Genomic DNA, 57,440 nt, shown 5'->3' on the forward strand with positions numbered 1-57,440 from the left:
AGATATCCTAACCAACGCGGCGATTGGTGGTGGCGTTCTGGTTGCTAGTGTTCTTTTGACCAATTTCTTTATCACTGTCCCAGGTCAGGTCAAATTTATTTGCTTCCTCCTTGCCCTGATCAATGGTCTGTGTCTAGTTGCCAAGGTCAGCTTGCCTTTTAATCGATACAAGATGCTTTTGCTCACGTTTTTGAGCCTTGCAGCCCTTGTTGGTGTACTTGCCAATACTTTTATCCTACAGGGAGCTTTTGTGCCTTTAGAAGCCAAACAGCTACTCTATGTTGCCATACTAGCAGTGGTGATTGGGTGCTTTCATTATCTTACTAGGAGAAAAAGTTGATACATAAAAAGAATCAGGTTTAATCCTGATTCTTTTTTGTTTATATATTCTCACCGAGATTACATGATACCGAAGAAACGAGCTGCGATACCAACTGCAAAGAGGGCAAGGATGATTGTGATTGGAGATACTTTTTTCTTAAGCAACCACATGCAAAGGAAAGTAAGGAGAAGTCCCATCAATCCTGGAATCAATGAGTCCAACTGACCTTGAAGCGTTTGTGGTTGAACTCTATCTAGGCTCATACCACTAAGCGCTTGACCAAGAATGCCCTTCAACTCAGCTCCTGTAACAGGACCTTCTGGGAAGTTGATGTAGGCACCTTCTGACAATTGTTTGCCTGGAAGGTTGATAGTGAAGTTGATGGATACCCAACGTTGTACAAGAACGGCAAGGATGAACATACCAAGGATAGAAGCACCTTTAGTGATGTCTTTCAAGATACCACCAGACATGTCTTTAGTGATCTCAGATCCAGCTTTGTAACCGAACTCTTGTGTGTACCATAGGAAGGCCATACGGATAGCATTCCATCCGAAGAAGAAGAGAAGGGGACCAACAAGGTTACCAGATGCAGCAAGTGATGCACCAAGGGCTCCAAGGATAGGACGAACTGTAAACCAGAAAACTGGGTCACCGATACCAGCAAGAGGTCCCATCATACCGATTTTAACCCCTTGGATAGCCGCGTCATCGATTTCTACACCGTTAGCGCGCTCTTCTTCAAGTGCAAGAGTAACCCCCATGATAGGAGCAGCTACGTATGGGTGAGTGTTGAAGAACTCAAGGTGACGCTCAAGAGCAGCCGCTTGGTCCTCTTTTTTAGTGTACAATTTTTTGATAGCTGGAATCAAAGAGTAAGCCCAACCCAAGTTTTGCATACGCTCGTAGTTCCAAGAACCTTGAAGGAATTGTGAACGCCACCAAACTTTTTGACGATCTGATTTTGATAATTGAATTTTTTCAGCCATGATTGTTCCCCTTTCTAGTAGTCTTCTAGGATATCACCGATTGGGTCGTTAGAAGTCGCAGCTCCGCCGCCACCGTTTCCACCTTGTTTTGTAAGGTTAAGGTAGATGAAGGCAAGGGCAACACCGATGACACCAAGGGCAATCAAAGTCAATTGAGAGATTGCTGCAAGAGCAAAACCGATAGCGAAGAATGGCCATACTTCACGAGTTGCCATCATGTTGATAACCATAGCATAACCTACGGCAACGACCATAGCACCACCGACAGCCATACCACCATTCAACCATTCTGGCATCAATTTAAGAGCATCTTGAACGGCAGAAGCTGGGATAGCGATAAGGAAGGCTGCAGGGATTGCAATACGAAGACCTTGAAGAAGAAGTGCGATAAAGTGAGCACGTTCAACAGCTGCAATATTTCCTTCTTTAGCGGCAGCATCTGCAGTGTGAACCAAACCAACTGAGATTGTACGAACAATCATAGTCAAGAAAAGTCCAGCTACGGCAAGAGGGATAGCTGTGGCTGTTGCGACGGCGATACCTTCAGTAGTAAAGTTACCACCTTTGATCAAGATAATCGCTGCGGCAACAGATGCAAGAGCAGCGTCAGGAGCTACGGCAGCTCCGATGTTTGCCCAACCAAGGGCGATCATTTGAAGAGATCCACCAAGCATAACACCTGCTTCGAGGTTACCAGTTGCAAGTCCGATAAGGGTACATGCGACGATTGGTTGATGGAATTGGAATTGGTCGAGGATACCTTCAAGACCTGCAAGGAAGGCAACAACTACAACCAAGATAGCAGAAATGATTGAAATATCTGACATGGTTTTATTCCTTTTCTATTTAATTATATAAAGTGTAAAATCTTTCTTCCAAGAGTTTGAGAGAAGAAGATTCTAATTATTGAACGTTTGCTTTCTTAATCAAGTCAAACAAATCTTTTTTCGTGTCGTTTGGTACTTTACGTACGTCAAATTCAACACCGAGGTCACGCATTTTTTCAAAGGTTGCAACGTCTTCTTTGTCCATAGACAAAACGTTGTTAATCATTGTTTTACCTGTTGAGTGAGCCATAGAACCAACGTTAAGAGTCTTGATTGGCACGCCACCTTCGATTGCACGAAGTGCATCTTGTGGTGTTTCAAACAAGATAAGGGCATGAGTGTCACCGAAACGTGGGTCTTTTGCAACGTCAATCAATTTTTGGATTGGTACAACGTTGGCTTTTACTCCGTTTGGAGCTGCTTGTTTAATCAATTCTTTACGCAAGTCGTCGTTAGCAACGTTGTCTGAAGCAACGATGATACGGTTTGCTTTTGAATCTGGAGTCCAAGCAGTCGCAACCTGACCGTGAAGGAGACGAGTGTCTAGACGAGCAAGGTTGATTTTCAGTTTACCGTCACCGATAACAGTTCCTTCTGGAATCGCAGCTTGTGCGGCAGGAGCAGCTGCAGCAGTTGCAACTTCCTCAACTGGGTTAAGCTCTTCTGGAAGAGCTTTGATGCCATCTTTGGCTTCTTTAATGATATTCGCAGCGACTTTTTCCACACCTGCATTCGCGTCCATAAGGCGCTCTGTGTAGGCTTGGATCAACATCGGCAAGTTTAGTCCAGTGACGATGGCAAATTTACGTTCTGGATTTTCTCCCATCACGCGACTAGCTTGGTTGAATGGAGATCCACTCCAAAGGTCAGCCAATACTAGAACCTCATCTTCTGCGTCAAATGCAGCAACAGCGTTATTGAGCTTAGCGTATAAATCATCTGGACCTTCATTTGGCATAAAGGTTACAACTTGAACCTTCTCTTGTTCACCAAAAATCATGGATCCGGACTGATGAATACCCGCAGCAAATTCGCCGTGGCTCGCAATAATGATTCCGATACTCATTATTGTCATTCCTCCTTTAAAATGTTTGACTGTGTGTTTAAGAAAACTTTAAGCCTAATTAAGTATAAACCGTTTTCATATAAAAATCAACTACTTTTTCTAAAAACAGGAAAGTTTTCAATAAAAACACCTCTACAAAATGTTAATATAATAATCTTTTTAAAAAATGTATGAAAATAAAGCTAGAAAATTTAATATAAAAATACTGAAAATAAGCCTTAGTTATGAAAACTGAATGAAAACAAAAGGAAAGGTTGAAGAACAGCAACCTTTCCTTTTTATAGGAATAAATCTTGTAAGGCGTGGGCAACACCATCCTCTTCATTGGTTAGTGGGAGTTGTTCATCTGCATAGGGAAGCAAGTCCGGATTGGCATTTTTCATGGCATATCCCTTGCCTGCGAAAGCCAGCATTTCTCTATCGTTTTGCTCATCACCAAAGGCAATTAAGTCTTTTTTGTCACGATTCATCACATTGAGCAAATATTCGAGGGCAAAGGCCTTGTTTACCCCTTTGGGAGTACACTCGAGGATGTTGAGGGGGCCTCCCCAAGTATTGATGGATAGTTGGTGTTGATAAAAACGATTCATCTCGTCTGCTAGAGCGTATTTGTCCTCAGCTCTTGTTTGCAAGAGGATGCAGTTTGGGTCCTTGGTCACCAGTTCAGGCTTGAATTGATTTTCGGGTTGGAAATTTTCCACACCAAATAATTTTGGATCTGCGATTTCTTCATTAGGAGCTGTGATGTAGAATTTCTTACGGTATTCTCCAGCAATAAAGTCAGCTTGGATATCCTCTTTGCGTTGGACCATATCCAAGAGGTATTTTTTGTCCAAGGTCAAGCACTTTTCATGCGCCCAAGTCTGTCCGGGTAGATGAGTGAGGGAACCATTAAAGTTAATCATGGGAGTATGCAACTCTAGTTCACGGTAGAAGTTCTTCGCCATGCGGTAAGGACGGCCTGTCGTGATGACAACATGGTGCCCCTTTTCAGTAATTTTTTTGATTGTCTTTTTGGTAAAATCGGAGAGCTTGCTTTCACCATTGAGCAAGGTTCCGTCCAAATCGACTGCAATAATTTTTTTAGTCATATAAACCTTCCTAGTAGATTCCAGATAAGATGTTTACTATTATATCAAAAAGAAAGAAGAAAAACAGACTCAAAACAAAAAATGAAAATTCCATTTTGTTAAATAATTCAAACAAACATATTGAAAAGGTGAATGATAAATGATATAATACTCATATTGTTCGTAAAAAAACAAAAGGAGATTAAAGATGGACAAACTATTTAAACTAAAAGAGCACGGGACAGATGTCCGTACAGAGGTGCTTGCTGGTTTAACAACATTCTTTGCAATGAGTTATATTCTCTTTGTAAACCCTCAAATGCTTTCCCAAACGGGTATGCCTGTTCAAGGTGTGTTCTTGGCAACGATTATTGGTTCTGTAGTCGGTACTTTGATGATGGCTTTCTATGCTAATTTGCCGTACGCACAAGCACCAGGTATGGGACTAAATGCCTTCTTCACCTTTACAGTTGTATTTGGAATGGGCTATACTTGGAAAGAAGCTCTTGGTATGGTCTTCATTTGTGGAATTATTTCATTGATTATTACCTTGACAAATGTTCGTAAAATGATCATCGAATCTATTCCTACAACACTTCGTTCAGCTATTTCGGCTGGTATTGGTGTTTTCCTTGCCTATGTTGGGATTAAGAATGCCGGTCTCTTGAAATTCTCAATCGATCCAGGTACTTATACGGTAGCAGGCGAAGGAGCAGACAAGGCTCAAGCTGCACTTACAGCAAATTCAGCAGCCGTTCCAGGCTTGGTAGACTTCAATACTCCAGCAGTATTGGTGGCTCTTGCAGGTCTGGCTATTACCATCTTCTTTGTTGTGAAAGGCATCAAAGGTGGAATCATTCTTTCTATTTTAACAACGACTGTCCTTGCTATTGCTGTGGGTGTTGTGAATTTGTCAGGGATTGACTTTGCTAGCAACAATCTTTCATCAGCGATTAATGATTTAGGAACTTTGTTTGGTGCTGCTCTTGGTTCAGAAGGTTTAGGATCTTTGATTTCAAACACTTCGCGTTTACCAGAAACCTTGATGGCTATTCTTGCCTTCTCACTAACGGATATTTTTGATACAATCGGCACTCTTATCGGTACTGGTGAAAAAGTTGGTATTGTTGCGACAAGTGGAGAAAACCATGAGTCCGCTAAATTGGACAAGGCTCTATACTCTGATTTGGTAGCAACTTCGGTAGGTGCCATTGCAGGTACTTCAAACGTAACAACTTATATTGAGTCAGCAGCAGGTATTGGTGCTGGTGGACGTACAGGTTTAACAGCTCTAGTAGTTGCTATCTGCTTCGCCCTATCTAGCTTCTTTAGCCCACTTCTTGCTATTGTTCCTTCAGCAGCAACAGCACCAATTTTGATTATCGTCGGAATTATGATGCTGTCTAATCTTAAAAATATTCCTTGGGATGATATGGCTGAGGCTGTTCCTGCCTTCTTTACATCTATCTTCATGGGATTCAGCTACTCAATCACTCAAGGGATCGCAGTTGGTTTCTTGACATACACCTTGACAAAACTTGTCAAAGGTCAAGCCAAGGATGTGCACGTGATGATTTGGATTTTGGATGCCTTGTTTATCCTTAACTATATCAGTATGGCACTATAAATGGTATAATAGAAAAAGGGGAATTTCCCCTTTTTATTATAAGGAGGTACAAGATGAAAGAAAAGACAATCTGGCAAGAGATTTTGAACAGAGGAATGTGGGTCCTCATCCTTTTAGTGGCTTTAATTCTAGCGCAAGTTCCTTTAGGGCTATCTTTTTGGTTAGCTTCTAATCAATTTCCACTTTTACAATCAGGGCTCTTAGTCGGTGCTCTATCCATTGTTATTTTGACTGTCTTTATTTTAGGTGCTCGAAAAACACAACTTGCTACTTTTAATCTGTCCTTTTTTAAGGCCAAAGACTTGGCTCGCTTGGTGTTGAGTTACCTAGTGATTTTTGCTAACAATTTGTTTGGTGCAGCTTTGCTTCGCATGACGAATGAGACGACAACGAGCAATCAATCAACTATTAACAGTCTGGTTGAAAATAGTTCCTTGATTGCCACTTTTTTCATGCTAGTCTTGATTGCGCCGATTTGTGAGGAAATTTTGTGTCGTGGGATTATTCCTAAAAAAATCTTCCGAGGTAAGGAAAAACTTGGCTTTGTTGTTGGGGCAATTGTCTTTGCCTTACTCCATACTCCAACCAATCTGCCTTCTGTGATTATTTATGGTGGGATGTCAACAGTTCTAACTTGGACAGCCTATAAGACAGAACGTTTAGAGATGTCCATCCTGCTTCATATGATTCTCAATGGTGTAGCTTTTTGTTTGATAGCTATATTGGTATTGATTAGTAGAAATCTGGGCCTATAATTCTAGACCCTTGGCCGCTTGGAAAAGATGAATGCTTGCGTATCCATCTTTTTCTTTTTATGGTAAAATAGAGAAATAATGTGGTGAAAAACCTTGAGGAGTGACCCTATGTCCAATAAAGCTAGTCAGGCAAAAACAGCCATTTGCGGAATTATCAATGTAACCCCAGATTCCTTTTCGGATGGTGGTCAGTTTTTTGCTGTTGACCAGGCGCTTCAGCAAGCCCGTAAATTGATAGATGAAGGGGCGAGTATGCTAGATATCGGAGGAGAATCGACTCGTCCTGGAAGTCGCTATGTTGAGATAGAAGAAGAGATCCAACGTGTTGTTCCAGTTATCAAAGCTATTCGCAAGGAAAGTGATATCCTCATTTCCATCGATACTTGGAAAAGTCAGGTAGCAGAGGCTGCTTTGGAAGCTGGTGCCAATTTGGTCAATGATATCACTGGTCTCATGGGTGACGAAAAAATGGCTCAGGTGGTTGCCAAAGCGGGAGCACAAGTGGTCATCATGTTTAATCCAGTCATGGCTCGACCTCAACACCCTAGTTCGCTCATATTTCCTCGTTTTGGCTTTGGGGAACCTTTTACAAATGAAGACTTGGCGGACTTTGAACAACTACCAGTAGAAGAATTGATGACAGCTTTCTTTGAACGAGCTTTGGCGAGAGCGGATCAAGCTGGGATTGCAAAAGATAAGATCATGTTGGATCCGGGGATTGGTTTTGGTCTCACCAAGAAGGAAAATCTACTTCTTCTACGGGACCTAGACAAATTGCATCAGCAGGGCTATCCAATCTTTCTTGGTGTTTCGCGCAAGCGGTTTGTTATCAATATCCTTGAGGAGAATGGCTTCGAAGTCAATCCTGAGACGGAAGTCGGTTTCCGAAATCGGGACACCGCTTCGGCTCATGTAACGACTATCGCTGCGAGACAGGGTGTAGAAGTGGTGCGCGTGCATGATGTAGCCAGTCACAGGATGGCAGTTGAAATTGCGACAGCTATTCGTTTGGCAGATGATGCAGAAAATTTAGATTTAAAACAATACAAGTAAGATGAACGAAATTGAAAACAATCAGTGGATCGCCCACTATCGAACAGACCAACCAAATTTTGGTTTGGAAAGAATGGTGGAACTCTTGGAACTGAGAGGCAATCCCCATCTCAAACTCAAGGTCATCCATATTGGAGGGACCAATGGCAAGGGATCGACCATTGCTTTTTTGAAAAACATGCTCGTAAAGCTAGGTCTGAGAGTAGGTGTGTTCAGTTCACCCTATCTCATTCATTACACAGACCAGATTAGCATCAACGGGGAATCCATCCCAGAAGCTAGACTAGAAGCCCTGATGGCAGACTATGAGTCTTTGCTTGAGGGGGAGAAGAGCGCTGTTTTACAAGGAACGACCGAGTTTGAGATAATCACAGCCCTAGCCTATGATTATTTTGCCGCCGAAAAAGTTGATGTGGCCATCATGGAAGTCGGCATGGGTGGACTTCTGGATAGTACCAATGTCTGTCAGCCCATTCTGACAGGTATCACGACTATTGGCTTGGACCATGTAGCCCTGCTTGGTGATACTGTAGAGGCCATAGCAGAACAGAAAGCTGGTATTATCAAACAAGGCATTCCTTTGGTGACAGGTCGCATTGCTCCAGAAGCCTTGGCTGTTATTGACCGCATTGCGGAAGGGAAAGATGCGCCGAGAATTGCCTATGGGACAGATTATCAGGTTGGTCATCAAGAAAGTGTGGTGACAGGCGAGGTCTTTGATTATACCAGTTCTGTCAGACAAGGTCGCTTTCAAACAGGTCTGCTTGGTTTGCATCAGATCGAGAATGCAGGGATGGCACTTGCTCTTCTAGACATTTATTGCCAAGAGATTGGGCAAGAATTAGCTAGCAATGACTTGCTTGCTCAAGCCTTGGAAGAAACAAGATGGCCAGGGCGTTTGGAGGTTCTGTCTAGCGAACCTATGATGATTTTGGATGGGGCTCATAATCCCCATGCTATCAAGGCTTTGTTAACTACTTTACAAGAACGCTTTGCGGATTATCATAAGGAAATCCTCTTTACTTGTATCAAAACCAAGGCTTTGGAGGATATGTTGGATTTGCTAGAGACGGTGCCAAATAGTCAACTGACTCTGACTTGTTTTGATGATAGTCGGGCGACGGATGAGAAAGTGATGCGAGAAGTTGCAGCTTCTCGAAATCTCAACTACCAAAGTTGGCAGGATTTTCTAGAGCAGAAATTGACAGATAAAAATGAAGAGAAACAAACAGTTAGGATTGTCACGGGTTCCTTGTATTTCTTGAGCCAAGTGAGAGCCTATCTGATGGAGAGGAAGAACGAGAATGGATACACAAAAGATTGAAACGGCTGTAAAAATGATTATCGAGGCTGTTGGTGAGGATGCTAACCGTGAGGGCTTGCAGGAAACACCTGCTCGTGTAGCCCGTATGTACCAAGAGATTTTTTCAGGTCTTGGCCAAACTGCTGAGGAACACCTGTCAAAATCCTTTGAGATTATTGATGATAATATGGTAGTGGAAAAGGATATTTTTTTCCATACTATGTGTGAGCACCACTTCTTGCCCTTTTATGGGAGAGCGCACATTGCCTACATTCCAGATGGACGTGTAGCAGGCTTGTCCAAACTTGCCCGTACGGTTGAAGTTTATTCTAAAAAACCACAAATTCAAGAGCGTTTGAATATTGAGGTGGCCGATGCCTTGATGGACTATCTGGGTGCTAAAGGAGCCTTTGTTGTCATTGAGGCCGAGCATATGTGTATGAGCATGCGTGGTGTCAGAAAGCCAGGCACGGCAACCTTGACGACAGTAGCTCGTGGTCTATTTGAAACAGATAAGGACCTCCGAGACCAGGCTTATCGTTTAATGGGACTATAAAAAGAATCCGCTTCATGCGGATTTTTCTAGAAAGGACTAGTTATGGATCAACTGCAGATTAAAGATTTGGAAATTTTTGCCTATCATGGTCTTTTTTCAAGTGAGAAAGAATTGGGGCAGAAGTTTGTTATTTCCGCAAGCTTATCCTATGATATGACTAAGGCGGCGACAGACTTGGATTTAACAGCATCTGTCCATTACGGAGAACTGTGTCAGCAGTGGACGACTTGGTTTCAGGAAACCACTGAGGACTTGATTGAAACGGTAGCCTACAAACTAGTAGAGCGTACCTTTGAGACCTATCCTTTGGTCCAAGAAATTGAACTGGAACTCAAAAAACCTTGGGCACCAGTGCACTTGCCGCTGGATACTTGCTCAGTGACCATTCATCGCTGTAAGCAACGTGCCTTTATCGCTCTAGGAAGCAATATGGGCGATAAGCAGGCGAACTTGGAACAAGCTATCGATAAACTGCGAGCTCGCGGCATCCATATTCTCAAAGAGTCCAGTGTCTTAACGACGGAACCTTGGGGTGGTGTGGAGCAAGATACTTTTGCCAATCAGGTGATTGAAGTAGAAACCTGGCTACCAGCACCAGTCTTGTTAGAGAACTTGTTAAGCATTGAGGCAGAGATGGGACGGGTTCGAGAAGTGCATTGGGGACCACGTTTGATTGATTTGGACTTGCTCTTCGTGGAGGACCAAGTCATTTATACAGACGACCTCATCTTGCCTCACCCTTATGTAGCAGAACGCCTCTTTGTCCTTGAGTCTCTGCAAGAAATAGCTCCCCATTTTATCCATCCGAACTTAAAACAATCAATTCGTTGCTTGGTTGACCAGTTGGAGCAAGGAGATGCCTAAACTTTCCGATAGCTATAGCAAGTGGAAGAGTATAGGGGAGGGGCTACTTGCTATTGTTTTAGGCTTTCTCTTGATTTATTTCGGACAGGTGATTCCAAGGATAGGTTATCAGTTGCTGATGACTTACTTTTCCTTGTCAGCAGTTTGGCACTTGTTGACTCGTTGGTTACAGGATAAACAGCGTAGGGAAAACATCTTTGTAACCTTGGCCAAGCTGGTGGTTGCTGCTCTCTTATTTGATTCTATCATTTTACAAGACCTGACCCTCTACCTCCTGGTGTTTATCATTGCGAGTTACCAGCTGTTTACGGGCGTCATTAGTCTTGTGACTTGGTTTCTCTATCGAAAAAATGCCATTCATCCTCGGCTTCATCATTTCTTCGATGCTGTATGGATGATAGGATTCGGGCTTTATAGCATCTCTCCTTTTCACGATGCAGCGAATTTTGAATTGCTCTTGCTTGGGTTTTACTTGCTCATGCTAGGAGCCAGTAGCCTCTGGGACGGTTTCTTTTTTGAAAGGATAGAAAACAATCCCAAGCTAAAACGGCGAATGCGAATGACCTTGCCGATTTTTGTGACGGCTCTGATCCCTATCAGCACCTTGCGTAAACTGAATGAGTGGCTGTCAAATCATGAAAGCCAGGAAGGTGAAGTTCATTCAGAAAGAAAAAACGACCAGACGGTTGATCTAGAAATTTTTATTCATACCTCAGAAACATCTTTCTTCCTTGCTATGGGGCATGTGGATATTTGCTATCAAGGGATGGTTATTTCCTATGGCTCGTATGATCCTCACTCGGAGCGTTTATTCGGCATGGTTGGAGATGGTGTCTTGTTTAAAGCCAATCGGGAAAAATACATCGAGCTCTGTAAGAGAGAAAGTCAGAAGACCTTGTTTGCTTATGGTCTGAGTTTGACAGAACAACAGAAAGCTGCTATCCAAGCTCGTTTAGAAGAAATAGAAGATTTGTTAATTCCTTGGGAGCCGAGCTCTCAGTTGATGAAAAGAAGAGAAGGTGAGGTCAAGCATGCCTACTCCTACCAACTGAAGCAAGAAGCGGATGCGGTCCTCTATAAATTTAGCTCATCTGAGTTTAAGACCTACTTTGTTCTCAGTACCAATTGTGTCTTGCTGGCAGACTCAATCGTGGGAAAAGCTGGGACGGATATATTAAGTCCCCAAGGTTTCATTGTACCGGGGACTTACCAGGATTACCTTGATTTAGAGTACACAAAACCCAATGGTCTAGTTGTTAGTCGCTCCATTTATTAGAAAAAGAAAACTCTAGTTCCTCAGCAGTTTACGCCAAGAAGCTAGAGTTTTTAAAATAGGTCATTTTCTTCTGGAAGGAGGATGGTTTCTTTACCGTCCGTGTCTAAAACAAGGACCCTAGGAGGGTAAAGGGGATCGAAAGGATGATTGAAATCAAAATCGATGCTAGTCGGAAGGTTTTGACTAGAGAAATGGAAGGTAATGGTCCCCTCGTTGTTGAGAATCTGAAATTCGAGTTCTTCTTCTAATTCAAAGACATTTTTCAAAAAATGATCGATAATGAACCATAAAGAGTCAATAACATCGTCGGGTAGACTGGTCACAACACCAAAACTGGCGGAACGTCTCTGTGTATTTGTAAAAGCCATGTTTCCTTCCTCCTTTTATTTTTCTTATCATACAGTAAAAAGGCTGAAAAATCAAGGAATCCTACTTGTTTTTTCAAAATGAGAATAGACTGTGAAATTTTTTCAAAGTTTCTCTTAAAAATACTTGAAAGTGTTTACAATAAGTGATAAAATGGAGTAAGCAGATGCGTGAAAGCGAAATTTTCAATATAGAAAGGAAACGGAATGAACACAGATGATACAGTAACGATTTATGACGTTGCCCGTGAAGCAGGAGTTTCAATGGCAACAGTTAGCCGTGTCGTTAATGGCAACAAGAATGTTAAAGAGAACACTCGAAAAAAAGTCCTCGAAGTGATTGAACGCTTGGACTATCGTCCAAATGCGGTCGCTCGTGGTTTGGCTAGCAAGAAAACAACGACAGTCGGAGTTGTGATTCCTAACATTACCAATGGTTATTTCTCAACACTTGCTAAGGGGATTGATGACATTGCTGAAATGTACAAGTATAACATTGTCCTAGCAAATAGTGATGAGGATGATGAAAAGGAAGTTTCAGTGGTTAACACGCTCTTTTCAAAACAAGTCGATGGGATTATCTTTATGGGCTATCACTTGACTGAAAAGATTCGTTCAGAATTCTCTCGTTCACGGACGCCGGTTGTTCTTGCAGGTACGGTGGATGTAGAACACCAACTTCCAAGTGTGAATATTGACTACAAACAAGCCACGATTGACGCAGTGAGCTATCTTCTTAAAGAAAATGAGAAAATTGCCTTTGTGAGTGGCCCGCTTGTCGATGATATCAATGGCAAGGTTCGTTTGATTGGTTATAAGGAAGCTTTGAAAAAAGCAGGAATCCCTTATAGCGAGGGCTTGGTTTTTGAATCAAAATATAGCTATAACGATGGTTATGCCTTGGCAGAACGGTTGGTTTCATCACAAGCTACAGCTGCAGTTGTGACTGGTGACGAATTGGCAGCAGGTGTGCTAAATGGTTTATCAGATCATGGTGTTTCAGTGCCAGAAGAGTTTGAAATCATTACGACGGATGACTCTCAAATTGCACGATACACTCGTCCAAACTTGACGACAGTTGCCCAACCGCTTTATGATTTGGGTGCTATCAGCATGCGTATGTTGACTAAGATTATGCATAAGGAAGAATTGGAAGAGCGCGAAGTTCTCCTACCTCATGGTTTGACAGAACGTCGTTCTACACGAAAACGCAAATAAAAAAATCAGGGAATCGTGAAGATTTCCTGATTTGCTTTCTAGAGAAGAGGTTTAGCCTTCCATATAGTCTTTCAATGCTTGTCCTTTTAGTCCTGCGTTGATGGCGATCAATAGTTTGAGGCGAGCTTTTTGGGCGTTGAGTTCTTTGACAAAGAGAACGCCAGACTCTTGCAACTGCACTCCCCCCCCTTGGTAGGCGTAGACGGGCTCGGCAATCCCATTAAAGCAACGTGAAACCAAGGCGACTGGAATTCCTTTTTGGAGGAGAGTTTCTAATTTTTGGGCTGTTTCTTTGGGAACATTTCCAGCTCCAAAAGCTTGAATGACTAGCCCATCTAGGTGCTCTAAATCCAGCATGTCAATCAATTCATCAGTCATACCTGCATAAGCGGAGATGATAGGCACCAGACCTTGAATATGCTCAAGATCAAACCGGACACGAGGTTCAGCCGTTTTGAAGTAGAGGATTTCTTGCTTCATGACGAGGCCGAGAGGCCCGTGAGTAGGAGTTTGAAAGGTCCCGACGTTGGTGGTATGGGTTTTTGTGACGTACTTAGCTGCGTGGATTTCATCGTTCATGACGACCAGGACACCCTTGTCAGCTGATTTGTCATCGCTGGCGACTCGTAAAGCGCTCAGATAGTTATAAACGCCATCGCTACCGAGTTCGTTGGAACTACGCATAGCTCCTGTTAGAACGATGGGCATGTTGGGGATTTTCATGGTATCAAGGAAGTAGGCTGTTTCTTCCAAAGTGTCTGTCCCATGTGTAATCACAACCCCATCGTAGTTGTCTGCTTCCTCTTTAATCTTATGGTAGAGGGCTAGCATGTGTTTGGGTTTGATATGGGGGCTCGGTAGGTTAAAAAAGTCTATGGCCTGGACCTCTATCCCTTTAAGAGGATTGGTGACATGGTTCATGGGATTGTCCTGGCTGGTCACAACTGCGCCAGAAGCGTCTGCTTGCATGGAAATAGTCCCACCTGTATGTAAAACAAGGATTTTCTTAGGCATGAATTACTCACTCTTTCTGAAATGTGGTATAATCATTGTAACACAAAAGGGGAGAATGGGATAGGATGGAAGTCAAAGCTGTTTTTTTTGATATCGATGGAACGCTAGTCAACGATCGTAAGAGTGTTTTGAAATCCACTAAGGACGCAATTCGGATCGTGAAAGAACAAGGGGTGCTTGTTGGAGTGGCGACAGGACGGGGACCTTTCTTTGTCAAGGAATTGATGGAAGACTTGGACTTGGATTTTGCAGTGACCTACAACGGCCAATACATCTTTAATAAAGAAAAGGTGCTCTTTGCTAGTCCGATTGCTAAGTCAAGTCTACGCCAACTGATTGCTTATGCTAAAAAGGAGCGTAAAGAAATCGCTCTTGGAACGGAGCATGCAGTAGTTGGCTCTAAAATTATGTCCTTTGGTCTTGGATCCTTTTCACAGCTGGTGAGCCGTTTTATCCCGACTGTCTTAACAAGAACCGTTAGCCGTTCCTTTAATCGAATGGTTAGCAAGGCAGTCCCTCAAAAGGAAGATGACCTGCTTCGTTTGATAAATGAGCCAATCTATCAAGTGTTAATGCTGATGACTCCAGAAGAATCTGAGAAAGCTGCCAGTGATTTTGAAGATTTGAAATTGACTCGAAGCAATCCTTTCGCAGCAGATATCATCAACCAAGGGAATTCAAAATTAGAAGGCATTCGCCTAATTGGGAAAGAATATGGTTTCGACCTCAACCAAGTCATGGCCTTCGGAGATTCAGACAATGACCTGGAAATGTTGGCGGGTGTCGGCATGTCTGTGGCTATGGGAAATGGCAGTAACAGCGTCAAAGAGGTTGCCAAACACATCACTGCAAGTAACCAACAAGATGGTATCCACAAGGCACTCGAACATTTTGGTGTTTTAGCAGCAGAAAAGGTATTTGTTAGTCGGGACTACCACTTCAATAAAGTCAAAACCTTCCACCACATGATGGATGAACGAACCCAAGAAGAACCACGGGCCTGGGATGTTGAAGGAGCAACCCACCGTGCAGACTTTAAAATTGAAGAATTAGTAGAGTTTGTTCGTGCAGCAAGTTCTTCAGAGGAAGAATTCCAGCAGTCGCTTGCAAGTATGCACGAGGCGATTGATAAAGCTGCAGAGAAAGTGGTGAAAAAGACACCGGCCCAAAAAGATTTGATTGGGCAAGTTGATGCCTTGATTGATACTCTCTACTTTACCTATGGTAGCTTTGTCTTGATGGGAGTAGATCCGGAACGTATCTTTGATATTGTTCACGAGGCGAATATGGGGAAAATGTTCCCTGATGGAAAAGCTCATTTTGATCCAGTTACACATAAAATTTTAAAACCAGATGACTGGGATGAGCATTATGCCCCAGAAGCTGCGATTCGAAAAGAGATCCAACGCCAGATGAAGGCCTATGAGCGCCACAAAGAAAAACAGAAATAAGTCATAAAAAAAGGAGCTCCGTGCTCCTTTTTTTATGATTACAATGTTTTTTCACTTTCTCTCACGACCAGCAAGTCGACTTTCGCATGACGGAGAATGTACTCAGATGAAGAGCCAACCAAGAGGCGTTCAAAGGCATTGAGCCCTGTTGCACCAACGAGAATCAGATCGACATTTTCTGCGTCTGGAATAGTACGGGCAAGGAGGGTTTTTGGATTTCCCATTTCGATGACGATGTGAATATCGGTCACACCAGCATCTCTTGCGCGCTTTTCGTACTCCTTCATCAGACTTTCAGCATCGACTTGGAGTTCTTCGTAAACTTCAGCATCAAAGGTAGACACGCTTTGAAGAGCGCGTGTGTCAATAACATGGGCAATGGTGAGCTTGGATTCGTTACGTAGAGCAGTGTAAACACCTTTGACGAAAGCCAAGTCCGCTTCTTTAGAACCATCAATTGCGACCATAACATTTTGGTAACGTTGTGCCATAATGAAACCTCCTGAAATTTTCTTACTGTTATTGTAACCCTTTTCATTAAAGAAGTAAAGCAAAAAATGTAAACGCATTCAAAAGATTCAGCTTTGCCAAACTTGAATCTTTATGGAGTCACTTTATGGAAATAGGGTCTATGAAATATAAAAAATTATTTACCTCTATCCCTGGATAATCTATTTTAGGACAAATGAGACTTTGTTAGATCTGCTTTTCTTCCATTGGTATGATTTTTAGCAAGGTTTTACTAATTTGGATTTATAGACCTTTCAGAAAACTTGTCGCATGGCCTGTCTAGTGGTATAATGTTACTATCCTGATGAATTGAGGAAAAAAGATGAAAGAATTTAACAAGTCTAGTAAGTTAGAGCATGTGGCTTATGATATTCGTGGTCCGGTTTTGGAAGAAGCCATGCGGATGCGCGCAAATGGTGAAAAGATTTTGCGTCTAAATACAGGGAATCCTGCTGAATTTGGTTTTACAGCACCTGATGAAGTCATTCATGATTTGATTATGAATGCGCGTGATAGTGAAGGTTACTCTGATTCCAAGGGTATTTTTTCGGCGCGTAAGGCTATTATGCAGTATTGCCAACTGAAAAAATTTCCAAACGTAGGCATCGACGACATCTACCTAGGTAACGGTGTCAGTGAGCTGATTGTTATGTCCATGCAAGGGCTTTTGGACAATGGTGATGAGGTCTTGGTACCTATGCCAGACTATCCTCTCTGGACGGCTGCTGTCAGCTTGGCTGGAGGAAATGCTGTTCACTATATCTGTGATGAAGAAGCAGAATGGTACCCTGATCTGGACGATATTAAATCTAAGATTAGCTCTAATACCAAGGCTATTGTCCTTATCAATCCAAATAACCCAACGGGAGCTCTCTATCCTAAAGAACTCTTGTTGGATATTATTGAGATTGCTCGTCAAAACGATTTGATCATCTTTGCGGACGAAATCTACGACCGCATGGTAATGGATGGACATGTGCATACGCCTGTGGCGAGCTTGGCACCAGATGTCTTCTGTGTCAGCATGAATGGTCTATCAAAATCTCACCGTATCGCTGGTTTTCGTGTAGGATGGATGGTCTTGTCTGGTCCTAAGCACCATGTCAAGGGCTATATCGAAGGGCTCAATATGCTGTCCAATATGCGTCTTTGCTCTAACGTTTTGGCCCAGCAAGTCGTACAAACATCACTAGGTGGGCACCAGTCAGTGGATGAATTGCTCCTTCCTGGTGGACGGATTTACGAGCAAAGAAACTTCATTTACAATGCTATCCAAGATATCCCAGGTTTGTCTGCGGTCAAGCCTAAGGCGGGTCTTTATATCTTCCCTAAAATTGACCATAATATGTACCGCATCGATGATGATGAGCAGTTTGTTCTCAATTTCTTGAAACAAGAAAAGGTTCTTTTGGTTCATGGTCGTGGTTTTAACTGGAAGGAACCAGACCATTTCCGTATCGTTTACCTTCCTCGTGTGGATGAATTGGCACAAATCCAAGAAAAGATGACTCGTTTCTTGAAACAGTATCGTAGATAGGGCTTTCATAGGAAAAGCTAGAAAACATTTGCTTGGAGCTATTGACAAAAGTGGCAGAATCAGATAGAATAGTAAAGTATGTTTAGTAACTGATCACTTTATAGCCGGCTAAACGAATACAAAATCTATGAGGAGGTATTCATCGTGAAACGTACTTATCAACCAAGTAAACTTCGTCGTGCGCGCAAACACGGATTCCGTAACCGTATGTCAACTAAAAACGGTCGTCGCGTATTGGCAGCTCGTCGTCGTAAAGGACGCAAAGTTTTGGCTGCTTAATCCAAACGAATTCAACAAAGAAGTCAGTAGGAACTCGAGTCTACTGGCTTTTCTTTTTTCCTATAATATTAGTCTGTAAATACTTTATATTTTTGCTGAAATAGTGTATAATATTTCATATACTATAAAAACGGAGAACAGATATGAAGAAATCACAAGCCCTTCTACTAGGGGCTGGAATTTTGAGTGCAAGCTTTTTGATGGCAGCTTGTGGCTCAACACAGTCAAATGCTGCAGATAAAACCTACTCATATGTATTTGCAAGTAACCCAGATACATTAGACTATATCACTTCAACACGTGGTTCGACCTCTAGTATTACGACAAACTTGATCGATGGTTTGTTGGAAAATGATAAGTACGGAAACCTCGTCCCTTCTATGGCAGAGTCATGGACAGTATCAAAAGATGGTTTGACCTATACCTATAAAATCCGCCAAGGGGCTAAGTGGTATACCTCTGAGGGAGAAGAATATGCTGAAGTGACAGCTCATGACTTTGTGACCGGTCTGAAGTATGCAGCTGATAAAAAGGCTGAAAACTTGTACTTGGTCCAAGACTCAATCAAAGGTTTGGCAGACTATGTTGAGGGGAAAACATCTGACTTTGAGACTGTTGGAGTCAAGGCTGTGGATGATTATACTCTTCAATACACTTTGAACAAGCCGGAGTCTTATTGGAATTCGAAGACAACTGGGGGGATTTTGAGCCCTGTGAATGAAGCCTTTTTGAAATCCAAGGGAGATGACTTTGGAAGTGTGACGCCTTCTAGCATCCTGTCCAATGGGCCATACTTGTTCAAGTCTTTCACATCAAAATCTTTAATTGAGTTTGAAAAGAACCCTAATTACTGGGATAAGGACAATGTGAAGATTGAGAAGGTAAAACTTTCCTTCTATGATGGTTCTGACCAAGATAGTTTGGCTCGAGGATTTTTAGAAGGTAACTACACAGACGGACGTATCTTCCCGACAAGTTCTGTTTTTGACCAGCTGAAAAAAGGGAATGAGGATAAGATTACTTATACTCCTCAAAACGCTGTGACCTTCTATTATCTTTTCAATGTCAACCGTCAAAGTTACAATCAAACCATGAAACAGACGGATAAAGAAAAGACGGATTCACGTCTAGCTATGCAAAATAAAGATTTCCGTCAGGCGATTAACTTTGCCTTTGACCGTCATGCCTACGCTGCGCAGACAAATGGAGAAGATGGAGCTGACCGTATTCTTCGAAACACAGTCACACCGAGCAACTTTGTTCAAATCGGTGGCAAAAACTTCGGGGATGCTGTCAATGAAAAGATAGTCAACTATGGTACAGAGTGGTCAAATATCAATCTGAACGACGCGCAACCTGCCTTCTTGAATGTTGATAAAGCCAAGGCAGAATTCGCTAAAGCCAAAGAAAGTTTGCAGGCAGAAGGTGCTACCTTCCCGATCCATTTAGATATGTTGGTTGACCAGACTGCTAAGTTAGACGTACAGCAAGCAAGTTCTTTCAAGCAGACAGTTGAAGAAACACTTGGATCAGACAATATTGTTATCGATGTGATTCAATTGTCTCCAGACGAGAAAGACAATGCAACCTTCTTTGCTGACACAGCTGAACAAAAGGACTATGACATCGATATCTCAGGCTGGAGCGGAGATTACTCTGATCCTAAGACCTATCTTGACCTCTTGGATCCAGAATCTGGTTCTCAGTTAAAAAATCTTGGTTTGACCCCAGGAAAAGACAATGATGTCAAGGAAAAAATTGATCTATCTACCTATAAGAAGTTGTTGGATACGGCCGAGAATGAGGTTGAAAATACTCAGGCTCGCTATGAAAAATTTGCTGAAGTTCAAGCTTGGCTAACAGATAGTGCTCTTTTCCTACCCGTTCAAAGCGGTGGAGCCAATCCAATCTTCCGTAAGACTGTACCATTCACAGGAGCCTTCTCATTTGTCGGACACAAAGGGGATGCGGACAACTACAAATATGTCGAGTTGCAAAAGGAGCCCGTAACTGCGAAACAGTATCAAGAGCTTTATGAAAAATGGCAGAAAGAAAAAGCTGAATCCAACAAAAAAGCTCAAGAAGATTTAGCTAACCATATTCAATGATATTCCTAGTCATGCTTTTCAGTTAATACTCTTCGAAAATCTCTTCAAACCACGTCAGCTTCACCTTGCTGTAGGTATGTTACTGACTTCGTCAGTTTCATCTACGACCTCAAAGCAGTGCTTTGAGCAGCCTGCGACTAGCTTCCTAGTTTGCTCTTTGATTTTCATTGAGTATAAGCATAGTGACTGGATTCAGAAAAAGGCCTTACCAGATACTTATTGGTTCTGGTAGGGCCTCTTCTTTATTCTTTTAAGTGATAAGAGTAACTAGCGATAACGACGTCTTCATGCCATCTGAGAGCGTATTTTAGTTTGAGGCTCATTTGATTGTGCAGGATATTTTGCCAAGGCTTGTTAGGAATAAACTGTGGGACAAGGACTGTAACGGTGTAGTTTTTTTGCTTAGCTTCTTGGGCGATTCGTTTGACATACTTAACGCTAGGGGTGATGATGTCGCGGTAGCTAGTATTGATATTCTTCAGAGTGATATTTGGGAAGTAATCGGCAAATTCCTGAAGAATTTCTTGGTCTTTTTCAGCCGTTTCTTTAGTAGAAATGTGCATGGCTAACACTTCGTCACCGATACTTTGAGCGTAGTTAATGGCTCCGACACTTACTCGAGTGACATTTCCTACTAGGACGAGAACCAGATTGCCATCGTAGGTGCGTTTTTCGATTCCTTCATAGAGTCGCAGTTGTTGGGCTACTTTTTGGTAATGACTGTGAATTGCCAAGAAGAGTAGGGTGAGTACGAGAATAATCGGGAAGAAAGGCCAGATATCACTGAGACGGAAAAAGAGCAGGATTAGTACAATCGCGTAGCAAATGATAGCTCCAAGGATATTGGCAAGGGCAGGTTTTAAGAAATTTGCCCCTTTTTCTTTTTTCCAATGGCGAATCATCCCAGTCTGAGAAAGGGCAAAGGGAACGAAGACCCCGATAGTATAAAGGGGAATCAAACGTTCGGTATTGCCATTAAAAATGAGAAGAAGAATCATAGCCCCAAAAGCCAGAGTTAAAATTCCATTAGAGTAGCCTAGGCGGTCTCCTTTTTCCATAAAGAGATGGGGCATGTATTTGTTTTTAGCCATATTGTAAGCTAGCATAGGGAAGGCTGAAAAGCCAGTATTTGCAGCTACGGCTAAAATCAAGGCTGTGGAGAATTGGAAGATATAATAGCCAAGGTGACCTAAGAAGGAATTACCAAGGATGCCTTGAGCCATCTGTGAAAGAATAGTTTCTCCGTGTTGAGGCATAATCCCCATCCAGTAGTTTAGGAAGGTAATGCCTGCAAAAAGAAAACCTAAAATCAGTGACATAATGGTCAAGGTTTGAGCGGCATTCTTTTCTTTTGGAGCCTTGAAAAAGGGAACGGCATTTGAAATAGCTTCAACCCCAGTGAGAGAGGCTGATCCGCTGGTAAAAGCTCTTAGAATGAGAACGATAGACAGGCTCGGAACAGCATGCCCAATAGGTGAAGTTGCCTGATAGCTGAGAGCACCTGTCACTAGTTGAAAGATTCCATAGAGCAAGAGAAAGACAGTGCTGATGATAAAGAGATAGACAGGAATCATTAGTGAGCTGGCAGATTCTTTCAATCCTCTTAAATTCAAGAGCATGAGCAGGCAGACTAGGAAAATAGAGATATGAAGATTATAAGGATGGAGGGCAGGTATGGCTGCTGTAATAGCATCAGCTCCAGAAGCGACGGATACGGCTACGGTCAGCATATAGTCAACAAGGAGGCTACCACCAGCAATCAAGCCTAGTTCGGGAGAGAGGTTTTCCCGAGTGACCATATAAGCCCCTCCACCTTGAGGATAGGCGTGTATGATTTGACGATAGGAAATGGTCAAACTAGCGAGGAGTAAGAGGACAAAAATACCGATAGGGAGGCTCCACCAAATAGCGAGAGGAGAGAGGCTAACTAAAACGAGAATAACTTGTTCAGGTCCATAGGCAATGGAAGACAGGGCATCACTGGATAACATTGCAAGTGCTTGCATTTTCCCTAATAAGCCCCCTTCGCCGTCTGTGAGAGACTTGAGTGGCCGACCGATAAAGGTATATTTTAATTTTCTAAACATTTTCTTTTCCTTTACTGAAAATTTCAATAAGTGTTATTATACTGCTTTGAAAAAAGGCAGTCAAGGGAGAACGATTGGTATTAGAATATTTTTACAAGCCGAGGGATGCTATTTTTGGTATAATAGATGAAAGAAAATGAGGTTAGAAGAGATGATTTTTGATACGCACACACATTTAAATGTAGAAGAATTTGCAAGACGTGAAGCCGAAGAAATCGCCTTGGCTGCTGAGATGGGTGTGACTCGGATGAATATTGTTGGCTTTGACAAGCCGACCATTGAACGGGCCCTAGAGTTGGCAGATGAGTATGAGCAACTCTACGCAACTATTGGCTGGCATCCGACTGAAGCAGGGACATACACAGACGAGGTCGAAGCTTACTTGCTGGAAAAGTTAAAACATCCCAAAGTTGTTGCCTTGGGTGAGATTGGTTTGGACTATCACTGGATGACAGCATCTAAGGAGGTGCAGGAGCAGGTTTTTCGCCGTCAGATTCAGCTGTCTAAGGACTTGGAACTGCCTTTTGTTGTCCATACCCGTGATGCGCTGGAAGACACCTATGAGATTATTAAAAGTGAGGGCGTTGGTCCTCGTGGCGGCATCATGCATTCATTTTCAGGTTCTTTGGAGTGGGCTGAAAAGTTTGTTGAGCTTGGCATGACTATTTCCTTCTCAGGAGTGGTGACTTTTAAGAAGGCAACTGACATCCAAGAAGCAGCTAAAGAGTTACCTTTGGACAAGATTTTGGTGGAAACAGATGCGCCTTACTTAGCACCTGTACCCAAGCGGGGTCGTGAAAATAAAACAGCCTACACTCGCTATGTAGTGGACTTTATCGCCGACTTGCGTGGTATGACGACAGAAGAGCTAGCGGCGGTAACAACTGCAAATGCAGAACGAATTTTTGGATTGGACAGCAAGTAATGAAAGAGAAAATTTCCCAAGTCATCGTAGTCGAAGGTCGCGATGATACGGCCAATCTCAAACGTTACTTTGATGTAGAGACCTATGAGACACGAGGATCGGCAATCAATGATCAGGATATAGAACGCATTCAGCGCCTGCATGAACTGCATGGGGTCATTGTCTTTACAGATCCTGACTTTAACGGTGAGCGCATTCGTCGCATGATTATGACGGCGCTCCCGACAGTTCAGCATGCCTTTCTCAAACGAGATGAAGCGGTTCCCAAATCCAAGACCAAGGGGCGTTCTCTGGGAATCGAACACGCCAGCTATGAGGACCTGAAAACAGCGCTGGCTCAGGTGACAGAACAATTTGAAAATGAGAACGAGTTTGACATCAGTCGTGGTGACTTGATTCGCCTAGGTTTCTTAGCGGGATCAGACAGTCGTAAGCGCCGAGAATATCTGGGGGAAACCCTCCGCATCGGCTATTCCAACGGCAAGCAGTTGCTTAAGCGCTTAGAGTTGTTTGGAGTAACCTTGGCAGAAGTGGAAGAGGTGATGACTAAGTATTCAGTCCAAGGGAGTCAGAAATGAAAAGAGTGATTATTACGGGTGGCAATAGTGGTATTGGTTATCAGGTTGCTAAACAGTTGGCTGAAAAAGGCTGGTCGGTAACTCTCTTTTGCCGACGGGAAGAAGCTGCCGAGCAAGCTTGTGAGGAAATTCGTCAACAGACAGGAAATCAACATGTAGATTATATCTTGGTTGATCTATCTGATATAAAGAGTGTCAGGGAAGCAGCGGAACAGTATATTCAAAAAGAAGACTTTCTAGACGTTCTAATTAACAATGCAGCTGACTTTGATTTGTCAGTTAAAAAGCCCATCTTGACTAAGGATGGTTTAGAAAAGCAATTTGCGACCAATGTTGTCGCCCCTTTCTTGCTTTCTATCTTGTTGAAGGGTTTGTTGGAAAAGTCTGAGAGTGGTCGGATTATTAATATTTCTTCTCAAGGGCTGATACTCTATCCTTTTATGAAACTTGATTTTGAAAATTTATCTGGTCAAAAACATTATAGTCCTGCCAAGACCTATTATCAGAATAAACTAGCCTTGTTGATGTTGTCGCTTTATATGCGGAAACATTGGAAAGGTGTCAAGGTTCAGGCAATCCGTGTGAGCAATGTCAAAGTAGATATGAGCCGCTACAATCACTTCAGCGCTTTTATGAAAAATCTGTATAAAATTAAGTCAAAATTTTCGATTAGTCCTGAAGAAATGGCCAAAGTTTATACAGCTTTATCTACAGAAGATCGCTATGAAGGATTTTTGTATGACGAGAAATGCAAGGAAGTAAAAGCAAATGCACCTGCTTACGAAGAAGAGGAGCAAGAAAAACTCTATTCTTTGCTTGAGCACCTGACTTTCTCAAGAGACAATCCATAAAGGATGAGAAAAATAAATTTCATGGACTGCTTCAATAGTGGAAAGAAATTCAGATATTTAACTCTGTTTTGAGTGACCTTGGCAGAAGTGAAGAGGTTATGAAATCTTATGATAATAGTTGAGCAGACCTCAAAATGCATGGAGAATGTGTTACAATAGAGGTACTTAGATTTATTTTGATAGCGTCCAAATAGAAGCTTATAAGGAGAGAGCAAAATGAAAATCCGAGTTGATAGAGATTCTGTCTGTATGGGTGATGATGTATTACCTCATGAGGTAGAATTTGAAGTTCCTGAGGATATGACAGTGAAAGATTTTTTTGATTTTCTAGAAATGGAACGTTACCTACCCTCTGTCCAAGGGAATAATGTTGCCTGGGAACTTCGTAATAGAAACGGGGAACATGGAGTTTATTTCACCAAAACACGAGAAATCATTCATCCAGATGCACTTCTAAAAGAGATGGTGGAAGGATTTGATGGAACACCCTTATTTGTTTTGCTCTATCATTATACTCCAGAAGCTTACTATAATAGAAAAGAGATTAGATGAGAATTGCAGATTATAGCGTGACCAAGGCAGTGCTGGAGCGTCACGGTTTTACCTTTAAAAAGTCCTTCGGGCAAAATTTCCTGACGGATACCAATATCCTTCAAAGAATCGTGGATACAGCTGAAATTGATGACCAGGTTAATGTCATTGAAATCGGTCCAGGAATTGGTGCCTTGACTGAGTTTTTGGCTGAGCGTGCAGCTGAGGTCATGGCTTTTGAGATTGACCACCGTTTGGTACCGATTTTGGCAGATACCCTGCGTGATTTTGACAATGTGACCGTAGTCAACGAGGACATTCTCAAGGTTGACTTGGCGCAGCATATCCAGAATTTCAAAAATCCTGAACTGCCAATCAAGGTAGTAGCCAACTTGCCATACTACATTACGACGCCTATTCTCATGCACTTGATCGAGAGTGGCATTCCTTTTAGTGAGTTTGTGGTTATGATGCAAAAAGAAGTGGCGGATCGTATCTCAGCACAGCCAAATACCAAGGCCTACGGTAGTTTGTCGATTGCTGTGCAGTATTACATGACAGCCAAGGTGGCCTTTATCGTGCCTCGTACGGTCTTTGTACCAGCGCCAAACGTGGACTCGGCTATCCTGAAAATGGTACGTCGACCAGAACCGGCTGTAGCGGTAGAAGATGAGCAACTCTTCTTCAAGGTTTCCAAGGCCAGTTTCACCCATCGCCGCAAGACCTTGTGGAACAACTTGACAGGTTATTTTGGTAAGACTGATGAAGTCAAGGAAAAGTTGACCAAGGCTTTGGATCAAGCAGGCTTGTCACCAAGTGTGCGTGGAGAAGCTCTCAGCTTGGCAGAATTTGCTAGTTTAGCAGATGCGCTCAAAGGACAAGGACTCTAAGATGAAGGGACAAATCATTAAAGCCTTGGCGGGCTTCTACTATGTGGAGAGTGAGGGTCAAGTTTACCAGACGCGTGCGCGCGGAAATTTCCGTAAAAAAGGCCACACACCCTATGTTGGGGACTGGGTAGACTTTTCTGCGGAGGAGCATTCAGAAGGTTATATTCTCAAAATCCACGAACGGAAAAACAGTCTGGTCCGTCCGCCCATTGTCAATATTGACCAAGCTGTGGTGATCATGTCCGTCAAGGAACCTGACTTTAACAGTAATTTATTGGATCGTTTCTTGGTCCTTTTGGAACACAAGGGCATCCACCCCATCGTCTATATTTCTAAAATGGATTTGTTGGACGATAGGGGAGAACTGGATTTTTACCAACAAACTTATCGTGCTATTGGTTACGACTTTGTGACTAGTAAAGAAGAACTTTTGCCTTTGTTGACAGGAAAAGTGACGGTCTTTATGGGACAGACAGGTGTTGGGAAGTCAACCCTTCTTAATAAAATCGCACCGGACCTCAATCTTGAAACAGGAGAAATCTCAGATAGTTTAGGTCGTGGGCGTCATACCACTCGAGCTGTAAGTTTTTACAATCTCAATGGTGGTAAAATCGCAGATACTCCAGGCTTTTCATCACTGGATTATGAAGTGACAACGGCTGAAGACCTCAATCAGGCCTTCCCAGAGATTGCCTCTGTTAGCCGAAATTGCAAGTTCCGTACTTGTACTCATACTCATGAGCCTTCCTGTGCGGTTAAGTCAGCAGTAGAAGAAGGCATCATTGCGAACTTCCGTTTTGATAATTATTTGCAATTCCTCAGTGAGATTGAAAATCGCAGAGAAACCTATAAAAAAGTCAGCAAAAAAATTCCAAAATAAGGAGAAACCTATGTCTCAATACAAGATTGCTCCGTCAATTCTGGCAGCAGATTATGCCAACTTTGAACGTGAAATCAAACGCCTAGAAGCAACTGGTGCAGAATATGCCCATATCGATATCATGGATGGTCACTTTGTGCCTCAGATTAGTTTTGGTGCAGGTGTGGTTGAAGCTCTTCGTCCTCATAGCAAGATGGTTTTTGATTGCCACTTGATGGTTTCTAATCCTGAACATCATCTGGAAGACTTTGCGCGTGCAGGTGCAGACATCATCAGTATTCACGTAGAGGCAACACCTCATATCCATGGTGCTCTTCAAAAGATTCGTTCTCTAGGTGTCAAACCTTCTGTTGTCATTAACCCTGGTACGCCGGTTGAAGCTATCAAACACGTACTTCACCTAGTTGACCAAGTTTTGGTGATGACGGTTAACCCTGGCTTCGGCGGGCAAGCCTTTCTACCTGAAACCATGGATAAGATTCGCGAGTTGGTTGCCCTTCGTGAGGAAAAAGGTTTGAACTTTGAGATCGAAGTGGATGGTGGGATTGATAATCAAACCATTGCTCAAGCCAAAGAAGCTGGTGCGACCGTTTTTGTAGCAGGGTCTTATGTCTTTAAGGGAGATGTCAATGAACGAGTGCAAACGCTCAGAAAACAACTGGACTAGGGTTGCCGTTTTTGCAGGCGGAGACCGAGGTCATTATCGGACGGATTTTGATTGCTTTGTCGGTGTGGATCGAGGATCGCTCTGGATCTTGGAAGAAGACTTGCCTCTTGCTCTAGCAGTTGGAGATTTTGATTCTGTCACTGCAGAAGAGCGACAGGTGATTCAAAAAAGTGCCCAGCATTTTGTTCAAGCCCAGCCAGAAAAGGATGATACGGATCTGGAATTGACTCTCTTAACCGTCTTTGAGCAAAATCCTCAGGCTCAGGTCACTATTTTCGGTGCTTTGGGTGGCCGTATTGACCATATGTTGGCCAATGTTTTTCTACCTAGCAATCCCAAGTTGGCACCTTATATGAGCCAGATAGCGATTGAGGATGGGCAAAATGTGATTTGCTATTGTCCAGAAGGAACCAGTCAGCTTCAACCTCGTTCGGACTATGACTATCTAGCCTTTATGCCAGTTCGGGATAGTCAGTTGACCATTATCGGTGCCAAGTACGAATTGACTGAGGAAAATTTTTTCTTTAAAAAAGTGTACGCTTCTAACGAATATATAGATAGGGAAGTTTCGGTGACTTGCCCGGATGGCTATGTAGTCGTACTGCATAGCAAGGACAGGAGGTAGGATGGAGACTGTATTACTACTATTATTAATTGTCAACCTGGCTGGACTGTTTCTCATTTGGCAGAGGCAGGATAAGCAAGACAAATATCTAGTCAAGAGTTTGGAAGACCAGGCAGACAATCTTTCAGATCAATTAGATTACCGCTTTGAACAAGCCAGGCAAGCCAGCCAACTAGACCAAAAAGACTTGGAAGTGGCTGTCAGTGACCGCTTGCAGGAAGTACGAATGGAATTGCATCAAGGCTTGACTCAAGTCCGTCAAGAAATGACAGATAATCTCCTCCAAACCAGAGACAAGACCGACCAACGTCTCCAAGCCTTGCAGGAATCAAATGAGCAACGCCTAGAACAAATGCGCCAAACAGTCGAGGAGAAACTAGAAAAGACCTTACAGACGCGCTTGCAGGCGTCCTTTGAGACAGTTTCTAAACAACTGGAGTCTGTCAATCGTGGCCTTGGAGAGATGCAGACAGTTGCCCGCGATGTCGGAGCCCTCAATAAGGTTCTCTCTGGAACCAAAACGCGAGGCATTTTGGGTGAATTGCAACTGGGGCAAATCATCGAAGACATCATGACGCCTACCCAGTACGAACGAGAATATGCAACGGTTGAAAACTCCAGTGAACGAGTGGAATACGCCATCAAGTTGCCTGGGCAAGGCGACCAGGAATACGTCTATCTACCAATTGATTCCAAGTTTCCACTGGCAGATTATTACCGCCTAGAAGAAGCCTATGAAGCAGGTGATAAGGACGAGATTGAACGTTGTCGTAGATCTCTCTTGACAAGCGTTAAGCGTTTCGCCAAGGATATCAAGAGCAAGTATATAGCGCCGCCTCGGACGACCAATTTTGGAGTCTTGTTTGTTCCGACAGAAGGTCTTTATTCAGAAATCGTCCGCAATCCGATTTTCTTTGATGATTTGAGACGGGAGGAACAGATTATTGTTGCTGGTCCAAGTACCCTATCAGCCCTGCTTAATTCCCTATCAGTTGGCTTCAAAACCCTCAATATCCAAAAGAGTGCCGACCATATCAGTAAGACCCTTGCTAGCGTCAAGACCGAGTTTGGCAAGTTCGGGGGGATTTTGGTAAAGGCACAAAAACATCTTCAACATGCCTCTGGCAATATTGATGAATTATTAAACCGTCGCACCACAGCTATTGAGCGGACGCTCCGTCACATTGAGTTATCAGAAGATGAGCCTGCGCTTGATCTACTCCATTTCCAAGAAAATGAGGAAGAATATGAAGATTAGTCACATGAAAAAAGATGAGCTGTTTGAAGGATTTTACCTGATTAAGTCAGCTGACCTGAGACAGACACGAGCTGGGAAAAACTACCTAGCCTTTACCTTCCAAGACGATAGTGGCGAGATTGAAGGAAAACTCTGGGATGCTCAGCCTCATAACGTTGAGGCCTTTACCGCAGGGAAAGTGGTCCACATGCAGGGGCGCAGAGAAGTTTACAACAATACTCCTCAAGTCAATCAAATTACTCTCCGCCTGCCTCAACCTGGCGAACCAAATGATCCAGCTGATTTCAAGGTCAAGTCACCAGTCGATATCAAGGAAATTCGTGACTACATGTCGCAAATGATTTTCAAAATTGAAAATCCTGTCTGGCAACGTATCGTTCGCAGTCTCTACACCAAGTATGATAAGGAATTCTACTCCTATCCAGCTGCAAAAACCAACCACCATGCCTTTGAAACGGGTTTGGCTTTTCACACGGCAACCATGGTGCGCTTGGCAGATGCCATTAGCGATATCTATCCTCAGCTCAATAAGAGCTTGCTCTATGCCGGGATTATGTTGCACGACTTGGCCAAGGTTCTAGAACTCAGCGGTCCTGATCAGACGGAGTACACAGTGCGAGGCAATCTCATCGGTCATATCGCCCTAATTGATAGCGAAATTACCAAAGCAGTCATGGAGCTTGGCATCGATGATACCAGAGAAGAAGTGGTGCTACTGCGCCATGTCATTCTCAGTCATCATGGCTTACTGGAGTATGGTAGTCCTGTTCGTCCTCGTGTGATGGAAGCTGAAATCATTCATATGATCGATAATCTCGATGCCAGCATGATGATGATGACAACAGCTCTTGCTTTGGTGGATAAAGGAGAAATGACCAATAAAATCTTCGCTATGGACAATCGTTCCTTCTATAAACCAGATTTAGATTAATAATTTAAGAAAAACGAGCATTTTTTACGCAATAATGTTCGTTTTTTTATGTGAATATGGTATAATGGATAAAATATCAAAATTAAATGGAATGGTAAATAAAAATGAAATTAAGAAGAAGTGATCGGATGGTTGTCATTTCCAACTATTTGATTAATAATCCATACAAACTAACCAGTCTCAACACCTTTGCAGAAAAGTACGAATCAGCTAAATCATCGATTTCAGAGGACATCGTGATTATCAAGCGTGCCTTTGAGGAAATTGAAATTGGCCATATTCAGACTGTGACTGGAGCAGGTGGTGGCGTTATCTTTACACCATCCATCTCTAGCCATGAAGCTAAAGAAATGATCGCAGACTTGCGTGATAAGCTTTCAGAAAGCGACCGTATCTTGCCAGGTGGCTACATCTACCTATCTGATTTGCTCAGTACACCTGCCATTTTGAAAAATATTGGTCGCATCATTGCCAAGAGTTTTATGGACCAAAAAATCGATGCCGTTATGACAGTGGCAACAAAGGGTGTTCCGCTAGCAAATGCGGTTGCCAATGTCCTCAATGTTCCATTTGTCATTGTGCGTCGTGACTTAAAAATTACCGAAGGTTCAACGGTCAGTGTCAACTATGTTTCAGGTTCAAGTGGTGACCGTATTGAGAAAATGTTCCTTTCAAAACGTAGCCTCAAGGCAGGCAGTCGTGTCTTGATCGTGGATGACTTCCTGAAAGGTGGCGGAACTGTCAACGGGATGATTAGTCTCTTGCGTGAGTTCGATTCTGAACTAGCCGGTGTCGCAGTCTTTGCAGACAATGCCCAAGAAGAACGTGAAAAGCAGTTTGATTACAAGTCACTCTTGAAGGTTACCAATATTGATGTTAAGAACCAATCCATCGATGTTGAGATTGGAAATATCTTTGACGAAGACAAATAAGAGATAGAACTAAAGGTTGGAACGATTGTCCCAGCCTTTCTTTGCAAACAGAATAGAAGGATGCCTATGAAAACACCATTTATCAGCCGTGAAGATTTAGAAACAATTGTTGCAGAGTTCCCGACTCCCTTCCACTTGTACGACGAGAAGGGGATTCGTGAAAAAGCAAGAGCAGTCAACCAGGCCTTTTCCTGGAACAAGGGCTTTAAGGAATATTTTGCCGTCAAGGCCACTCCAACCCCAGCCATCTTGAAAATCCTCCAAGAGGAAGGTTGTGGTGTGGACTGTTCTAGTTATGTGGAACTTTTGATGAGCCATAAACTTGGATTTGCAGGTCCTGAGATTATGTTCTCATCAAACAATACGCCAGACCAAGAGTACGCTTATGCCCATGAATTAGGTGCGACCATTAACTTGGATGCCTTTGAAGACATTGCACATCTGGAGCGAACTGTAGGCATTCCAGAAATCATCTCTTGTCGTTACAATCCAGGAGGAGTCTTTGAATTAGGAACAGACATCATGGATAATCCTGGAGAGGCTAAGTTTGGCATGACCAAGGATCAACTCTTTGAAGCCTTTGCTGTTTTGAAGGAAAAAGGAGCTAGGACTTTTGGGATTCATTCCTTCCTAGCATCCAATACCGTGACCCACCTCTATTATCCAGAATTGGCCCGCCGGCTCTTTGAATTAGCTGTGGAAATCAAAGAAAAATTGGGTATTTCACTGGACTTTATTAATCTTTCTGGCGGAATCGGTGTCAACTATCGCCCAGATCAGGAGCCAAATGATATTGCGATGATTGGTGAAGGGGTGCGTAAGGTGTATGAAGAAGTCCTTACGCCAGCAGGTCTTGGTCAGGTCAAGATTTTTACCGAATTGGGACGTTTTATGCTGGCACCCCACGGAGTTCTCGTCACAAAAGTTACTCATAAGAAAAAAACTTACCGTACCTATCTAGGTGTGGATGCCTCAGCAGTCAACCTCATGCGCCCAGCCATGTATGGAGCTTACCACCATGTCACCAATCTGACCCATCCAGACGGACCAGTTGAGGTGGTAGATGTGGTCGGTTCACTCTGCGAAAACAATGATAAATTTGCCGTTAACCGCGAACTACCTCATACAGAAATCGGTGATTTGCTGGTGATTCATGATACAGGTGCACATGGATTCTCCATGGGTTACCAGTACAATGCCAAACTACGATCGGCAGAAATCCTCTATACCGAAGAAGGAAATGCTCGCCAAATCCGCCGTGCAGAGCGTCCTGAGGACTATTTCGCAACCTTGTATGGTTTTGATTTTGAACCGGATCACTAAAAGGGTATGAAAATGAAAGTGAAAAACAGATTGCTTTCTAAAAAATAGACAAAAAACCTTGTTTTTCATCTTACTCATGATATAATAAAACTATAAAACGGTTTCAAGGAAGGTGACGATATGTCTGAAGAAACAATTGACTATGGACAAGTGACAGGAATGGTGCATTCGACAGAGAGTTTTGGGGCGGTAGATGGCCCTGGGATTCGGTTTATTGTCTTTTTGCAGGGTTGTCACATGCGTTGCCAGTACTGTCATAACCCCGACACATGGGCTATGGAGACCAATAAATCACGCGAACGGACAGTAGACGATGTCTTGACAGAAGCCCTTCGCTACCGTGGTTTTTGGGGAGACAAGGGAGGAATCACTGTTAGTGGAGGAGAAGCCCTCTTGCAGATTGATTTCTTGATTGCCCTCTTTACCAAGGCCAAAGAAAAAGGAATCCACTGTACCTTGGATACCTGTGCTCTTCCATTCCGTAACAAGCCACGTTATCTCGAAAAGTTTAATAAACTCATGGCTGTGACAGACTTGGTTCTTCTGGATATCAAGGAAATCAACGAAGAACAGCACAAGATTGTAACCAGTCAAACCAATAAAAACATCTTGGCCTGTGCCCAGTACCTATCAGATATTGGGAAGCCTGTTTGGATTCGCCATGTGCTGGTTCCAGGTTTGACGGACAGAGATGAGGATTTGATCGAACTCGGTAAATTCGTCAAAACCCTTAAAAATGTTGACAAGTTTGAAATCTTGCCTTATCACACGATGGGTGAGTTCAAGTGGCGTGAACTTGGAATTCCTTATTCGCTCGAAGGGGTCAAACCTCCAACAGCAGACCGTGTCAAGAATGCCAAGGAATTGATGGATACAGAAAGCTACCAAGACTACATGAAACGTGTTCATGGATAAAAAAGAAGCCTGATGGAGACATCGGGCTTTTGTGATGCATAAAAAGCCTAGCCTTTCAGCTAAGCTTTTTTCTTATTTTCTAGAATGTTGTTTACCAGCATTGCGTTTTTTATGTTTCTTATTAGTCATGATCGCAGTTGCTTGGTTTGGAGTGACATCTTTGCGTCCGCCTCCAGTTGAAAATGAGCTTGCTTTTGGTGGATTTTTGGCAAATTCTTCACGAACTTTTTTGCGAAGTTTTGGACGAACAACATAGTTAACGATGAACTGTTGGAGAATCATCATGAAACCACCGACAACCCAGTAAAGCGTCACACTAGCTGGTGAGAAGAGGGAGAAGACCACAATCATGAGTGGGCTCATGTAGATCATTTTCTTGATCTGTTCTCTTTGCATCTCATCTTCTACGCCATGAAGTGAAAGGAGTGATTGGAGATAGTAGAGGATACCAGCAAAGGCTACGAGGATCATACTTGGTGAACCAAGATCGATACCCAAGAAGGTAGAGCTAGCTACCCCTTCAGTGAGCTGGGCTGCAAAGTAGATAGCAGAGAAGAATGGCATTTGAATGAGGATAGGGAAGCAACCTACACCACCTAACATGCTAATACCGTGTTCTTTCTGAGCAGCAAAGAGAGCTTGTTGAGCCTCAAGTTTTTCTTCCTGAGTTGTTGCTTCTTTGAGACGTGTTTGGTGTGGTTCGAGTACGTGTTTGAGGGCGTTCATCTTTTCAGAGTGAAGTGTCGCCTTCCATGATTGGTAGATACCAAGTGGCAAGATAATCAAGCGCACGATAATGGTTACGATAATGATAGCGACCCCGAAGCCTAGTCCTTTATCAGTAGCGAAGTACTTGATAGCTTCTCCCATCGGAGCACCCAAGAAATCCCAAACGGGACCAACTGGCTTACCTGTTGCTTTGTCTACTTGGACACAGCCTGTCAAGACGAGTAGCATAGCCACTCCCATAGCAGAGAGGGCAAAACGTTTAATAGATTTCAATGTTTTCATTCCTTCTTTAAAAATTGTACCTTTCTATTCTACTGTTTTTTTGTAAAATATACAATAGTTCTGGAGACCTAATTTGCAACTTTGAAGTCTGAATAGGATGAAAAGTTGCTCATCTGCACATCCAGATAGGTGACTTTTGAAAAGGGCGTTGGGCCTTTACGGATTTCTTGGATAAATTTTGCCATAGTGGCAGAGGAGTCTGCCTGAGCAAGAATTTCCACTGTGCCGTCGTCGTTATTCCAGACACGACCGGTGATGCCACCGATTTCAAGCGCTAGAGTAACCACACCCCAACGAAAACCAACACCCTGTACCCTGCCTTGGGCAATCATTCTAACCTTTTGCATACTAAACCCCTTTGATTGTGTTATAATGTTTCTATGACTATTATAACCTCAAAAGCCAATTCAGTGGTAAAAAATGCCAAGAAATTGCATCAAAAAAAATATCGAAAGTCTGCCTATTTGATTGAAGGTTGGCACTTATTTGAAGAAGCTGTTCAAGCTGGAGTGACGATTGAGAAGATTTTTGCTCTGGAAAGTTACCGAGATCAGCTAGCTGCCTTTCCTCAAACGGTCTGGGTTTCAGAGGAAATTTTGCTGGATTTGGCAGATACGCAAACTCCTCAAGGGATTGTCGCTGTGATTCAAAAAGAAGAAGTGGGACTGCCTGATTTTAGTCAGGGTAAGTTTCTATTTTTAGAAGATGTTCAAGATCCTGGTAATGTGGGCACCATGATTCGGACTGCGGACGCTGCAGGTTTTACAGGGGTCATTGTTTCAGATAAGTCAGCAGATATCTACAGTCTCAAGACCCTGCGTTCCATGCAAGGAAGTCATTTTCATTTGCCCATCTATCGGATGTCTCTTGCTTCCTTTGTAGAAGAGGCAAAGAAGAGCAATTTGCCCATTCTAGCAACGACCTTATCCAAAGAATCTAAGGACTATCGTGAGCTTTCTCCCTTAGAAAACTTTGCTTTAGTCATGGGAAATGAAGGACAGGGGATTAGTTCTGTCATGGCTGAGAGTGCTGATCAGCTGGTTCACATTGGCATGAAAGGCCGAGCAGAAAGTCTCAACGTGGCAGTTGCAGCAGGCATTTTGATGTTTTATTTCAGCTAATTTATAAAATCTTTGTTATAATCAAGACATATTTATAGAAAAAGGAGAATCAAAATGAATCAATCGATTATTCAAGAACGTTCAGGTCTCAATCAATTTTACGCTAAGGTTTATGCCTTTGTAGGACTTGGGATTGGTCTATCAGCTCTGGTGTCAGCTTTGATGTTGACAGTCTTCCAAGCTCAATTGATCTACTTTTTAATGCATGGCCGTCTCTGGTTGATGATTGCAACTTTTGCAGAACTTGGTTTAGTCTTTGTTGCAAGTAGCATGGCTGCAAAAAATAGCCCAGCAGCTCTGCCGGTATTTCTAGTATACTCCCTACTGAATGGCTTCACCCTTAGCTTTGTCGTAGCCTTCTATACACCTGGGACCGTCTTATCAGCCTTTGTATCCAGTGCCCTTCTCTTCTTTGTCATGGCGGCAATCGGAATTTTCACCAAGAAGGATTTGAGTGGAATGGGACGAGCCTTGATGGCGGCGCTTGTTGGTCTCATCATTGCCATGGTTGTGAATCTATTTTTAGCCAATAGCTTCTTTGACTACATGATTAGTATTGCCATGGTTTTGGTTTTCTCAGGTCTGATTGCTTGGGATAACCAAAAGATTCGCTATGTTTATGAGCAGTCACGAGGACAAGTAGCGACAGGTTGGGTCATTTCAATGGCTCTCAGCATCTACCTAGACTTTATCAACCTCTTCCTTAGCATCTTACGAATCTTTGGTCGAAACGATTAATGAATGACGGAGTCAGTGTTCGAAAGAGCACTGACTTTTTCTTATTTACTCTTTTCTTTTCTTGGAAATAGGTGTATAATGCTTTTAACTAATTTTTGAGGAGCCGTTTATGAAGAAAAGTTTTATTCATCAGCAAGAAGAGATTTCCTTTGTTAAGAACACTTTTACCCAGTATTTGAAAGATAAGTTAGAAGTTGTTGAAGTTCAAGGTCCCATCTTGAGCAAGGTCGGGGATGGGATGCAGGACAACCTGTCAGGTGTCGAAAATCCAGTATCTGTCAAGGTTTTGCAGATTCCAGATGAAACCTATGAGGTCGTTCATTCACTTGCTAAATGGAAACGCCACACCTTGGCTCGTTTTGGTTTCGGTGATGGGGAAGGTTTGTTTGTCCACATGAAGGCTCTTCGCCCAGATGAAGATTCACTAGATGCGACCCACTCTGTTTATGTAGACCAGTGGGACTGGGAAAAAGTGATTCCAAATGGTCAACGCAATATCGCTTATCTTAAAGAAACAGTTGAAAAGATTTACAAGGCTATTCGTCTGACAGAGCTAGCCGTAGAAGCCCGCTATGATATCGAATCGATCTTGCCAAAACAAATCACCTTTATCCATACAGAAGAGTTGGTAGAACGTTACCCAGACTTGACACCAAAAGAGCGTGAAAATGCAATCTGTAAAGAGTTTGGAGCAGTTTTCTTGATTGGTATTGGTGGGGAGTTGCCTGACGGGAAACCGCATGATGGACGTGCGCCTGACTACGATGACTGGACTACAGAGTCTGAGAATGGCTACAAGGGGCTAAATGGGGATATTCTAGTTTGGAATGAATCTCTTGGATGTGCCTTTGAACTTTCGTCGATGGGGATTCGGGTAGATGAAGATACCCTTCGTCGCCAAGTTGCCCTTACAGGAGACGAAGATCGTCTGGAGTTGGAATGGCACAAGGCCTTGCTTAACGGTCTTTTCCCATTGACAATCGGTGGAGGGATTGGACAGTCTCGGATGGCCATGTTCCTTCTTCGTAAGAAACACATCGGAGAGGTTCAGACTAGTGTTTGGCCGCAAGAAGTCCGCGACACTTACGAAAACATCTTGTAGGAAATCGAACCGTAAGGTTCGGTTTTCTTTCTCTTTTTGCCCATAATTTGGTATAATAAACGGTATGAAAATCGTATCAGGAATCTATGGGGGGCGTCCTCTCAAGACGCTAGAAGGAAAGACGACTAGACCGACATCTGATAAGGTGAGAGGAGCTATCTTTAACATGATAGGTCCCTATTTTGAGGGTGGTCGTGTCTTGGATCTCTATGCTGGCAGTGGCGGTCTGTCTATTGAAGCTGTGTCAAGAGGGATGTCCAGTGCTGTCTTAGTGGAACGGGATCGAAAGGCACAAGCTATCATCGCTGAAAATATCCAAATGACCAAGGAAGTTTCTAAATTTCAGCTCGTAAAAATGGAAGCTGAACGAGCCTTGGAGCATGTGAATGGTCCCTTTGACCTGATCTTTTTAGATCCCCCCTATGCCAAGGAACAAATCGTTGCAGATATCGAAAAAATGGCAGAAAGAAATCTCTTCTCCCAAGAAGTCATGGTCGTCTGCGAAACAGATAAGTCTGTAGAACTCCCAGAAGAAATCGCCTACTTAGGCATCTGGAAGGAAAAAATATATGGGATTAGTAAGGTGACAGTCTATGTCAGATAAAATTGGATTATTTACAGGTTCATTTGACCCGATGACAAATGGACATCTGGATATCATTGAACGTGCAAGCAAACTCTTTGATAAGCTCTATGTCGGGGTTTTCTACAATCCCCACAAACAAGGTTTTCTCCCCGTTGAAAACCGCAAACGAGCAGTTGAAAAAGCCGTAGAACATTTAGAAAATGTAGAAGTCATGGCTTCTCATGACCAATTAGTCGTCGATGTTGCAAGAAGACTGGGAGCTAAAACTCTTGTCCGTGGCTTGCGGAATGCAACAGACTTGCAATACGAGGCTAGTTTTGACTACTACAATCATCAACTGGCTCCAGAGATTGAGACGGTCTACCTACATAGTCGCCCAGAGCATCTCTATGTCAGCTCTTCAGCTATGAGAGAGCTCCTGAAGTTTGGTCAGGAGATTCAGCAATATGTTCCAAACAGTGTTGTGGAGGAATTAGAACATGAAGAAAAAAACTAGATGGCCCTTATATGTCATCCTAGCACTAGTATTGACTTTTTTAGCCTTTGTAGTACCTTTACCTTACTACATAGAAGTTCCAGGTGGAGCGGAAGATATTCGTCGCGTTTTGAAAGTCAATGAAACAGAAGACACAGAAGCAGGAGCTTACCAGTTTGTAACAGTCGGCATTCGACACGCAACCCTGTCGCATCTGGTCTATGCTTGGTTAACACCTTTCACGGATATTAGAAGTGCCAAGGAGACTACGGGTGGCTCTACTGACGCAGAATTTATGCGGATCAATCAGTTCTACATGCAAACTTCTCAAAATATGGCCAAGTATCAAGGACTGAAGACGGCTGGTAAGGATATCGAACTCAAGTACTTGGGAGTTTATGTCTTAACTGTGACGGATAATTCGACTTTTAAAGGCATTCTGAACATTGCAGATACCGTGACGGCTGTTAATGACAAAACATTTGACAGTTCAAAAGACTTGGTCGACTATGTCAATTCTCAACAATTAGGGGACACGGTCAAGGTAACCTATGAAGAAGACGGAAAAGTCAAGTCTGCAGAAGGTAAAATTATCACTCTCGAAAACGGAAAAAACGGGATTGGGATTGGCTTGATTGACCGTACGGAAGTGACCAGTGACGTTCCAATTCGCTTTTCAACAGCTGGTATCGGCGGGCCAAGTGCTGGTCTCATGTTTAGTCTAGCTATCTACACCCAGATAGCAGATCCAGGTCTTCGTAATGGCCGCATCGTTGCGGGAACGGGAACCATTGATCGGGACGGAAATGTTGGCGACATTGGTGGAATTGACAAAAAAGTAGTTGCGGCCTCTCGTCAGGGAGCCAACGTCTTTTTTGCTCCTGACAATCCAGTCACCGAGGAAGCCAAAAAAGCAGATCCCAATGCGAAAAGTAACTATGAAACAGCCCTAGAAGCTGCTAAAACGATCAAGACAGAGATGAAAATCGTTCCCGTTAAGACCTTGCAGGATGCGATTGATTACCTTAAAAACAATCCCTAATTCGTAGAAAAATTGAAAACTAGCGCGCAAGCGGATAAGATGGTATAATAGTCAAATGGTTCAATTATTATTCACTCTAAGCAGTCATATGCTCTTTATCTATTTGAGTTTTTACCTTTTAAAGGATCTTGTGAGATGGGAAAAGGTGTTAAAAGTAACTGCTACGAATACAAAAAAAGTTCGTTTGTTGGTAGGCTTCTTTAGTATTGTAATGGGCTACATATTAAGTTCATTCTTTATCAGCTTATATCAATTGTGGCAAGAAGCACTTAGAGGATTATTATAAAATCAAAAGTAAAGGAAGCAACTATGGAAAAAATTGTGGTTCAAGGCGGAGATAATCGTCTGGTCGGGAGTGTGACCATTGAGGGGGCAAAGAATGCCGTCTTGCCCTTGTTGGCAGCGACTATTCTAGCAAGCAAGGGTAAGACAGTCTTGCAGAACGTCCCGATCTTGTCAGATGTTTTCACCATGAATCAAGTAGTTCGTGGTCTGAATGCCAAGGTTGACTTTAATGAGGAAGCTCATCTTGTCGAAGTCGATGCGACTGGTGACATCACAGAGGAGGCTCCTTACAAGTATGTCAGCAAGATGCGTGCATCGATCGTTGTCTTGGGACCAATCCTTGCTCGTGTAGGACATGCCAAGGTATCCATGCCAGGTGGTTGCACCATTGGGAGTCGTCCAATCGATCTCCACCTCAAGGGCTTGGAAGCTATGGGAGCAAAGATTAGCCAGACAGCTGGTTACATCGAAGCCAAGGCAGAACGCTTGCATGGCGCTCATATCTATATGGACTTCCCTAGTGTCGGCGCGACACAAAACCTGATGATGGCAGCGACGTTAGCTGATGGTGTGACTGTTATTGAAAATGCTGCGCGTGAGCCGGAAATTGTTGACCTTGCTATCCTTCTTAATGAAATGGGAGCCAAGGTCAAGGGAGCTGGTACTGAAACAATCACAGTGACTGGTGTCGAGGAACTCCATGGAACAACTCATAATGTGGTACAGGACCGTATTGAAGCTGGAACCTTTATGGTGGCGGCAGCCATGACTGGCGGTGATGTCCTGATTCGAGATGCAGTCTGGGAGCATAATCGTCCCTTGATTGCTAAACTCCTTGAAATGGGAGTTGAGGTGACGGAGGAGTCGGAAGGCATTCGTGTCCGTTCTCAACTGGAAAATCTCAAAGCTGTTCATGTAAAAACCTTGCCACATCCGGGATTTCCGACAGATATGCAGGCTCAATTTACAGCCTTAATGACTGTCGCAAAAGGGGAATCCACCATGGTGGAAACTGTATTTGAGAATCGGTTCCAACATCTGGAGGAAATGCGTCGGATGGGCTTGCGTTCGGAGATTATCCGTGATACAGCCCGTATCGTAGGAGGACAAGTCTTGCAGGGAGCAGAAGTTCTATCAACAGACCTTCGTGCCAGTGCGGCCTTGATTCTGACAGGTTTGGTAGCGCAAGGGGAGACAGTTGTTGGTAAATTAGTCCACCTTGACAGAGGTTACTACCGTTTCCATGAGAAGTTAGCTCAGCTAGGAGCGAAGATTCAGCGGATTGAGGCAAATGATGAAGAAGAATAAAAATATACGTTATGTACTCCGTCGCTTACTGTTGATTTTTATTGTACTCTTGCTGGGATTCCTTGCCTTAGGAATCGGTTTGATGATTGGCTACGGGATTCTAGGAAAGGGACAGGATCCATGGGCGATTTTGTCTCCAGCGAAATGGCAAGAATTGATTAGTAAATTTACAGGAAATTAGGCTGGGAGACCAGTCTTTTTCTAGAGATATAAGGATAGATATGGACAAGAAAACAAGACAAGCTCTGATAGGGCTACTCATATTCTTACTATTATCTGCTGGTAGTTATTACATCAAGCAGATGCAGACAGCGCCAAACACCCCTAAAACTAAGGTTAGCCAGAAAAGACAAGCTTCAGAAGCTCCTAGTCAGGAGTTGGCAGAAAGTGTCTTAACTGAGTCGATCAAGAACCAAATAAAAGGTGGTCTAGAATGGAATGGGGCAGGTGCCTTTGTCGTAAATGGCAATAAAACCAATCTAGATGCTAAAGTTTCTAGCAAACCCTATGCGGATAATAAAACAAAACCAGTCGGGAAAGAGACCGTCCCAACGGTTGCCAATGCCATCTTATCCAAAGCGACTCGGCAGTATAAAAATCGTGAAGAAACAGGCAACGGCTCAACCTCTTGGACACCGCCGGGATGGCATCAGGTTAAAAATTTAAAGGGAACCTATACGCACGCAGTAGATAGGGGGCACTTGTTGGGTTATGCCTTGATAGGTGGATTAGATGGCTTTGATGCTTCTACCAGCAATCCCAAGAACATTGCAGTTCAGACAGCTTGGGCCAACCAGGCTCAGGCGGAAGATTCGACAGGGCAGAACTACTATGAGAGTCTGGTTAGGAAAGCCTTAGACCAGAATAAGAGAGTCCGTTATCGGGTAACTCTCCACTATGCTACGAATGAGGATTTGGTTCCATCTGCTTCACAAATTGAAGCCAAGTCTTCGGATGGTGAATTGGAGTTCAACGTCCTGATTCCAAATGTTCAAAAGGGTATCCAGCTTGATTACCGAACAGGTCAGGTCACGGTGACAAATTAGAACCAATCTATTAAAGGAATAAAAATTGCTCCCTTGTCCGTCATTGATAAGGGAGCGATTGTATAAATTAGAAAATAATGTGATTCCTAGGCCGATTTATGGTATAATGGAACACAAGATACTATTTTAGGAGAAAGACCATGGAAGACCCAAGCAGTCAGGATTTGTTACTGCAATTTGTACTTTTAGTTGTATTGACCTTTTTAAATGCCTTTTTCTCAGCTACAGAAATGGCTATGGTGTCACTAAATCGTGCCCGAGTAGAGCAAAAAGCAGAAGAAGGCGATAAACGCTATATCCGCTTGCTAAAGGTGCTTGAAAACCCTAATCACTTTTTATCAACCATTCAAGTCGGTATCACCTTGATCACAATCTTGTCAGGGGCAAAATTGGCAGATACACTTGGACAAGTAATTGCCTCTTGGATGGGGAATGGAGAAACGGCTTATGCCATTGCAAGTTTCCTCTCTTTGGCATTCTTGACCTACATCTCTATTGTTTTTGGTGAACTCTATCCTAAACGGATTGCCCTCAATCTCAAAGATGCCTTAGCCATTCGCTCTATTCCGATAATTATTGGACTTGGGAAGATTGTCAGTCCCTTTGTCTGGTTGTTATCTGCTTCAACCAATCTCTTGAGTCGTTTAACACCAATGACCTTTGATGATGCGGATGAAAAAATGACTCGAGATGAAATTGAGTACATGTTGACCAAGAGTGAGGAAACCTTGGATGCAGACGAAATCGAGATGTTACAAGGGATTTTCTCTCTAGATGAACTGATGGCGAGAGAAGTTATGGTTCCTCGGACAGATGCCTTTATGGTGGATATTCAGGATGATAGTCAAACCATTATCCAAAGTATTTTAAAACAAAACTTTTCCCGTATCCCAGTTTATGATGGGGATAAGGACAATGTGATTGGGATTATTCACACCAAGAGTCTTCTTAATGCGGCCTTTGTGGATGGTTTTGACAATATTGTCTGGAAGAGGATTTTACAAGATCCACTCTTTGTCCCTGAAACTATTTTTGTGGATGACTTGCTAAAAGAATTGCGAAATACTCAGAGACAGATGGCCATTTTGCTCGATGAATATGGTGGTATGGCTGGTCTGGTCACACTGGAGGACCTGCTGGAGGAGATTGTCGGAGAAATCGACGACGAGACAGACCGAGCAGAAATTGAAGTCCATCAAATCGGTGAGGACACCTATATTGCACAGGGAACCATGAATCTTAACGACTTCAATAACTACTTTGGTGTCGAACTAGAAAGCGATGATGTGGATACCATCGCCGGTTATTATTTGACGGGTGTTGGAACGATTCCAACCACTGAGAAAATCAGTTACCAACTGGTCAGTCAAAACAAGCAAGTCGTCCTGACCAACGACAAGGTGAAAAACGGACGTGTTACCAAGGTAAAAGTTCAAATCACTGAAGTAGAAAATGAAGAAGAAACAGAATAAAAGAGCTTGAGTCACCATCAGGTGCTCAAGCTCCCATTTATAAGACAAAAGACTCACGAGGAGTCTTTTGGTTTACTATAAGGCGGTAGACGGATTTGAACCGACGATCAAGCTTTTGCAGAGCCGTGCCTTACCACTTGGCTATACCGCCTCAACGTTTATTATTATACCTTGAAAATGATTCTACGTCAATAGTTTCTTAAACGAAAATCCAATTTAGGAAACTTTCCCTTTATTTTGGCAGGCTTAAAAACCGAGAGAGAAAGTCTGGGAAACAGTCCTTACGGGCTGTAAATTTGCCATCTAATCACCCTAGATAGCAAACAAAGAATAGAAAAATTTGACAAATGAAAGTTTTTTGAGGGTATACGCCTAAATATTCTGAAAATTCGTTTACTTTTTAGATAATATATGATATAATTGACAATAAGCCTAAATTTTTCAAAGAGGAGTTAACAATATGAAAAAAAGTAGAGTATTTGTCGCAGCAGGAATTGCCCTATTAGCAACTGGCGTTTTAGCTGCTTGTGGTTCTTCAAAATCATCTGATTCAACAGCGCCAAAAAATTATGGTTATGTTTATTCAGCTGACCCAGAAACATTGGATTACTTGATCTCAGGGAAACAAAGTACTAAGATTGCCACTTCAAATGGTATCGATGGTCTCTTCACAAATGACAAGTATGGGAACCTAGTTCCTGCAGTTGCAGAAGACTGGTCCGTTTCAAAAGACGGTTTGACTTATACTTACAAGATTCGTAAAGGAGTCAAATGGTTCACATCTGACGGAGAAGAGTATGCAGAAGTTACTGCTAAGGACTTTGTGAATGGTTTGAAACACGCAGCTGATAACAAGTCAGAAGCTCTTTACCTAGCAGAAAATTCTGTTAAAGGATTGTCTGATTATTTGGCAGGTAATACAAAAGACTTTTCTTCAGTAGGTGTGAAAGCAGTTGATGATTATACTCTTGAGTATACTTTGAACCAACCAGAACCATACTGGAACTCTAAGATGGCTTATTCAATCTTCTGGCCATTGAACGAAGAATTTGAAAAATCAAAAGGATCTGACTTTGCTAAAGCGACTGACCCTACATCATTGCTTTACAATGGACCATTCTTGCTGAAAGGTTTGACTGCTAAGTCTTCTATCGAGTTCGCTAAGAATGAAAACTACTGGGACAAAGATAATGTTCATATTGATAAAGTAACACTTGCTTACTATGATGGTTCAGACCAAGAGTCTATTGAACGTAACTTTACAAGTGGAGCTTATAGCTATGCCCGTCTTTACCCAACAAGTTCAAACTACTCTAAAGTAGAAGAAACCTACAAGGAAAATATCTTCTACACCCCATCAGGACCTGGTATTGGTGGTTTGGGTGTGAATATTGACCGCCAAGGTTACAAATACACTTCTAAGACAACTGATGAAGAGAAGACTTCTACTAAGAAAGCCCTTCTTAATAAGGACTTCCGTCAAGCCTTGAACTTTGCCTTTGACCGTACGTCTTACTCAGCTCAAGTAAATGGTAAAGAAGGTGCTCCTCGTGCCGTTCGTAACCTCTTTGTAAAACCTGACTTTGTCTCTGCTGGCGAAAAAACTTTTGGTGACTTGGTGACTGATAAGATGTCAGCTTACGGTGATGAATGGAAGAACGTAAACTTTGCGGATGGTCAAGATGGACTCTTCAACGCCGATAAAGCCAAAGCTGAATTTGCCAAAGCCAAAACAGCATTGGAAGCAGAAGGTGTAAAATTCCCTATCCATTTGGATGTTCCAGTAGACCAAACAGCTAAAAACTATATCGCACGTATTCAATCCTTCAAACAATCCGTTGAAACAGTGCTTGGAGAAGACAATGTAGTCATCGATATCCAACAAGTTTCTAAAGATGAGTTTACTAATATTACCTACTATGCGGCGAATGCAGCAGCAGAAGACTGGGATCTCTCAGGGGCAGTTGGATGGAACCCAGACTATGAAGATCCATCAACTTACCTTGACATCTTGAAGACAACGAATGCTGAACAAACAAAAACATACATGGGTTACGAAGGTGCAGATAATGCTGCAGCAGCTCAAGTTGGTTTGAAAGAATACGATAAGCTAGTTGATGAAGCTGCTAAAGAAACAAGCGACTTGAATGTTCGTTATGAAAAATACGCTGCTGCCCAAGCTTGGTTGACAGATAGCTCACTCATCTTGCCAGCTATGTCATCAACTGGTGCTGCACCATTCATTTCTCGTGTTGTGCCATTCTCTGCATCTTACAGTCAATCTGGAGACAAGGGATCAGACGTATACTTCAAGTATATTCAGTTACAAGATAAGGTTGTAACAAAAGCTGACTATGAACAAGCTCGTGAAAAATGGCTCAAAGAGAAAAAAGAATCAAACGAAAAAGTTCAAAAAGAATTGGCTAACCACGTTAAATAAATAACTCTCAAGAGAACTTTCTCTCCATGAGGAGAAGGTTCTTTTGGGATTTTAAAAGGAAACGATATGAAGAAATATATTTTTATGCGTGTATTGCGTTCATTGTTGTCTATTTTCTTGGTGACAACCTTGACCTACACAATTATCTATACGATGGTTCCTCGAAAATTGATTTTCAAGCAGGATACCAACTATAACAAGATTGCAACGACGCCGGACAAGCGGGATAATTATGAAAATACCGTTTATGAGCGGATGGGCTATATCGAGTACTACGATACCAAGGAGTTGCAAGAAAAAGCGAGCACGATAGACTCATCTGTAACAGTAGATGCCAATGATACCAATAAGGCAATCTACGAAAAATACATCAACCAACTAGGAAATGGTTGGACGCTAGGTGTATTCTCAGAAAGTGGTCAATTCTATGCTACGCGTGAAATTCCGATTTTTGAACGTGTTTTCAAATTCTATGCCAACTTGATTGATATTGATCATACAAACAAGATTCAAGACCCTGAAAATCCAAACTTGGAACGTTATCTTCGTTTTGAAAATGACCCTGCTATCGGTTGGTCATTGGTTGGTTCAGGTACAAAACATAAGTATCTTTTGTATTTCAACAACCAATTCCCATTTGTACACCAAAACTTTGTGAACGTTAACTTAGGTGATTCTTACCCAACTTATGCAAACACACCAGTGCTTCAAGTTATCACACAGGGTCAAGGACAAACTAAGACATCAGAAGTTCAATTCCCTACAGGTAAAAAGACTTCATCTGTAGATATCTACTCTCGTACCTACAAATCACCAAGTCAAGCAGACGCGCGTGAGGTAGCCAACTATGGTAAGGACGATCCATATACAGCTACAGAAAGCAATTACCAATACCCATCAATGATTACAAGTTCAGCGATTGCTGGTTTGATTGGTTTGATTATTTCGTATGCTATCGCCATTCCTCTTGGTTCTGCTATGGCTCGCCACAAGAATACTTGGATTGATAGCTTCTCGACAGGTGCTTTGACCTTCTTGCTTGCTCTTCCAACGATTGCCTTGGTTTACATCGTTCGTTTGATTGGATCATCTATTGGTCTACCAGACTCATTCCCTATCTTAGGTGCTGGAGATTGGCGTTCTTATGTCCTGCCGGCAGTCATTCTAGGTTTGTTGGGAGCACCAAGTACGGCTATCTGGATTCGTCGTTACATGATCGACTTGCAATCTCAAGACTTCGTACGTTTTGCTCGCGCCAAAGGTTTGTCTGAAAAAGAAATTTCAAATAAACACATCTTTAAAAATGCCATGGTTCCTTTGGTTTCAGGTATTCCTGGTGCTGTAATCGGAGTTATTGGTGGTGCAACATTGACAGAAACAGTCTTCGCCTTCCCAGGTATGGGTAAAATGTTGATCGACTCTGTTAAGGCATCCAACAACTCAATGGTAGTTGGTCTCGTCTTCATCTTCACATGTATTTCTATCTTCTCACTCTTTGTAGGAGATATCTGGATGACCATGCTTGATCCACGTATTAAATTGACAGAGAAAGGAGGCAAATAATGTCAACAATCGGAAAAGAAAAATTTCAGTTCGTAAAACGTGACGATTTTGCCTCTGAAACAATTGACGCCCCTGCCTATTCATACTGGGGTTCTGTATTTAGACAATTTCTAAAGAAAAAATCAACAGTCATTATGTTGGGGATTTTGGTTGCCATTATCTTGATGAGCTTTATTTATCCAATGTTCTCAAACTTTGACTTCAACGATGTAAGTAAGGTCAATGACTTTTCTGCTCGTTTTATCAAACCCAATGCTGAACATTGGTTTGGTACAGATAGTAATGGTAAATCCTTGTTTGACGGGGTTTGGTTTGGTGCGCGTAATTCTATCCTTATCTCTGTAATTGCAACTTTTATCAACCTTGTAATTGGGGTTATTGTTGGTGGAATCTGGGGAATTTCAAAATCTGTTGACCGTGTCATGATGGAAGTTTATAACATTATTTCAAACATTCCATCTCTCTTGATTGTCATTGTCTTGACTTACTCAATTGGTGCTGGTTTCTGGAATTTGATTTTTGCCATGAGTGTGACAACTTGGATTGGGATTGCTTATATGATTCGTATCCAAATCATGCGTTACCGTGACTTGGAATACAACCTTGCCTCTCAAACACTTGGAACACCAACCTTTAAAATCATCGTTAAAAACATCATGCCACAATTGGTATCTGTTATTGTTTCTACGATGACCTTGATGTTGCCAAGCTTCATCTCTTATGAAGCCTTCCTTTCCTTCTTTGGATTGGGATTGCCTGTAACAGTGCCAAGTCTGGGACGTTTGATCTCAGATTACTCACAAAACGTTACGACCAACGCTTACTTGTTCTGGATTCCATTGACAACCCTGATCTTGGTGTCCCTATCTCTCTTCGTTGTTGGTCAAAACCTAGCGGATGCTAGTGATCCACGTACACATAGATAGGAGTAGACATGACAAAAGAAAGTAATGTAATTTTGACTGCTCGTGATATTGTCGTGGAATTTGACGTTCGTGACAAAGTTCTGACGGCTATCCGAGGAGTGTCTCTGGACCTGATTGAAGGGGAAGTTCTTGCCCTGGTAGGTGAGTCAGGTTCTGGTAAATCTGTATTAACAAAAACCTTTACAGGGATGCTAGAAGACAATGGACGTATTGCCCAAGGAAGTATTGACTATCGTGGACAAGACTTGACAGCCTTGACTTCTAACAAGGAATGGGAGAAGATTCGTGGTGCTAAAATTGCGACCATCTTCCAAGACCCTATGACAAGTTTGGACCCAATCAATACAATTGGTAGCCAAATCACTGAAGTTATCGTTAAACACCAAGGAAAAACAGCCAAGGAAGCCAAAGAGATGGCAATCGACTATATGAACAAGGTCGGAATCCCAGATGCTGAAAAACGTTTTGAAGAGTATCCTTTCCAGTATTCTGGAGGGATGCGCCAACGTATCGTTATTGCGATTGCCCTTGCCTGTCGTCCAGATATCTTGATCTGTGACGAGCCGACAACGGCCCTTGATGTAACCATTCAAGCCCAAATCATTGATTTGCTTAAAACTTTACAGAACGAGTACCACTTTACCATTATCTTTATCACCCATGACCTTGGTGTGGTAGCAAGTATTGCGGATAAGGTAGCGGTTATGTATGCTGGTGAAATTGTAGAATACGGTACTGTTGAGGAAGTCTTCTACGATCCACGTCATCCATATACTTGGAGTCTCTTGTCTAGCTTGCCACAGCTTGCTGATGATAAAGGGGAATTGTACTCTATCCCAGGAACACCACCGTCTCTTTATACTGAGTTGAAAGGTGATGCCTTTGCCCTTCGTTCAGATTATGCTATGCAAATTGACTTTGAACAAAAAGCACCTCAGTTTTCAGTTAGTGATACCCACTGGGCTAAGACTTGGTTGCTTCATGAGAATGCTCCTAAAGTTGAAAAACCTGGGGTCATCGCAGATTTGCATGACAAGATTCGTGATAAAATGGGCTTTGCTCATCTAGAAGACTAGGAGGAAGGAAATGTCTGAAAAATTAGTAGAAATTAAAGATTTAGAAATTTCCTTCGGTGAAGGAAGTAAGAAGTTTGTCGCGGTTAAAAACGCCAACTTCTTTATCAACAAGGGAGAAACTTTCTCTCTTGTAGGAGAGTCTGGTAGTGGGAAAACAACGATTGGTCGTGCTATTATTGGTCTAAATAATACCAGTAAAGGTGAAATCATCTTTGATGGTCATAAGATCAATGGAAAAAAATCTCATAAGGAATCCTCAGACTTGATCCGTCGTATCCAGATGATTTTCCAGGACCCTGCAGCCAGCTTGAATGAGCGTGCGACGGTTGACTATATCATCTCTGAAGGTCTTTACAACTATCACTTGTTTAAAGATGAAGAAGACCGAAAAGAAAAAGTTCAAAAGATGATCCATGAAGTTGGGCTTTTGAAAGAACACCTGACCCGTTATCCACACGAGTTTTCTGGTGGTCAACGCCAGCGTATCGGGATTGCTCGTGCCCTTGTGATGGAACCTGATTTCGTTATTGCGGATGAGCCAATCTCTGCCTTGGACGTATCTGTTCGTGCGCAAGTTTTGAACTTGCTCAAGAAGTTTCAAAAAGAGTTGGGCTTGACTTATCTCTTTATCGCCCATGACTTGTCAGTTGTTCGCTTTATCTCAGATCGTATCGCAGTTATCTATAAGGGAGTTATCGTCGAAGTTGCGGAGACAGAGGAGTTGTTTAACAATCCTGTCCACCCATATACTCAGGCGCTTCTATCTGCTGTACCGATTCCAGATCCAATCTTGGAACGCAAGAAAGTCTTGAAAGTTTACGACCCTGACCAACATGACTATGAGACAGACAAGCCATCTATGGTGGAAATTTGTCCAGGTCACTATGTTTGGGCAAATCAAGCAGAACTTGCTCGTTACAAGGAAGCTCTTAAAAAATAATTAGATTCGGAGAGGACCAAAAGGTCTTCTCATTTTTAATTTTTTCAATGAAACAATCTGGGGAGAGAAATATTTTAAAAAGTGCTGAAAAAGGCTTGACAAAGGGATTGGGGGGAGATATACTTAATGTGATAAATTTTAAATAATGAGGAGACACAAGATGTCAAGAATAAAGCGTTATAAACATGATCGAAAAAAAGCTATCAAGCTAGAGAAACTTGCTTTGCTTGGTCTAGCAGCTGTGACGGTTGGTCTGGCTGGAGCAAGCCTTGCACAGGCAGAGGAAACGGTAGCAGAAACACCAAAAACCCTAGTTGATACCCCAGAAGCTAAGGAAAAGGAGCAAACAGCAGAAAAGAATACGGACTCTACTAAGGAAACTTCTAATCAACTACCAGATAAAGAAAAGAAGATAGTTGAGGGAGAGAAACCTGCTTTGCAAACAGTCACCTTTGATGTGGTTGAAGTATATCACTATTTCCAAGCTGGTGGTCGAGGGACTGATGAATTGTCCCGAAAAACAATCACTCTCAAGCCAGGAGAAAGCTACACCTTAAAGGCCAATACCTATAAGGATTTTGAGCTTGATGATTATAAGAAAGGCTATGATTATAAGGAAAATCTTAAGAATATCGGCAGAACCATAACCAATGACGGCTCTGAGCAAATCCAAGAGGAGTATATCATCACCTTCAAAGAAATTATCAGAGAGGTTCCAAACCCTACAGACTCGACCAGCCCAGATATTTATGCTAGTAAGATAAGCCATGATACAACCGTGATGGTATATCATCTTATAGATTGGGATGAGCAGAATTGGAAAGGACAGAGAGGGTTGACGAGAACTTATAGACTTCCCCTCGGGAAACGTTTTGACCCTAAAGACCTTGTAAATCCTGCATATGGAACCTTGTTGAAGTATAGAGTGTCTGATACTGCTGTAGGGGTTGTAGCAGCACGTGTATACTACAAATCTCACCCCAAAGAGACCCTCGTTTCCCCTACAAGCAATGTTTCTGTTTCTCTAACAGGAGCAGATGTTGCAGCGGTTGATAAGATTGTTGCGGACAAGGTTTTAGATACCACTATTCTGGCTAAACTCCCAGCAGAACTTCCAGCCAAAAATGTTGAACTTTACGATGTTAAGACTCAAAAGGCAGATGGTAGTTTTGTACAAATTTCAGGAGAAGCAACTGTAACGATACCTGTGGATCCTAGTCGTAAAGTAGGAAAGGTTATCTACTTCTTACCAGAAACAGGAGCAGTTGAGGAACTGCCGTTTGAATTGAGTGCTGATGGAAAATATGTTCATTTCAAAGTTTCTCACTTCTCAAATTATGGGGTTGTTTATCAATCTCAAAACACTGAGAAACCAAATCCACAGCCAGATCCAGCACCACAGCCGAACCCAGCACCGCAACCAGATCCAGCACCGCAGCCGAATCCTGCACCGCAACCAGATCCAGCACCGCAGCCGAATCCTGCACCTCAACCAGATCCAGCACCACAGCCGAATCCGGCACCGCAACCAGATTCAGCACCACAGCCGAATCCTGCACCGCAACCAGATTCTACACCACAGCCGAATCCTGCACCACAACCGGAACTAAACCTGAAACCTCAGGATAATGGTAAGAATAAGGATTCTAGGAGTCTGTCTGAGGGGACGAAAAAAATTGAAGATGTGAAGTCTGATCCATCTAAGAAAGAAATAGAAAAGACTGAAGATAAAGAAAAAGCTTTACCAAAAACAGGAGAAAGTAGTAGTCTTTTAGGCCCAGTTGGAGCAGTATTACTAGGAATGATGACGCTCTTTAAATTCTCTTTCAAGAAGAAAAGAAACTAGTGTTTATTAAAAAAGTTGAATAAAACCTTCATGCTCTGTTAAACTATGGGGATGGCTTATATACTAAAACGCATAAAATCAGGTTAAAAGTAGCCATAATTTTATGCGTTTTTACTATTTAAAGAGTTTCATCTAGTTTCGTTTATATTTCTATTAACGTTTAGACCAGGTACGTTTCATAAAGAGTAGCAAAATTGGGTATATCTCTAAGCGACCCGCAATCATTGCAAATGAGAGCAGGAGTTTAGAGATGGGACTGAAGATGGCAAAACTCGATGTTGTACCTAGAATTGGTCCGATATTGTTAAAACAGCTAAAGACAGCGCTGGTCACGACCAGGAAATCATTGCTGTCTAGGCTGACAATAAAGATAAGTGTTAGCAAAATCATAGCATAGATGACAAAGTACTTGAGAATCTTATGCTGGGTATCCTTGTCAATCACCGTTTTATTCACATGGAGGGTCAAAACACGGTGAGGAGATAAGATGGACAGAATCTGATTTTTAGCAATTTTTGTAAGGATAAGTCCACGGATAATTTTGAGACCACCTGCTGTTGACCCAGCTGAGCCACCGATTGCCATAAGGAAGAGGAGGATAAACTGGGAGAAAAGGGGCCAGTTGGTAATATCTCCGTAACCAAATCCCGTTGTCGTAATGATATTGGATACTTGGAAGAGAGCCATCTCAAAACTCTTAGAGACACCTTGGTAAAGGTGGAGGGTGTTGAGGGTGATCAAACCGGTAGACACCAGAACAATAATGACATAAGCCCGCAGTTCTTCATCTCCAAAGAAGGCCTTGACCCGACGGAGCATGAGGAAGTAATAGAGGTTAAAATTGACACCGAAAACCAGAACGCCAAAACTGACAAGATAGGTAATCAGGGAACTGCCGTAGTGGGCGATTCCATCATTGTAGACGGTGAATCCCCCCGTTCCTGCTGTTCCCATAGCGATGACAAAGCTATCAAACAAGGGCATACCTGCTAGATAGTAGATGACAACAAAGAGGGAGAAGAGCCCTAGGTAAAGTAGATAGAGAATCTGGGCAGTATTTTTCAGTTTGGATACAACCTTACCAAAGACAGGACCAGGGACCTCTGCTTTCATCACCTCTAAGTGACTATTCTTAGCATTGTCCATAATAGCAAGTGCGAAAACAAGCACTCCCATCCCTCCGATCAAGTGGGTGAAACTTCGCCAGAAGAGGAGGGAACGACTGAGAACGGAAACATCTGTTAGGATAGTAGCACCAGTCGTTGTAAAACCAGAGCTGATCTCGAAAAATGCATCGATGATGCTGGGAATTTGTCCTGAAAAGACAAAGGGTAAGCCACCAAAGAAAGACCAGAGTATCCAACAGAGGGCAACGATTAAGACACCCTCCTTGGCATAAATCCGTTGATTTTTTGGTTTTCGTAGGACTCCCACCCCACCGAGAAGGACTAAAATTCCAATTGTAGTAAAAAGAGCTGTAAATACTTGGCTGGACTCTCGGTAATAGGTCGCTACGCTGACAGGAACTAGTAGGAGAACAGCCTCGATCAAGAGAAGTTTGGAGAGGAGGTAACGAATCATACTTTTATTCATTTCTTACCTCTCAATCAAATCATAAATTTTGGTGATATTTGGTAGCAGGGTGGTTACCAGTAATTGGTCTCCGACCTCTAGCGTATCCTCTCCGGTCGGGAAGATTGTTTTTCCTTTTCGAATAATGGCTGCGATGAGAATACCCTTCTTCAATTTCAGATGAGAAAGAGGCTTGGCAGTCATTTTATTAGCTTCCTTGATATGGAATTGTAGGGTTTCAATCTGGCCGTTTGCAAGATGGTGCATGGCTTGAAGGTCTGAGTATTGGGCGTTAACCCGTCCTCGGATAAAGTGCATAATGGTATCCACTGCGATGATTTTTGGCGTGATGATACTTGAAAAATCAGGCGCATGGATAATTTCTAGGAGACTGGTCCGGTTGACCTTGGTGATGTTTTTCTGGACGCCAACACGGTCAAGGAACATGGAGGTGATGATGTTTTCTTCGTCCACCCCAGTTAAGGTTGCGACCGCATCGTAGTGAGGAGCACTTTCTTCTAGTAAGATATCTTTGGCTGTCCCATCTCCCTGAACGATATAGAGATTTGGGAATTTTTCACTAAAGAAACGGGCTCTTTCAGGATTGATTTCGATAACCTTGGTGTCAATTCGGCTGTCTTTCAAGATGCCGACGAGATAGTAGGCAATTTTTCCTGCTCCGATAATCAGAAAGCTCTTAACAGTCCGAGCTTTAAAATGATTGTGCAGGCGCATCATATCGACCCGATTTCCTGTAACAAAGATGCGATCCTTATCTTGAAGGGTCATCTCACCACCTGGAATGATCAACTCATGGTTGCGCTCCAAAGCACACACAATCACATCAAATTTTTTCCGAAATTCTGAAATGGGCATCTGGCAAAGACCGCTAGCATCTTTGACAACAAACTCCATCAAGCTAACTCGACCTCCAGCGAAACGTTCGACCGAAAGGGCACTTGGGAAGTCAACAATATTCCCAATAGCACGAGCAGCCAGAAGCTCAGGATTGACAATGAGAGAAAATCCAAGAATATTTTTTTCCTTAAAATAGGAGTTGGAGTACTCTGGATTTCGAACCCGAACGATGGTTTCTTTAGCTCCCATTTTTTTGGCAAGAACTGCTGAAATCATGTTCACTTCATCGTGTTCGGTTAGTGCGATAAAGATATCACACTCTTGAACACCGGCTTGCTCTAAGATAGTAAAGTCGGCACCATTTCCAAGGAGGCCCATGATGTCAAAGCGACTGACAATATGGTTCAGTACAGCTTCATTTTGCTCGATGAGGACAACATCATGGTTTTCCGCAACTAGTGAACGACAGAGGGCAAAACCAACTTTCCCTCCACCAACAAGGACAATTTTCATATAAAAACCTACTTTTTCATGATGTAACTATCATACCCTTTTTTAGCAAAAAATGCACTTGCCAAGCCAATTTTTGCGGGAAGAAAGAACTTTTTCACGTTTTTGAAGATAAATATGCTTATCTTCTATAAAAATGTCTCTCAGATGAAGTGATTTCACTCTCTTGGTAAGGCTATTCTGAAAGTGAATGTCCGAGTATGAAAATATCATTAAAAAAAGTAAAAAATTCAAGTCGTTTCTATTGACATTGGTTCTGAAAGTGTTATACTAAGAAAGTAGTTTCGCTGATTTACTTCAAACCTGTTGTGAGGTAAGTTAACGACGCCTTAACCACGCTGTTTGCTGAGCTTGACTCCGGGCAGTGTGGCTATTTTTTTGCAATGATAAAAGGAAGCCAATTATGACAAATCACATTGTTTTATTTGAACCTCAGATTCCACAAAATACGGGCAACATCGCGCGTACTTGCGCTGCGACCAATTCTCCCCTCCACATCATCAAACCAATGGGTTTTCCCATTGATGATCGCAAGATGAAGCGGGCTGGTTTGGATTATTGGGATAAGTTAGAGATTCATTTTTATGATAACTTGGCAGACTTTATGTCTCAGATAAAAGGGCAAGTCTATCTGATTTCGAAATTTGCGGAAAAGGTCTATTCTGAGGCGAATTTGGCAAGTGGTGAAGATCAGTATTTTCTCTTCGGACGTGAAGATAAGGGGTTGCCAGAGGACTTTATGCGTGAACATCCTGAGAAAGCTCTCCGTATTCCTATGAACGATGAACATGTCCGCAGTCTCAATGTTTCGAATACCGTATGCATGATTGTTTATGAGGCTCTTCGTCAGCAACATTTTGCTGGTTTAGAGCTCGTTCACACCTATGAAGCGGATAAATTGAAATAAACAAAATGCTTGCACTTGCAAGCGTTTTTTGTTATGATTAAAGGGTCTTCAGGGCTGGGTGTAATTCCCGACCGGCGGTGACTTTAATACTCTTCGAAAATCCAATTCAAACCACGTCAGCTTCGCCTTGCCGTACTCAAGTACAGCCTGCGACTAGCTTCCTAGTTTGTTCTTTGATTTTCATTGAGTATCATTAGGAAAAATTTTTCCTTTAAAACTTTGTTGACAAGTTTTGCCTAACTGTAAGTTATGCCTACAGCTTGTCGCCTAGTCTAAAAGAAAAACCTCTATTTCCTTCCCTTAAAGAAGTCCGCGAGCGCAAGCTGATGTGGTGCGATTCCACAACCGACAGTATAGTCTGGATGGGAGAAGACGAAAGAATAGCTTTGTCTGTTCGGATGAGTTTATAGATAAATTGCAACCGCTTGCTCAAAAGAGTGAGGGGGAACTTTTGGGATATAAAAAGTGAGAATAGATAGAGGGATCCTTTCCAACTTCTTCTGATTTTATAGAAAATTGGAGGAACCTGTTATGACAAACACACGTCGACTTTCGACCATTGCGATTTTATCAGCCATTTCATTTGTGCTGATGTACTTTGACTTTCCGCTCTTGCCAGCGGCGACCTTCCTCAAGATCGAGTTTAGTATCTTGCCAGTCCTTGTGGGCTTGGTGGTGATGGATTTGCCTGCTGCTCTCGGGATTCTCTTGTTGCGATCACTCTTGAAGTTGCTTCTCAATAGCCAGGGAGTGAATACTTACATTGGCTTGCCAATGAATATCGTAGCCTTGGGAGTTTTTGTTATCGCTTTTGGTTTGATTTGGAAAAAGGAACGCAGCACCCTTCGTTTCCTACTAGCATCTCTAGCGGGAACTGTCGGCTTGACTGCTGCTATGTTGATTCTCAACTATGTCTATGCTGTTCCTTTGTACGCGAAGTTTGCCAACTTTGATATTGGAAAAATTTTGGGACTTTCCAACTACCTAATGACTATGGTATTACCTTTTAACTTGATTGAAGGTATCATCTTTG

The 57,440-nt window shown here is 42.6% G+C and carries 57 protein-coding genes and 1 tRNA gene (2 of these 58 only partly in view); 45 read left to right on the forward strand and 13 right to left on the reverse strand.

Annotation, left to right across the window (positions count from 1 at the left end; translation table 11 throughout):
- Positions 1–340, forward strand: partial view of an HAD-IC family P-type ATPase gene (locus SNAG_RS01425; RefSeq protein ID WP_096405957.1) — the final stretch only. It extends 1,889 nt beyond the left edge of the window; only the last 340 of its 2,229 coding nucleotides appear in the window; its start codon lies beyond the left edge, outside the window; the stop codon is at positions 338–340.
- 59 nt (positions 341–399) lie between these two features.
- Here SNAG_RS01425 and SNAG_RS01430 read toward each other — a convergent pair whose 3' ends face one another.
- From SNAG_RS01430 to SNAG_RS01445, 4 genes are all read right to left on the reverse strand, one after another.
- On the reverse strand, positions 400–1,311 hold the full coding sequence (locus SNAG_RS01430) for a PTS system mannose/fructose/sorbose family transporter subunit IID (RefSeq protein ID WP_000818322.1): 912 nt from the start codon (positions 1,309–1,311) through the stop codon (positions 400–402).
- A 14-nt stretch (positions 1,312–1,325) separates the two neighbouring features.
- On the reverse strand, positions 1,326–2,138 hold the full coding sequence (locus SNAG_RS01435) for a PTS mannose/fructose/sorbose transporter subunit IIC (RefSeq protein ID WP_049490467.1): 813 nt from the start codon (positions 2,136–2,138) through the stop codon (positions 1,326–1,328).
- Positions 2,139–2,214: 76 nt separating this feature from the next.
- Positions 2,215–3,204, reverse strand: a complete 990-nt coding sequence (locus SNAG_RS01440; protein WP_096405958.1) for a PTS sugar transporter subunit IIB — start codon at positions 3,202–3,204, stop codon at positions 2,215–2,217.
- 278 nt (positions 3,205–3,482) lie between these two features.
- Complete coding sequence (locus SNAG_RS01445) at positions 3,483–4,295, reverse strand: Cof-type HAD-IIB family hydrolase (RefSeq protein WP_096405960.1); 813 nt, start codon at positions 4,293–4,295, stop codon at positions 3,483–3,485.
- A 187-nt stretch (positions 4,296–4,482) separates the two neighbouring features.
- On the opposite strand from SNAG_RS01445, the gene SNAG_RS01450 reads away from it, so the two are divergent.
- The 7 genes from SNAG_RS01450 to SNAG_RS01480 all read left to right on the forward strand — a co-directional run bounded on the left by SNAG_RS01450 (position 4,483) and on the right by SNAG_RS01480 (position 11,708).
- On the forward strand, positions 4,483–5,901 hold the full coding sequence (locus SNAG_RS01450; RefSeq protein ID WP_000359244.1) for an NCS2 family permease: 1,419 nt from the start codon (positions 4,483–4,485) through the stop codon (positions 5,899–5,901).
- A gap of 53 nt (positions 5,902–5,954) precedes the next feature.
- The gene (locus SNAG_RS01455; RefSeq protein WP_000660806.1) at positions 5,955–6,656 is read left to right on the forward strand and encodes a CPBP family intramembrane glutamic endopeptidase; all 702 of its coding nucleotides are present in this window, start codon (positions 5,955–5,957) and stop codon (positions 6,654–6,656) included.
- Between the two features lie 108 nt (positions 6,657–6,764).
- Positions 6,765–7,709 (forward strand): dihydropteroate synthase, encoded by a 945-nt coding sequence (gene folP, locus SNAG_RS01460; RefSeq protein WP_096405961.1) that lies wholly within the window; start codon positions 6,765–6,767, stop codon positions 7,707–7,709.
- A gap of 1 nt (position 7,710) precedes the next feature.
- On the forward strand, positions 7,711–9,033 hold the full coding sequence (locus tag SNAG_RS01465; RefSeq protein ID WP_096405963.1) for a bifunctional folylpolyglutamate synthase/dihydrofolate synthase: 1,323 nt from the start codon (positions 7,711–7,713) through the stop codon (positions 9,031–9,033).
- Positions 9,014–9,568: a GTP cyclohydrolase I FolE gene (gene folE / locus SNAG_RS01470; protein WP_000380931.1), complete on the forward strand. Its 555-nt coding sequence runs from the start codon at positions 9,014–9,016 to the stop codon at positions 9,566–9,568. Before SNAG_RS01465 ends, folE begins: the two co-directional genes overlap by 20 nt.
- Positions 9,569–9,610: 42 nt before the next feature.
- Positions 9,611–10,432, forward strand: a complete 822-nt coding sequence (folK, locus tag SNAG_RS01475; protein WP_096405965.1) for a 2-amino-4-hydroxy-6-hydroxymethyldihydropteridine diphosphokinase — start codon at positions 9,611–9,613, stop codon at positions 10,430–10,432.
- Entirely contained in the window at positions 10,425–11,708 is a 1,284-nt protein-coding gene (locus SNAG_RS01480; protein WP_096405966.1) for a DUF308 domain-containing protein, read from the forward strand. Before folK ends, SNAG_RS01480 begins: the two co-directional genes overlap by 8 nt.
- A 50-nt stretch (positions 11,709–11,758) precedes the next feature.
- Here SNAG_RS01480 and SNAG_RS01485 read toward each other — a convergent pair whose 3' ends face one another.
- A complete protein-coding gene (locus SNAG_RS01485) occupies positions 11,759–12,076 on the reverse strand; it encodes a DUF960 domain-containing protein (protein WP_000886038.1) in 318 nt (105 codons plus the stop codon).
- Positions 12,077–12,280: 204 nt separating this feature from the next.
- On the opposite strand from SNAG_RS01485, the gene ccpA reads away from it, so the two are divergent.
- Positions 12,281–13,291, forward strand: a complete 1,011-nt coding sequence (gene ccpA, locus SNAG_RS01490; RefSeq protein ID WP_001090640.1) for a catabolite control protein A — start codon at positions 12,281–12,283, stop codon at positions 13,289–13,291.
- Between the two features lie 51 nt (positions 13,292–13,342).
- On the opposite strand, the gene SNAG_RS01495 is transcribed toward ccpA, so the two are convergent.
- The gene (locus tag SNAG_RS01495) at positions 13,343–14,305 is read right to left on the reverse strand and encodes an asparaginase (protein WP_096405968.1); all 963 of its coding nucleotides are present in this window, start codon (positions 14,303–14,305) and stop codon (positions 13,343–13,345) included.
- Positions 14,306–14,370: 65 nt separating this feature from the next.
- Between SNAG_RS01495 and SNAG_RS01500 the strand changes: the two genes are divergently transcribed.
- Positions 14,371–15,756 (forward strand): Cof-type HAD-IIB family hydrolase, encoded by a 1,386-nt coding sequence (locus tag SNAG_RS01500; protein ID WP_000453132.1) that lies wholly within the window; start codon positions 14,371–14,373, stop codon positions 15,754–15,756.
- 38 nt (positions 15,757–15,794) lie between these two features.
- Here the strand turns inward: SNAG_RS01500 and SNAG_RS01505 are convergent, their stop codons facing one another.
- Entirely contained in the window at positions 15,795–16,247 is a 453-nt protein-coding gene (locus SNAG_RS01505; protein WP_000079162.1) for a universal stress protein, read from the reverse strand.
- Positions 16,248–16,588: 341 nt separating this feature from the next.
- On the opposite strand from SNAG_RS01505, the gene SNAG_RS01510 reads away from it, so the two are divergent.
- From SNAG_RS01510 to SNAG_RS01520, 3 genes are all read left to right on the forward strand, one after another.
- Complete coding sequence (locus SNAG_RS01510; protein ID WP_096405969.1) at positions 16,589–17,803, forward strand: pyridoxal phosphate-dependent aminotransferase; 1,215 nt, start codon at positions 16,589–16,591, stop codon at positions 17,801–17,803.
- A 144-nt stretch (positions 17,804–17,947) separates the two neighbouring features.
- Complete coding sequence (gene rpmH, locus SNAG_RS01515) at positions 17,948–18,082, forward strand: 50S ribosomal protein L34 (protein WP_000831905.1); 135 nt, start codon at positions 17,948–17,950, stop codon at positions 18,080–18,082.
- A gap of 143 nt (positions 18,083–18,225) precedes the next feature.
- Positions 18,226–20,190, forward strand: a complete 1,965-nt coding sequence (locus tag SNAG_RS01520; RefSeq protein ID WP_096405971.1) for a peptide ABC transporter substrate-binding protein — start codon at positions 18,226–18,228, stop codon at positions 20,188–20,190.
- A gap of 242 nt (positions 20,191–20,432) precedes the next feature.
- Here SNAG_RS01520 and SNAG_RS01525 read toward each other — a convergent pair whose 3' ends face one another.
- Positions 20,433–22,277 carry an APC family permease gene (locus tag SNAG_RS01525; protein ID WP_096405972.1) on the reverse strand — a complete coding sequence of 615 codons (1,845 nt, stop codon included), beginning with the start codon at positions 22,275–22,277 and terminating at the stop codon, positions 20,433–20,435.
- 151 nt (positions 22,278–22,428) lie between these two features.
- Between SNAG_RS01525 and SNAG_RS01530 the strand changes: the two genes are divergently transcribed.
- From SNAG_RS01530 to pflA, 13 genes are all read left to right on the forward strand, one after another.
- Entirely contained in the window at positions 22,429–23,202 is a 774-nt protein-coding gene (locus tag SNAG_RS01530; protein WP_096405974.1) for a TatD family hydrolase, read from the forward strand.
- The gene (gene rnmV, locus SNAG_RS01535; RefSeq protein WP_096405975.1) at positions 23,202–23,780 is read left to right on the forward strand and encodes a ribonuclease M5; all 579 of its coding nucleotides are present in this window, start codon (positions 23,202–23,204) and stop codon (positions 23,778–23,780) included. Before SNAG_RS01530 ends, rnmV begins: the two co-directional genes overlap by 1 nt.
- Complete coding sequence (locus SNAG_RS01540) at positions 23,777–24,631, forward strand: SDR family NAD(P)-dependent oxidoreductase (protein WP_096405977.1); 855 nt, start codon at positions 23,777–23,779, stop codon at positions 24,629–24,631. The genes rnmV and SNAG_RS01540 overlap by 4 nt, the downstream gene beginning before the upstream one ends.
- A gap of 216 nt (positions 24,632–24,847) precedes the next feature.
- Positions 24,848–25,183, forward strand: coding sequence for a hypothetical protein (locus SNAG_RS01545; protein ID WP_096405978.1), 336 nt, complete (start codon positions 24,848–24,850; stop codon positions 25,181–25,183).
- Positions 25,180–26,052: a 16S rRNA (adenine(1518)-N(6)/adenine(1519)-N(6))-dimethyltransferase RsmA gene (rsmA, locus tag SNAG_RS01550; protein ID WP_096405980.1), complete on the forward strand. Its 873-nt coding sequence runs from the start codon at positions 25,180–25,182 to the stop codon at positions 26,050–26,052. Before SNAG_RS01545 ends, rsmA begins: the two co-directional genes overlap by 4 nt.
- Before the next feature lies 1 nt (position 26,053).
- Positions 26,054–26,932, forward strand: a complete 879-nt coding sequence (gene rsgA / locus SNAG_RS01555; RefSeq protein WP_096405981.1) for a ribosome small subunit-dependent GTPase A — start codon at positions 26,054–26,056, stop codon at positions 26,930–26,932.
- Positions 26,933–26,942: 10 nt separating this feature from the next.
- Positions 26,943–27,599, forward strand: a complete 657-nt coding sequence (rpe, locus tag SNAG_RS01560) for a ribulose-phosphate 3-epimerase (RefSeq protein ID WP_096405983.1) — start codon at positions 26,943–26,945, stop codon at positions 27,597–27,599.
- The gene (locus SNAG_RS01565) at positions 27,562–28,224 is read left to right on the forward strand and encodes a thiamine diphosphokinase (RefSeq protein WP_096405985.1); all 663 of its coding nucleotides are present in this window, start codon (positions 27,562–27,564) and stop codon (positions 28,222–28,224) included. Before rpe ends, SNAG_RS01565 begins: the two co-directional genes overlap by 38 nt.
- A 1-nt stretch (position 28,225) precedes the next feature.
- A complete protein-coding gene (rmuC, locus tag SNAG_RS01570; RefSeq protein ID WP_096405986.1) occupies positions 28,226–29,482 on the forward strand; it encodes a DNA recombination protein RmuC in 1,257 nt (418 codons plus the stop codon).
- Positions 29,472–30,413 carry a 3'-5' exoribonuclease YhaM family protein gene (locus tag SNAG_RS01575; protein ID WP_096405988.1) on the forward strand — a complete coding sequence of 314 codons (942 nt, stop codon included), beginning with the start codon at positions 29,472–29,474 and terminating at the stop codon, positions 30,411–30,413. Before rmuC ends, SNAG_RS01575 begins: the two co-directional genes overlap by 11 nt.
- A gap of 104 nt (positions 30,414–30,517) precedes the next feature.
- Positions 30,518–31,345: a pur operon repressor gene (gene purR / locus SNAG_RS01580; RefSeq protein ID WP_002874197.1), complete on the forward strand. Its 828-nt coding sequence runs from the start codon at positions 30,518–30,520 to the stop codon at positions 31,343–31,345.
- Positions 31,346–31,411: 66 nt separating this feature from the next.
- The gene (locus SNAG_RS01585; RefSeq protein ID WP_096408799.1) at positions 31,412–32,668 is read left to right on the forward strand and encodes a diaminopimelate decarboxylase; all 1,257 of its coding nucleotides are present in this window, start codon (positions 31,412–31,414) and stop codon (positions 32,666–32,668) included.
- 120 nt (positions 32,669–32,788) lie between these two features.
- Positions 32,789–33,583 carry a pyruvate formate-lyase-activating protein gene (gene pflA, locus SNAG_RS01590; protein ID WP_001288281.1) on the forward strand — a complete coding sequence of 265 codons (795 nt, stop codon included), beginning with the start codon at positions 32,789–32,791 and terminating at the stop codon, positions 33,581–33,583.
- A 72-nt stretch (positions 33,584–33,655) separates the two neighbouring features.
- On the opposite strand, the gene yidC is transcribed toward pflA, so the two are convergent.
- Positions 33,656–34,585 carry a membrane protein insertase YidC gene (yidC, locus tag SNAG_RS01595; protein WP_096408803.1) on the reverse strand — a complete coding sequence of 310 codons (930 nt, stop codon included), beginning with the start codon at positions 34,583–34,585 and terminating at the stop codon, positions 33,656–33,658.
- A gap of 77 nt (positions 34,586–34,662) precedes the next feature.
- A complete protein-coding gene (locus SNAG_RS01600; protein WP_001174609.1) occupies positions 34,663–34,941 on the reverse strand; it encodes an acylphosphatase in 279 nt (92 codons plus the stop codon).
- A 33-nt stretch (positions 34,942–34,974) separates the two neighbouring features.
- Between SNAG_RS01600 and SNAG_RS01605 the strand changes: the two genes are divergently transcribed.
- From SNAG_RS01605 to SNAG_RS01655, 11 genes are all read left to right on the forward strand, one after another.
- Positions 34,975–35,715: a TrmH family RNA methyltransferase gene (locus SNAG_RS01605; RefSeq protein ID WP_096405989.1), complete on the forward strand. Its 741-nt coding sequence runs from the start codon at positions 34,975–34,977 to the stop codon at positions 35,713–35,715.
- A 54-nt stretch (positions 35,716–35,769) separates the two neighbouring features.
- Positions 35,770–36,453, forward strand: coding sequence for a Bax inhibitor-1/YccA family protein (locus tag SNAG_RS01610; RefSeq protein WP_096405991.1), 684 nt, complete (start codon positions 35,770–35,772; stop codon positions 36,451–36,453).
- A gap of 109 nt (positions 36,454–36,562) precedes the next feature.
- On the forward strand, positions 36,563–37,555 hold the full coding sequence (gene asnA / locus SNAG_RS01615) for an aspartate--ammonia ligase (protein ID WP_061852938.1): 993 nt from the start codon (positions 36,563–36,565) through the stop codon (positions 37,553–37,555).
- A 64-nt stretch (positions 37,556–37,619) separates the two neighbouring features.
- Positions 37,620–38,159: a 16S rRNA (guanine(966)-N(2))-methyltransferase RsmD gene (gene rsmD, locus SNAG_RS01620; protein WP_096405992.1), complete on the forward strand. Its 540-nt coding sequence runs from the start codon at positions 37,620–37,622 to the stop codon at positions 38,157–38,159.
- The gene (gene coaD, locus SNAG_RS01625; RefSeq protein WP_096405994.1) at positions 38,149–38,637 is read left to right on the forward strand and encodes a pantetheine-phosphate adenylyltransferase; all 489 of its coding nucleotides are present in this window, start codon (positions 38,149–38,151) and stop codon (positions 38,635–38,637) included. Before rsmD ends, coaD begins: the two co-directional genes overlap by 11 nt.
- Positions 38,621–39,658 carry a SepM family pheromone-processing serine protease gene (locus SNAG_RS01630; RefSeq protein ID WP_057489243.1) on the forward strand — a complete coding sequence of 346 codons (1,038 nt, stop codon included), beginning with the start codon at positions 38,621–38,623 and terminating at the stop codon, positions 39,656–39,658. The genes coaD and SNAG_RS01630 overlap by 17 nt, the downstream gene beginning before the upstream one ends.
- 55 nt (positions 39,659–39,713) lie before the next feature.
- Positions 39,714–39,944 (forward strand): DUF1146 family protein, encoded by a 231-nt coding sequence (locus SNAG_RS01635; RefSeq protein ID WP_009444432.1) that lies wholly within the window; start codon positions 39,714–39,716, stop codon positions 39,942–39,944.
- 23 nt (positions 39,945–39,967) lie between these two features.
- Positions 39,968–41,251 (forward strand): UDP-N-acetylglucosamine 1-carboxyvinyltransferase, encoded by a 1,284-nt coding sequence (gene murA / locus SNAG_RS01640; protein ID WP_096405995.1) that lies wholly within the window; start codon positions 39,968–39,970, stop codon positions 41,249–41,251.
- Positions 41,238–41,432, forward strand: a complete 195-nt coding sequence (locus SNAG_RS01645) for a DNA-directed RNA polymerase subunit beta (RefSeq protein WP_000739700.1) — start codon at positions 41,238–41,240, stop codon at positions 41,430–41,432. The genes murA and SNAG_RS01645 overlap by 14 nt, the downstream gene beginning before the upstream one ends.
- Before the next feature lie 40 nt (positions 41,433–41,472).
- Positions 41,473–42,297: a DNA/RNA non-specific endonuclease gene (locus SNAG_RS01650; RefSeq protein WP_096405997.1), complete on the forward strand. Its 825-nt coding sequence runs from the start codon at positions 41,473–41,475 to the stop codon at positions 42,295–42,297.
- A 140-nt stretch (positions 42,298–42,437) separates the two neighbouring features.
- On the forward strand, positions 42,438–43,769 hold the full coding sequence (locus SNAG_RS01655; RefSeq protein ID WP_096405998.1) for a hemolysin family protein: 1,332 nt from the start codon (positions 42,438–42,440) through the stop codon (positions 43,767–43,769).
- A gap of 80 nt (positions 43,770–43,849) precedes the next feature.
- Here the strand turns inward: SNAG_RS01655 and SNAG_RS01660 are convergent.
- Positions 43,850–43,920: transfer RNA gene (locus SNAG_RS01660), tRNA-Cys, on the reverse strand.
- 309 nt (positions 43,921–44,229) lie between these two features.
- Here SNAG_RS01660 and SNAG_RS01665 point away from each other — a divergent pair.
- The 6 genes from SNAG_RS01665 (at position 44,230) to SNAG_RS09750 (ending at position 52,560) form a co-directional block, all read left to right on the forward strand.
- The gene (locus SNAG_RS01665; protein WP_096406000.1) at positions 44,230–46,209 is read left to right on the forward strand and encodes a peptide ABC transporter substrate-binding protein; all 1,980 of its coding nucleotides are present in this window, start codon (positions 44,230–44,232) and stop codon (positions 46,207–46,209) included.
- Positions 46,210–46,275: 66 nt separating this feature from the next.
- Positions 46,276–47,772, forward strand: coding sequence for an ABC transporter permease (locus tag SNAG_RS01670; protein WP_096406001.1), 1,497 nt, complete (start codon positions 46,276–46,278; stop codon positions 47,770–47,772).
- Positions 47,772–48,698: an oligopeptide ABC transporter permease OppC gene (gene oppC / locus SNAG_RS01675; RefSeq protein WP_033629311.1), complete on the forward strand. Its 927-nt coding sequence runs from the start codon at positions 47,772–47,774 to the stop codon at positions 48,696–48,698. The genes SNAG_RS01670 and oppC overlap by 1 nt, the downstream gene beginning before the upstream one ends.
- Positions 48,699–48,706: 8 nt before the next feature.
- Entirely contained in the window at positions 48,707–49,774 is a 1,068-nt protein-coding gene (locus SNAG_RS01680) for an ABC transporter ATP-binding protein (RefSeq protein ID WP_033629312.1), read from the forward strand.
- Positions 49,775–49,784: 10 nt separating this feature from the next.
- Positions 49,785–50,714, forward strand: a complete 930-nt coding sequence (locus SNAG_RS01685; RefSeq protein ID WP_096406003.1) for an ATP-binding cassette domain-containing protein — start codon at positions 49,785–49,787, stop codon at positions 50,712–50,714.
- Positions 50,715–50,874: 160 nt separating this feature from the next.
- Complete coding sequence (locus SNAG_RS09750) at positions 50,875–52,560, forward strand: LPXTG cell wall anchor domain-containing protein (protein WP_157740108.1); 1,686 nt, start codon at positions 50,875–50,877, stop codon at positions 52,558–52,560.
- Between the two features lie 153 nt (positions 52,561–52,713).
- Here SNAG_RS09750 and SNAG_RS01695 read toward each other — a convergent pair whose 3' ends face one another.
- Together SNAG_RS01695 and trkA are read right to left on the reverse strand one after the other, a co-directional pair.
- Positions 52,714–54,153, reverse strand: coding sequence for a TrkH family potassium uptake protein (locus SNAG_RS01695; protein WP_096406004.1), 1,440 nt, complete (start codon positions 54,151–54,153; stop codon positions 52,714–52,716).
- A gap of 3 nt (positions 54,154–54,156) precedes the next feature.
- Complete coding sequence (trkA, locus tag SNAG_RS01700) at positions 54,157–55,503, reverse strand: Trk system potassium transporter TrkA (RefSeq protein WP_000706819.1); 1,347 nt, start codon at positions 55,501–55,503, stop codon at positions 54,157–54,159.
- Positions 55,504–55,903: 400 nt separating this feature from the next.
- Here trkA and SNAG_RS01710 point away from each other — a divergent pair, with 400 nt between their 5' ends.
- Both SNAG_RS01710 and SNAG_RS01715 read left to right on the forward strand, forming a co-directional pair.
- The gene (locus SNAG_RS01710; protein ID WP_096406006.1) at positions 55,904–56,407 is read left to right on the forward strand and encodes a tRNA (cytidine(34)-2'-O)-methyltransferase; all 504 of its coding nucleotides are present in this window, start codon (positions 55,904–55,906) and stop codon (positions 56,405–56,407) included.
- A 531-nt stretch (positions 56,408–56,938) separates the two neighbouring features.
- On the forward strand, positions 56,939–57,440 hold the 5' portion of the coding sequence (locus tag SNAG_RS01715) for an ECF transporter S component (RefSeq protein ID WP_096406008.1). The gene runs 62 nt beyond the window's last position; 502 of the gene's 564 nt are visible here — the first part of the coding sequence; the start codon lies at positions 56,939–56,941; its stop codon lies beyond the right edge, outside the window.

The sequence above is a fragment of the Streptococcus sp. NPS 308 genome (genome assembly GCF_002355895.1).
In the GTDB taxonomy this organism is placed as follows: domain Bacteria; phylum Bacillota; class Bacilli; order Lactobacillales; family Streptococcaceae; genus Streptococcus.

Coding starts and splice junctions, on each gene's coding strand:
- SNAG_RS01650 (WP_096405997.1), top strand. CDS start 41,473: ATGGACAAGAAAACAAGACAAGCTCTGATAGGGCTACTCATATTCTTA.
- oppC (WP_033629311.1), top strand. CDS start 47,772: ATGTCAACAATCGGAAAAGAAAAATTTCAGTTCGTAAAACGTGACGAT.
- SNAG_RS01610 (WP_096405991.1), top strand. CDS start 35,770: ATGAATCAATCGATTATTCAAGAACGTTCAGGTCTCAATCAATTTTAC.
- SNAG_RS01485 (WP_000886038.1), bottom strand. CDS start 12,076: ATGGCTTTTACAAATACACAGAGACGTTCCGCCAGTTTTGGTGTTGTG.
- SNAG_RS01510 (WP_096405969.1), top strand. CDS start 16,589: ATGAAAGAATTTAACAAGTCTAGTAAGTTAGAGCATGTGGCTTATGAT.
- SNAG_RS01575 (WP_096405988.1), top strand. CDS start 29,472: ATGAAGATTAGTCACATGAAAAAAGATGAGCTGTTTGAAGGATTTTAC.
- SNAG_RS01450 (WP_000359244.1), top strand. CDS start 4,483: ATGGACAAACTATTTAAACTAAAAGAGCACGGGACAGATGTCCGTACA.
- SNAG_RS01665 (WP_096406000.1), top strand. CDS start 44,230: ATGAAAAAAAGTAGAGTATTTGTCGCAGCAGGAATTGCCCTATTAGCA.
- pflA (WP_001288281.1), top strand. CDS start 32,789: ATGTCTGAAGAAACAATTGACTATGGACAAGTGACAGGAATGGTGCAT.
- folE (WP_000380931.1), top strand. CDS start 9,014: ATGGATACACAAAAGATTGAAACGGCTGTAAAAATGATTATCGAGGCT.
- asnA (WP_061852938.1), top strand. CDS start 36,563: ATGAAGAAAAGTTTTATTCATCAGCAAGAAGAGATTTCCTTTGTTAAG.
- SNAG_RS01525 (WP_096405972.1), bottom strand. CDS start 22,277: ATGTTTAGAAAATTAAAATATACCTTTATCGGTCGGCCACTCAAGTCT.
- SNAG_RS01635 (WP_009444432.1), top strand. CDS start 39,714: ATGGTTCAATTATTATTCACTCTAAGCAGTCATATGCTCTTTATCTAT.
- rsmD (WP_096405992.1), top strand. CDS start 37,620: ATGAAAATCGTATCAGGAATCTATGGGGGGCGTCCTCTCAAGACGCTA.
- trkA (WP_000706819.1), bottom strand. CDS start 55,503: ATGAAAATTGTCCTTGTTGGTGGAGGGAAAGTTGGTTTTGCCCTCTGT.
- SNAG_RS01530 (WP_096405974.1), top strand. CDS start 22,429: ATGATTTTTGATACGCACACACATTTAAATGTAGAAGAATTTGCAAGA.
- SNAG_RS01505 (WP_000079162.1), bottom strand. CDS start 16,247: ATGGCACAACGTTACCAAAATGTTATGGTCGCAATTGATGGTTCTAAA.
- SNAG_RS01435 (WP_049490467.1), bottom strand. CDS start 2,138: ATGTCAGATATTTCAATCATTTCTGCTATCTTGGTTGTAGTTGTTGCC.
- SNAG_RS01670 (WP_096406001.1), top strand. CDS start 46,276: ATGAAGAAATATATTTTTATGCGTGTATTGCGTTCATTGTTGTCTATT.
- SNAG_RS01605 (WP_096405989.1), top strand. CDS start 34,975: ATGACTATTATAACCTCAAAAGCCAATTCAGTGGTAAAAAATGCCAAG.
- SNAG_RS01545 (WP_096405978.1), top strand. CDS start 24,848: ATGAAAATCCGAGTTGATAGAGATTCTGTCTGTATGGGTGATGATGTA.
- SNAG_RS01520 (WP_096405971.1), top strand. CDS start 18,226: ATGAAGAAATCACAAGCCCTTCTACTAGGGGCTGGAATTTTGAGTGCA.
- SNAG_RS01680 (WP_033629312.1), top strand. CDS start 48,707: ATGACAAAAGAAAGTAATGTAATTTTGACTGCTCGTGATATTGTCGTG.
- murA (WP_096405995.1), top strand. CDS start 39,968: ATGGAAAAAATTGTGGTTCAAGGCGGAGATAATCGTCTGGTCGGGAGT.
- SNAG_RS01655 (WP_096405998.1), top strand. CDS start 42,438: ATGGAAGACCCAAGCAGTCAGGATTTGTTACTGCAATTTGTACTTTTA.
- SNAG_RS01465 (WP_096405963.1), top strand. CDS start 7,711: ATGAACGAAATTGAAAACAATCAGTGGATCGCCCACTATCGAACAGAC.
- SNAG_RS01540 (WP_096405977.1), top strand. CDS start 23,777: ATGAAAAGAGTGATTATTACGGGTGGCAATAGTGGTATTGGTTATCAG.
- SNAG_RS01480 (WP_096405966.1), top strand. CDS start 10,425: ATGCCTAAACTTTCCGATAGCTATAGCAAGTGGAAGAGTATAGGGGAG.
- folP (WP_096405961.1), top strand. CDS start 6,765: ATGTCCAATAAAGCTAGTCAGGCAAAAACAGCCATTTGCGGAATTATC.
- rmuC (WP_096405986.1), top strand. CDS start 28,226: ATGGAGACTGTATTACTACTATTATTAATTGTCAACCTGGCTGGACTG.
- rpe (WP_096405983.1), top strand. CDS start 26,943: ATGTCTCAATACAAGATTGCTCCGTCAATTCTGGCAGCAGATTATGCC.
- SNAG_RS01440 (WP_096405958.1), bottom strand. CDS start 3,204: ATGAGTATCGGAATCATTATTGCGAGCCACGGCGAATTTGCTGCGGGT.
- SNAG_RS01710 (WP_096406006.1), top strand. CDS start 55,904: ATGACAAATCACATTGTTTTATTTGAACCTCAGATTCCACAAAATACG.
- SNAG_RS01685 (WP_096406003.1), top strand. CDS start 49,785: ATGTCTGAAAAATTAGTAGAAATTAAAGATTTAGAAATTTCCTTCGGT.
- SNAG_RS01445 (WP_096405960.1), bottom strand. CDS start 4,295: ATGACTAAAAAAATTATTGCAGTCGATTTGGACGGAACCTTGCTCAAT.
- rsgA (WP_096405981.1), top strand. CDS start 26,054: ATGAAGGGACAAATCATTAAAGCCTTGGCGGGCTTCTACTATGTGGAG.
- folK (WP_096405965.1), top strand. CDS start 9,611: ATGGATCAACTGCAGATTAAAGATTTGGAAATTTTTGCCTATCATGGT.
- SNAG_RS01430 (WP_000818322.1), bottom strand. CDS start 1,311: ATGGCTGAAAAAATTCAATTATCAAAATCAGATCGTCAAAAAGTTTGG.
- SNAG_RS01695 (WP_096406004.1), bottom strand. CDS start 54,153: ATGAATAAAAGTATGATTCGTTACCTCCTCTCCAAACTTCTCTTGATC.
- SNAG_RS01600 (WP_001174609.1), bottom strand. CDS start 34,941: ATGCAAAAGGTTAGAATGATTGCCCAAGGCAGGGTACAGGGTGTTGGT.
- purR (WP_002874197.1), top strand. CDS start 30,518: ATGAAATTAAGAAGAAGTGATCGGATGGTTGTCATTTCCAACTATTTG.
- SNAG_RS01495 (WP_096405968.1), bottom strand. CDS start 14,305: ATGCCTAAGAAAATCCTTGTTTTACATACAGGTGGGACTATTTCCATG.
- SNAG_RS01565 (WP_096405985.1), top strand. CDS start 27,562: ATGAACGAGTGCAAACGCTCAGAAAACAACTGGACTAGGGTTGCCGTT.
- SNAG_RS01500 (WP_000453132.1), top strand. CDS start 14,371: ATGGAAGTCAAAGCTGTTTTTTTTGATATCGATGGAACGCTAGTCAAC.
- SNAG_RS09750 (WP_157740108.1), top strand. CDS start 50,875: ATGTCAAGAATAAAGCGTTATAAACATGATCGAAAAAAAGCTATCAAG.
- SNAG_RS01455 (WP_000660806.1), top strand. CDS start 5,955: ATGAAAGAAAAGACAATCTGGCAAGAGATTTTGAACAGAGGAATGTGG.
- SNAG_RS01585 (WP_096408799.1), top strand. CDS start 31,412: ATGAAAACACCATTTATCAGCCGTGAAGATTTAGAAACAATTGTTGCA.
- rnmV (WP_096405975.1), top strand. CDS start 23,202: ATGAAAGAGAAAATTTCCCAAGTCATCGTAGTCGAAGGTCGCGATGAT.
- SNAG_RS01630 (WP_057489243.1), top strand. CDS start 38,621: ATGAAGAAAAAAACTAGATGGCCCTTATATGTCATCCTAGCACTAGTA.
- coaD (WP_096405994.1), top strand. CDS start 38,149: ATGTCAGATAAAATTGGATTATTTACAGGTTCATTTGACCCGATGACA.
- ccpA (WP_001090640.1), top strand. CDS start 12,281: ATGAACACAGATGATACAGTAACGATTTATGACGTTGCCCGTGAAGCA.
- rsmA (WP_096405980.1), top strand. CDS start 25,180: ATGAGAATTGCAGATTATAGCGTGACCAAGGCAGTGCTGGAGCGTCAC.
- SNAG_RS01645 (WP_000739700.1), top strand. CDS start 41,238: ATGAAGAAGAATAAAAATATACGTTATGTACTCCGTCGCTTACTGTTG.